This is a genomic window from Aliiglaciecola sp. (genome assembly GCF_039982535.1).
GTDB lineage: Bacteria > Pseudomonadota > Gammaproteobacteria > Enterobacterales > Alteromonadaceae > Aliiglaciecola.
In genome coordinates this window covers 1-54,839 of sequence record NZ_JBDWYG010000068.1, presented here as the reverse complement: position 1 = coordinate 54,839, position 54,839 = coordinate 1, and the positions used below count along the sequence as shown (strand labels likewise).

Genomic DNA, 54,839 nt, shown 5'->3' with positions numbered 1-54,839 from the left:
TCCGATACCCCTTATTATCATTGTGTATCTCGCTGTGTTCGGCGCGCTTATTTGTGTGGAGAAGATAAACTAACAGGGAAAAGCTATGAGCATCGTCGTCAGTGGGTAGAGGACAGGTTGCTATTTTTAACCACCGTATTTTCCATTGAAGTCTGTGCCTATGCGGTGATGAGTAATCACACCCATGTGGTGTTACATGTGAATTCAGACAAAGCTAAACACTGGACAGATAAAGATATTGCGCAGCGGTGGCATAAGCTTCACAAGGGCACCTTGCTCTTGCAAAGGTTCGCCTCAAAAGAAGCTCCAGAGTTCACCGACACTGAACAAATCACGTTATATTCAACCTTGTCAGTCTATCGAAGCCGATTAACCGATATTAGCTGGTTTATGCGAGAATTGAATGAGCCGATTGCTCGACAAGCGAACCAGGAAGACGACTGTACCGGTCACTTTTGGGAAGGACGATTCAAATCACAAGCACTGTTAGATGAACATGCCTTAGCAGCCTGTATGGTGTATGTGGATTTAAACCCTATACGAGCAAAAATGGCAACAACCCCAGAGTCTTCTAATCACACCAGTATTAAACGCCGTATTCATGATTTCAAAAAAGGGTTTCAACCATCTACATTGATGCCCTTTGTTGGCAACCCAAAAGAGCCACAACCGCAGGGGTTAACGTTGGATTTAATCGAATATATGAAATTGGTTGACCTATCTGGTCGCAGCCTTAATCCTGATAAACGAGGGGCGATTAATATAGGGGAATCACCCATTTTGCAGCGTTTAGGATTAGATGAACACACCTGGCAAGATATGTTTTTAACGTTTGAAACTAATTTTAGTGTGGCTGCTGGACAAACAGACACTCTAAAACGCTACAAGCGAAAACGGCGGCAAAAGAGTTCATTGGGCTAACCTCGTCCCTTTATTCACTTTTACATTTCAATTGTTTCTTTGCACAAGAGATATGCCTCCCCCTGCACTAAATTCACCTCTATGATGGTAATTCGAAACAAATAGATGATTACCAGATGTATTTAATAATAATAGAAGAGCACTAAAATCATTCATCAACCTCCGATTCAAATTATAGGCCCCAATGTCCACTAATTAAAAGATGCCTGTCTATGACTTCAAAAGGTGCCTGTCCACGATTTAAGATTCCGAAAATCTATGGGGTCAGAGCCGTTGATTTATCGCCCCCCGCAAAATCAGTGGGATCTGACCCCGCAGGTTTTCCGGGGGGTGATTCCAAGAATTCCTAGTATCTTATAAAATTACTATCCACATTTTAGTTCCCAAATATACGTTGGGCATGGGTAATTAGGCCTGATGTAACGCTACCAAAATGGTTACCAATGACAATCTCAGTATCGGGGAACATAGAACTTATCCATTGTTTAATGACGGGGGAAATTGCAGTACCGCCGGTTACAAAAATGGTGTCGGGTTTAGCGCCTGACTGCAGTAAAGACTCATTCACGATAGACTCAATTTGCTTTAATTCACCACTGATAGCGTCACCTAGTTGATCCCTACTAACTGAGATTTGTAAATTTGATTCAATATAATCGAGGTTAACCTCGGTCAAATTTTTGGTTGAAAGTGCTATTTTGGTTAATTCAGAACTCTTATTTAATTTGAGTCCTAGTTTGTCGTCACGCAACTTTTTTAATCGCTCGATTCTATTATCCAAAGACATATAACAATATCGTTGCAATTCCACACCGGTTCTATTTGAATTAAACTCACGCTGCGCAGCAACATCATTTACGCACACTGCCTGTCTGAATAATGTTGGAGGAATTGGCAGGTCATTAGTTAATATAATATCTTTACCAAAGTGCGGCATGATCCCCATTAGCGCTAGTTTGTTGTCAATATCAATGCCCCCTATCCGTTTTCCTGAGCAACCAAGAATATTGCTCTCTCGAATATCGCTGTTGATATAACTAGGCCCTAGTTTAACCACCGAACAGTCTGTTGTACCGCCACCTAAATCAATAATAAGCACCACCTTATCTTGACTTAACTGTCTTTCATAATCATAGGCTGCGGCAAGTGGCTCCATTAAAAATTCAATATCTTTAAAACCTACTTTTTTTGCCGCTGAGGTAAGAATGCTTAGGGCTTGACTATTTCCATCTTTTTCTTGTAAACCATGAAAATTAACGGGCCTGCCAATAACAACACTCTCCAGCTCAATACCCTTTATGTATTCAGATTCTTCTTTGATAAACGCCAGCATTTTCTCAATAACTGATGCAAATATGCCTTGCTGAGCTTTGGTGATTTTTGCACCTAAAAAAGATTTAGGAGACTTAATGTAAAAGCCATTTTCAGGATTAATAATGTGCGCTAATTCCGCTTCTCGACCAATAATAATATCGTCGCTCAACGCCAGCGCTTCCATTACGGTTTGCATACGTTGATTAGTTTTAGCATCTTCGCGATTTTCAGCTCTGATTACTTTGCGAAAAATATTGATAAGCTCTGCATCGGTGAAAACCCGCGCGTCTGTTTCACTTTTAGCTCTTTGAGTTTGTGCCGCTTTTTCTGCTTTCACACGAGCTAATAAATCTGTCTCTGAAACTTTTTCTGGCTTAATCACCCCATGCTCTAAAAATACACAAGAAGGTATTGTGGTTTCGCCATCTTCAAGGGGAATAAGAACAGGTTCATTTTGTTCTATTATACCAATGGAACAATTAGAGGTACCAAAATCTAACCCTGCGAACATTTTATTCTCTCTATCTTTACTGTTTAATTTCACTCGATACTCATTAAATTCAACCCCAAAATTAGCCAACTAATCACACTGAAGTAAAAAGCATTATTTTTGCTAATCGGGTCATTATTTGTTGCTGAAAAGTTGGATTTTATAAAAACGTAGGTTTGAGTATTGGCATAATCCCCCAGCGCCGATAGTGAGAAACGACCAAATGAATACGAAATCAGCGGAGTCTGACCCCGCAGGTTATGTGCCTGTCCAAAACTTTGATAACTTCGATCATCACTTCCCAGACTTTCCATCTTTACTAAACACCCAATAAACAAAAAAGGCCCCAGCGTAATTCGCTAGGGCCTTTCTTTTTATTTGGCGGAGAGAGAGGGATTCGAACCCTCGTTAGGTTTAACCCTAAACACACTTTCCAGGCGTGCGCCTTCAGCCACTCAGCCACCTCTCCAAATTCTTCACCGTTTTCGATATAAAATGTAAACATTAACATCGGCGTGCGCGTTATCCAAGTATTTTACTTGCCGTCACTTTCAGACGGGTGCGTATGTTAGGGAAATACGCGCCTGTAAGCAAGCAGAAAAAGCAATAAAATGCTGTTTGTCCCCTTATTTATCGCACTTCATAGGTTGAATATCTGTTTGTTGGTGAATACTTGTTCAACCTGCGGGGAGCTGAATTTTTCCATTGATCACCATGATGCAATCCATACCAGCATTATCTGCCGCTTGTTTGCCTATTTTAGTGTCTTCAAAAACCACACATTCTTGTGCACTGAGCCCCATATTCTTAGCCGCTGTCAGAAAAGTCTCGCCATGGGGTTTACCGTGGGTAACATCAGTTGAGGTAACCACGGTTTCTAATCTCTCTAACAATCCGGTTTCCGTTAACATGCGAATAGCATTGGTACGTTCAGAACCTGTACCTACCGCCATTTTTAGCTTGCCTTGATATTTTTTCATAACATCAAAGGTGTCGGTAATTAAGGTTAAGTTGTCATCTAAAGCAAGCCATGCATCACGTTTTTTCTTAGCGACACTATCTAGATCACAATTAAGGCCGTACTTTTCATTCAGTAATTTGGCAATTTCTCTTGTCGGTACACCACCAAGAGAATGTATATATTCTTTGTCGTATGGAATGCCAAAGCTTTCACAAGTTTGCTGCCAGGCTTTGGCGTGAGATCCCATGGAGTCGATGATGGTGCCATCCATATCAAAAACGATTCCTTTGTACTGACTTAAATCAAGCATGGCGTAATCCTATTTGGGTGAATGTAAATTGGTGATAGTAAATATTGAAAATGAAATTTAAATGAAAATACCAGCATGGCTGGCATTTAATATTGATATGCGGGGCTAAAGCACCCGACTACAGATCAAGTTTACCCGTAAAACAAACTCAACCTAGATTCTTGTTGCATGGCCTTTAGGCCATGAATACCGGGCATTAACTTCTAACGCCTCGGGGCTAAAGCCCCGACTACAGGTCAAGCTTACCTGCCAATCGAACTCAACTTAGATTCTTGTAGCATGGTCTTTAGGCCATGAATACCGGGCATTAACTTCTAATGCCTCGGGGCTAAAGCCCCGACTACAGGTCAAGCTTACTTATCAAACGAACCCAACCTAGATTCTTGTAGCATGGCCTTTAGGCCATGAATATCGGGCATTAACACCTAATGCTTCGGGGCTAAAGCACCCGACTACAGGTCAAGCTTACCCGTCAAACGAACTCAACCTAGATTCTTGTAGCATGGCCTTTAGGCCATGAATACCTGGCATTAACATCTAATGCTTCGGGGCTAAAGCACCCGACTACAGGTCAAACTTACTTGTCAAACGAACCCAACCTAGATTCTTGTAGCATGGCCTTTAGGCCATGAAAACTCGGGTAAACAACCCATTCGGGGCTAAAGCCCCGACTACAGTTTAGGCGTTGCCGGCAACTTTCATTTTTAATTCTGCGGCAAAATCGAGCATACGATTTAACGGTACTAGCGCTTTTTGTCGAAGATCTTCATCAACGAAGATTTCATGTCCGTTGTTGTCCATCAATGAATCGTAAACAGCTTTTAAACCATTCATAGCCATCCAAGGACAGTGGGCGCAGCTTTTACAGGTTGCGCCATTGCCAGCGGTTGGTGCCTCATAAAAAGTTTTGTTAGGTGCCAATTGCTGCATTTTATAGAAAATGCCTCTATCAGTAGCGACAATAAACTTTTCGTTATCTAATTTTTGCGAAGCATTGATCAATTGCGTGGTAGAACCCACGGCATCGGCCATATCCACCACACTTGCCGGAGACTCAGGGTGTACCAATATTGCAGCATCAGGGTGTAAATGCTTCATATCATTAAGGGCTTTGGCGGAAAACTCGTCATGGACGATGCACTCCCCTTGCCACATCAACATATCTGCGCCTGTTTGTTTGGCAATATAAGCACCTAAGTGACGATCCGGTCCCCACAGAATTTTTTCACCCATGGCATCCAAGTGTTCGACAATTTCCAATGCAATACTGGACGTCACTACCCAGTCAGCCCTTGCTTTTACCGCTGCAGAGGTATTTGCATAGACCACAACTGTGTGATCTGGGTGGGCGTCACAAAACGCACTAAATTCGTCAATTGGGCAACCTAGGTCCAACGAACACGTTGCGTCTAGTGTGGGCATTAACACGGTTTTTTGTGGGCTGAGAATTTTCGAGGTTTCCCCCATAAACTTCACACCCGCAACAATTAAGGTTTGCGCATCACTATCACGGCCATAGCGGGCCATTTCTAATGAATCTGAAATAAAGCCACCGGTCTCTTCTGCCAGAGCTTGGATCTCAGGATCGGTATAATAATGGGCAACAAGAACGGCGTTTCTTTCAACCAATAAACGTTTAATTTCGTTAGTGTAAAAAGCATTCTGTGTTGCATTTAATACTTCTGGTTTTGCCGGAAATGGGTAATCAATAGAATCTATGCGATTCACCTGCGTCATCATGGTCTCTTATAAACAGGGTTAAGATGTCCGCGTATTATACAATTATTACAAACGAATGAAAAACCCCGTATTTTTTATTCGCGGTATTTTTCTGTTTTATTTTGTTTTAGGCCAAATAACCATCTGGTGATCACTGTCCGTTTTACCAACTCATATCCAATTACGCACCCAAGTGTTGTGCCCAATAAGATAATAAGAAAATCGAAAAGCGTTGGCAGCATATAAGGTTTAATATACCAAGCGATAACCACAATAAGCGTCTGATGGAACATGTACCAAGGCAGCACTGCCCCGTTGGCATAGGTGATCACGTTGGCCGGACGATTTAAGTATTGGCCTGCATATCCCACTAAACTAAAAATCCAAGCCCAAAGATTAACAATAAAAATGGTGCCATAAATGCCACGAACTAAAAGGGAACTCTGATACTGCTCAGCCAACCAGGTAAAAGCACCATTTCTGTCTGCAACAATAAACCCATAACCCAAAATGGCTAAACATAGGAACCCACGGCGCTTGCTAACCACCTTATTCCACCAACCTATTTGTTGGGCGAAGATATAGCCAAATACAAAAATGAAGAAAGACTTAGCATGATTATACCAATCGTTGGTTAGATCATGGGTAGTTGGATAATCGAGGCGCAAGGTTAAATATATCAATAATAGCCCTGCCACTATGCTTATAAAGGCTACAGGGAATGGGATATTTTGAAAAAATCTGGCGCTGATAATTTTTGCTAACAAGGGTCGAAAAGCCAACACAATCAAACTGTAAATCCATAGATAAGGTAAAAACCAAAGATGATTCCAAGTAAGCAAACCAATAATTGACTGATGCTCTTTTAGTAATTCCGTATTAGGGTTGATGTAGGCTAACCAAAACGCTCCGAAACCTTCTTCTATGAGATTTTGCGAACGCGCTTCTACATACACTTGTGGCGCGACAATCACGAACATGCCAAATATTAACGGCACAAATAATCGATTCGTTCTAAGAGCCATTAGACGTTTAATGGAATAGCGTTTTTCGATCAATGACAATGCCATGGCGCTGATAAAAAATAACAACGACATCCGCCACGTGTTGGTTAAAATCATGACTTCTTGTAACCAACGAAAAGTATGTTCGCTTTTAATATGCCAGCCCCAATCCAAAACATAGTACATACCAATGTGGTAAAAAATCAGGATGAAAAAGGCTAAATTTCTGAGCCAATCAATGTCATATCGACGGCTGGCATAGGAATGTGTCATGCTTAAATCTCAAGGTTACCAAATAAATGAGTTGATTTAGCATCAGCCTCAAAACACAATAAAAACAGGGCGCAATGACCAACATAAAGGTGAAAGGGATAAGCGGTGGATATCAGGGATAAACAAAAAACAACGTGGTTTGAAAAATTCGATCAGCATAAGTACCTGTATAGCTATTTACTTATTTCAACCTACTTGTTGCTCAACAATAGTATTAATGCTTCCAGTGTTTGGATGGAACATACTCGCTCTAACGATGTGCAAATTCAAATGTGGGAACCTTATGTTTGGGAGTATTCTAGCGCCCTAAGTACGCTTATTTTATTGCCACTGATTTTCGCGTTGTTTCGCCGTATGCCATTGCGTTTCGCCAATCTAGGACGCCAGTTTTTAATCCACTTTGTAGTCACCATTATTTATTCAGCCGCCCATGTTGGGCTAATGGTGATGTTTCGCGAGTGGGTGTATATGTTGCAAGGGGGAAATTATAATTTCGCGCCTTGGTTAAGGGAGTTTTGGTATGAGTATCGCAAAGATGCCTGGGGATATGCATTTTGGTTCGTTTTATATCAGATAATCCAGTCCCTTTATGCACGACTTAAAGGTGAGGCAAGTTTAGTAAATAATGATAGCCAATCCGAGCCCAACGACAACGATCTGGCTTCTGATGCTTCGGCCTCGCCTACTGCGCCAGATTTCTTATTAGTTAAAAAATTAGATAAAGAATTTTTAGTCAAAGTGGATGAAATTGAATGGCTCGAATCGGCAGGAAACTATGTGAATTTGCACAAACAAGGACGAATTTACCCACTCCGAGGCACCTTAAATGACACTGTATCGCGAATTGCAGACAAAGGCTTTAGCCGCATTCATCGTAGTTTTGCTGTCAATTTAGCGGCCATTGACAACATCCGGTATCAACCCAGCGGTGACGGAAAAATAACCTTAAAAAATGGCAACACATTGAATTTTTCTAGACGATACAAAGATGCCCTAAAAGAAAAGCTAAGTTAAACCTGTAACCTTGATGAGTTTTACCAGTCAATAAGATAACTTAGCTGCAGCTTCGGCTGTTGTGTTTCGCGACCTAATGATTAACGGTATGTTTTTGACTAACACTAATATAAATTTGAAGATTAGCTAACTTAGCAACAGTTTAGTTGATGCTAATCAATGCCTTAAATTTTAAATTCGGAAGATGAGCCTATGCGTATTGTATTCTTAGTTACCATTTTACTTAGCCAAACGGTATTAGCGAACAGTATTAAAGATGATGAATATGCTGGGGTACACCTAGGCTCAACAGGTGATAGCGCCCTTGGGGTTTTAAAAAACTATCAATCAGGTGAAGACTTATACGAAGAACCCGAGTCTTGCTTTTATTTATCACCAAACGCCAATTTAGATGGCCCTCATATCATGGTAATGGATGGTGTGGTTGTGCGATTTGAGGTTGATGAGCAAGACTCAAAGATAAAAACTGAAAAAGGCATTGGCATAGATTCAACTAGAGCCGAGGTATTGGCAGCCTATGACAATGTAAAAGCCTCGGTGCACCCTTACCTTGGCGAAGAAGCAGAATATTTAGAAGTTAAACTAGCCAATGGCTATGGTCTTATTTTTGAAACCTACCAAGATAAGGTTACCAGCTTCAGACTAGGTAGTTATCCAGCCGTTTTATATATCGAGGGCTGTGCATAGTAACCTATGCATAAAAGTTCCCATTTATTGTTTTTTTTCGAAAGACATCAGCCTCAGCCCTTAATGGACCTAAACAGAGATCTGAGAGCCTTTCCTTGTTTATTGTAATGCTAGGCGATTTCGCAGTTAAGTCGCCAACAAAGCTCGTACAAGCGCACTCAACCCAATAATATTGCACCAATCACCCATCGCGGGGCTAAAGCACCCGCCTAAAGAGCCTGGGGAATCAAAATCAAACGAAAGCTTGTAGCATGGCCTTTAGGCCATGGAATTCAAATCTTCCACCAATCACCCATCGCGGGGCTAAAGCACCCGCCTACAGAATCTGGGGAATCAAAATCAAACGAAAGGTTGTAGCATGGCCTTTAGGCCGTGGAATTCAATCTTCCACCAATCACCCATCGCAGGGCTAAAGCACCCGCCTACAGAACGTGCGGAATCAAAATCAAACGAAAGGTTGTAGTATGGCCTTTAGGCCATGGAATTAAAACCTAACACCAATCACCCATCGCGGGGCTAAAGCACCCGCCTACAGAGCCTGGGGAGTCCAAATCAAATGAAAGGTTGTAGCATGGCCTTTTGGCCGTGGAATTCAAATCTTCCACCAATCCCCCATCGGGGGCTAAAGCCCACGCCTACAGAGCCAGGGCTCAAATCAAATGAAAAGTTGTAGCATGGCCTTCAGGCCATGGAATTCAAATCTAACACCAATCACCCATCCCGGGGCTAAAGCACCCGCCTACAAAACAATAAAAATTGTTCCCGACAATTTGTCGAACGGGCTGGTTCTCATCCTGCACGATTTGCATGATGTTTGGAATTTTGGTTTTAGGAATTTGTATTACTAGATTTGAATAAGATGGTGGGTCGTGCTGGATTCGAACCAGCGACCAATTGATTAAAAGTCAACTGCTCTACCAACTGAGCTAACGACCCATCTATTGAAGCTTCTTACTAATTCAGTAAATGTTGTACCGAATTATTTTTGACATCCTGTCCTCCCCGAGGGGATAGTTTAATCTAAACTGAAATTGGTGGGTCGTGCTGGATTCGAACCAGCGACCAATTGATTAAAAGTCAACTGCTCTACCAGCTGAGCTAACGACCCTCTTTCAGTCTTGTTGCTTACCTCCTGCAACGGCGGCATATAATACTCAAATATCTGGTGGGTGCAACCTAAATATGAAGTTATTTTTAAACTATTTATCTTTTCGATGAAAAACTAAGCAAGGTAGGCAAAAACGGTATAAATTATGTGCAGCCATTACTGATTTATACCGATTTTGCCGCTAAAATTATTTCGAAATATTTTTCAAATTAGGCTCTAAATTTTATTTTAGAGAATTAATTCATCGCACTTAAACGAGAATTTGCCAGACGACTAGATGCAGAATCTGGATATTCAGACAAAACTTGTTCGAACAATTGTTTTGCTCTAGCCAAATTATCTCTGCGCTGTTCAACCACTCCTAACTTAAATAATGCATCAGCACGTTTCGATGAATCAGGATAGCCGCTCACCAAAATTTGAAATTGTTCTGCTGCACTTTCCCATTGCTGTTTGTTAAACAGTAATTGTCCCAACCAATAATGGGCATTTGCTGAATAGCTGGAATTTGGGTAAGTTTTTATAAATGACTGAAACTCAGGAATCGCTAAGTCATATTGCTTATCACGCAATATTAAGTTAACTGCACGGTCATAGGCATCACTTTCACTCACATTCGTAGTGACTGGCATGTCTACTTGAGGTTGTTGTACAGAACTATTGATATTTGAGTTTGAATTCGACTGCGTTTGTTGCTGAGAAGTTTGAGAACTGACAGCGGCAATGCGCTTATCAATTTCTAAATACAGCTCACGTTGTCTTTCTAAAATCTTTTCAAGCTGATGATTATGCAATTCCAAAGTGCCACGCATTTCGCTTACTTCGTTTTGCATTTCATCTAGTTGTTGCTGTATTCGATGCTGCATCTCTGTGCGTGAATCTAAAATACGTTCTAACACTTCGACACGTTTAGCTAGGGATCCATCGTTTAAGTCTGTTACAGGCGCAGGAGCCGCATTAACTGCGGCTCCATATACAAGTAAAAGACTAATCGCTTTCATGCGTTTAATCATAATGACTCTATTCTATTGATATACCAAAACACCACGACGATTTTGTGCAAAAGCAGATTGAGAAGTGCCATTTGCTACAGGTTTTTCTTCGCCGTATGAAACCACAGACATCTGTGATGAACTAACGTTAGCATTTAACAGGTAGGTTTGTATTGACTTAGCACGTCTTTCACCAAGAGCGATATTATACTCTGGTGTACCGCGACGGTCACAGTGACCTTCAATGACAATTGATTGGTCTGGGTTTAATGCCAAAAACTCAGCATGCTTAGACAAAATAGCCCGTGCAGATGAGGTCAAGTTTGACGTGTCAAAATCGAAGTAAACAACTTGATCTTGCTCAAGTGTAGCGATGTCTTTAGCGCGCTGTTCAGCGGCCATTTTATCGCGTTGTTGCATAGCCATGATTTCGGCTTTTTCAGCTTCGGCTTCTCTTGCTGCTTGGTCAGCTGCTGCTTGCGCTGCCGCTGCTTCTTTAGCTGCTGCTTCATCTACACCATTATCTGTTGTAGTACACGCCATAACGGTCACCAATGGCAGTGCAATCACAAAACCTTTAAATACTTTCTTAAGTTGCATTTCGTTATTCCTTCTCGTTTTCGAAATTTCTAACAGTTTTTAGTTTATGTTACAAAAATGGTGACCAGCTAGGTGACTTAACCTGCCCTTCTGACACCGGCAGCCTTGCCTTAAATCGTCCATCAAGTGACACTAATGATAATACTTGTCTTCCTTCGTGCAAAGTACTGTAGATTATCATACTGCCATTCGGTGCAAGACTTGGTGATTCATCTAAAAATGTCTTAGTTAACACCAACATATCGCCTGAGTCTACGCCTTGCTTAGCTATATGGTAGTTTCCGCGGGTACGATTCACCATGACCATTTGTGTGCCATCTGGTGTGTAGGTTCCCCCAAGGTTCATATCTCCCTCAAAAGTCACCCTTCGCGTCTTACCTGTAGCTAAATTTACTCGATAAATCTGAGGTTTACCACCCCGTTCTGAACTAAAAATCAAATGTTTACCATCTGGAGACCAACTTGGCTCAGTATCAATTGCACGATTACGGGTAATCTGACGTAGTCGCTTAGAGGCAAGATTCATCACGTAAATTTCTGGATTGCCATCTTTAGACAATACCATCGCCAACTGATTTCCATCTGGTGAAAATGTCGGTGCACCATTTATGCCAGGAAAGTCAGTAATCATTGTTCGACTGCCCGTGTAGATATCTTGAATGAAGATTTGCGGCTTCTTGTTCTCAAAAGAAACATAGGCTAGTTTTCTGCCGTCTGGAGACCAAGAGGGTGACATTAGCGGCTCATTGGAGCGCAACAAAATATTTTCATTTTTGCCGTCATAATCGGCCACGATTAACTGAAAGGGTTTAGCTTCTGTTTCTGAATCTCTGACAATTATGTATGCAATTTGCGTCAGAAATGCACCCTTTTCGCCGGTGAGCTTCTCATACACGATGTCACTAATACGATGAGCATACTGACGAAACTCGTCACCACTGATCACCCAACTCCATTCATCCAATACATGATCACGGTTAGTAACCATTTGACCATTGCTCATCATTTGCGTTTGGCCACCGGTTATTTGCCCGCGTATCACGTCTAATAATTGCAAACTCACTTTAAATTCATCAGCCGCTTGTTGTTGAACGTGGCCGATAAGTACCGCTTCCGCGCCAGCTGCAGCCCATTCACTGTAATCCACTTCGCTATCGGATTTGGGCAACTGTGGCATTTGCTGACGACTTAACGCTAAAAATTTACCACTACGAGTTAAATCTGCGGCAACCACTTCATCAATGCTACTAGGTAGCACAGTTCCAGGGGAAACATGAAAGGGCACAATTCCAACCGGACGGGCATTATTAACCCCTTCGGTGATGTATATTTCTAAAGTTGCATGTGACTCCAATGAGAAACAGATAAAAAAGAGCGATAGTAAAATAGTGTTTATTTTATTCATTCATTAAAAACCAAAGTTAATAGTTATATCTTTTAGATTATTGTAAACCTGTGGATCTGAAGACATTGGTAGCTCTCCAGCCCTTCGAATTGCTTGTTCACCTGCCACACAGACAACTTTGTCGCCACCTAAGGTACGGATCTGAATCACAAATCCAGATGAAGACAAGCGAATATTAATTCTGCATGACTTACCTTTCATCGAATCATCTTTGTAGGTGTTTTGATCAATTTTGGCATTAATCAAGGCAGTATATTTCTCAGTCTCTGATAACACCTGACGTTGTCTCTGCTGATTTCGCGAAGCTTGTTCCAATTCTAGCTGCTCTTGCATTAATCGTTCCTGTTCACGCAATTCAGCTTGTTCACGTTTTTTCCGCTCGGCCTCTTGTTTCGCACGCTCTTCTTTTTCGCGTTTTTCTCTGGCCTTTCGCTCTCTTTCTTCTGCGGCTTTACGTTCCAACTCCCGTTGTTTTTTCTGCTCGGCATCTTTACGGGCTTTTTCTTCGGCTAAGCGTTTCTTTTCTTTGGCTTCTGCCGCAGCTTGTTTTTGACGCTTCGCATCTTCCTTACGTTTTTTCTCTTTTGCAGCAAGTTCTCGCTTGCGTTGTTCAGCTTCCGCTTTGCGTCTTTGCGCATCGCGTATTTTTTGCAATTCTTTTTGTTTTTCAGCTTCTTTTTTCTGCTCAATTCGTTTGAGCTGGTCATTCACCGCTTTTTGATCAATCACAGTGGCTTCAATTGGGGTGAAGTTAGCTGTACTTAAATCAATTTGTTTAGGCGGCGAATGGAAGTCGACACTTATGGCCAGCAATCCGCCTAACAGAATATGTAAAACAATAGAGGTAGCAATAGGACTTAACTTAAACATGCAAAGCCTATGGTTCTGGAGACTCGGTCATTAAACCTACAGATGGCACACCTGCACGCTGCAACAGCACCATTAGCTGTACAACATTGGCATAAGGCACGGCACCGTCACCTTTAACTACAACAGGGGTGGTCGGTTCTTTTTTAATTTGCTGGGCAACAATCACCGCCAAATCTGTGGCAGACATAGGGTCTTCTTGATTATCTCCAACATTTATGAAGTATTCACCGTCGGCATTTACCGATGCAATAATCGGCGGTTTAGAGTCATCTTGTAACGACTCAGCCTCAGCTTTTGGTAAATCAACTTTTACCCCTTGTGTCACCAGCGGTGCGGTCACCATAAAGATTATCAACAGTACCAACATAACGTCGATGTAAGGAACAACGTTTATTTCGGAGACTGGACGTCGTCGTTTACGTTCGTACACAACCATGGTTAAACACTCTCAACGCGTTGCGACAATGTCTGGCGATGGAGAATACTGGAAAACTCTTCCATAAAATTACCATAACTGTTTTCTAATTTTTCTACTTGGTTACTAAAGCGGTTATACGCAATAACCGAAGGTATCGCGGCAAATAAGCCCATTGCCGTTGCAATTAGTGCTTCTGCAATTCCCGGTGCAACCATCGCTAAAGTAGCTTGTTGAACTTCACCTAGTGCAATAAACGAGTTCATAATGCCCCATACAGTACCGAACAAGCCAATGTAAGGACTGATAGAGCCTGCGGTTGCAAGAAATGATAGGTTAGCTTCTAGATGATCAACCTCACGAGATAACGAAACACGCATGGCGCGATAAGTTCCTTCCATGGTTGCTTCGGTGGAGCTTCCGCTGGCTTTACGTAAACGCACAAACTCTTTGAAACCGGCACAAAACAAGCTCCCCATACCTTGCACTGATTGGCGAGCAGAAAGCTCTTGGTAAAGTTTATTTAAATCCACACCAGACCAAAACTTATCTTCAAACTTTTTGGTTTCTGTTTTCGCCTGTTTAAGCACTTTAATCCGTTGGAAAATGAATGCCCAGGACACAACAGATGTTGCCAATAATAATAACATGACCAGTTGAACTAAAAGACTTGCCTGTAAAAACAGGTCAAAGAATGACAAATTAGATGACACTTGAGATTTCCCCTACAATGAACGCAGGTATTGCTATGGGCTTCATCTTCTGAAGATCCACACAGGCAACCCTAATTTTCGCACTAACCAAACTTAAGTTGTTTGAATTTGTTATTTGTTGTTGGAACAACATGCTAGCACGTTTCAATTCAATTATTTGTGTATTAACTTGTAATAAATCATCGAATCTTGCAGCTGCAATATTGTCCATTTCCACCCGTTTGACGACAAAACCCACGGATTGTTCCAAAAGACTATGTTGTTCTATACCAAAACTTCTTAACCACTCCGTTCTGGCACGCTCTAAAAACTTTAAATAATTAGCATAATATACGATACCACCTGCGTCTGTATCTTCGTAGTAGACGCGAACGTTAAATTTATGAACGGGAAATGGCATCGAATTGTCTACCTCTCTAAATAGCGCTTATGCTTAGTCCAATAGTCTTCGAAATAATTCAATTTAAACACAATAAATCGCATAATTATGTACTAGTTAAAATCATTTTTATAATGATAAATAGCGAATTTAAGGCTTTAGCCCATTAAAACCAGGTTTGAATTTTTAATAAGCATGCATAAGTTCGGCATAAAACTCAACTTTTACACTAGTTTTGTTAATCCAATTTATTATAATTTATTCAGTTCTAGATTTAGAAAACTCCACTTCCCCACTTAAATAAAGGGCTTAAAAGCTTAGCGTGAAATTAACATAAATTTTACTCATTAGTTTAACTAATCTGAAACTGCAATTTTTTTCAATTGTGGATTATTTTTCGATGTATAGAATACGCGTCGTTCTCTTGACTAACGCAACGGACTTTCGAAGCGGTAGTCAGAAAATGTATCAATTGCTTATTGATAGATGTGTTCCCTGGAATTTTCCTTTCCAAATACTTGTTGCTTTGCCCGCGAATTTCGCGGGCTTTTTTTTGCCTGTTGTTTAGTTTTGAGGCTGGTAGTCTTTACCAAAATGCAAGAACGCCCGTTGCGACACAATTCTGCCTCTTGGAGTTCTCTGTAAAAAGCCTTGTTGAATTAGAAAAGGTTCAATCACATCTTCAATGGTTTCTTTTTCTTCACCAATTGCAGCGGCTAAATTGTCTAAGCCCACTGGCCCACCCATAAATTTATCAATAATGGTCATCAGCAACTTGCGATCCATGTAATCAAAACCTTCTTTATCCACATCAAGCATGTCTAACGCTTCTGCAGCAACAGTTTCAGATATATCACCGTCGGCTTTAACTTCGGCAAAATCTCGTACTCTGCGCAGTAAACGGTTGGAGATACGCGGCGTGCCTCTTGAACGTCTGGCAATTTCTACTGCCCCTTGTTCATTGATGTTCAGGTTTAAATATTTTGCTGAACGGGTAACAATTTGGGTGAGATCTTTTAGGCTATAAAACTCCAGACGTTGGACGATGCCAAATCGGTCACGTAAGGGCGACGTTAACGAACCCGCTCGGGTAGTCGCACCAACTAAAGTAAAGGGCGGAAGATCTAACTTAATTGAGCGAGCAGCTGGACCCTCGCCAATCATAATATCTAACTGATAATCTTCCATGGCGGGATACAAAACCTCTTCCACCACTGGACTTAAACGATGAATTTCATCGATAAACAGCACATCATTTTCTTCTAAGTTGGTTAGCAAAGCGGCTAGATCACCTGCCTTTTCCAATACCGGCCCTGACGTGGTTTTTATATTAACGCCCATTTCGTTGGCAACAATATTAGCCAGCGTGGTTTTACCTAAACCAGGAGGGCCAAAAATAAGTAAGTGATCTAAAGCATCACTACGATTTCTGGCCGCTTGAATAAAAATATCCATTTGTTTACAGACATGATCTTGGCCGGTGTAGTCAGCCAGTAATTTGGGGCGTATTGCACGGTCCACGGCTTCATCTTCAATATCTGCCGTGGGGTGAATGAGTCGATCAGCTTCAATCATGAATGTGTCTTCTGGTTAATGTCTAACATAGAATAAAAAGAGTAATGAGCGCGCAAATCAAACATTTTTTGCAAGCATCTAAACCTCACTAACGAACAGTGTTTTTTTATACAGTAAAAGCGTATATCTGTACAGTCTAGTTTGTGTCGCTTAGGTTAAACCATTGAACGCAATGCTTCACGGATAAGCTCTTCACTGCTGATATCCTGGTGATAGACTGAATTGATGGTTTTTGCCGCTTGTGCCGGTTTATACCCTAAAGCCACCATTGCACTTAACGCATCTTCTTTTACATCAGTGGGTTTAACTAATGTGTCCTGCAGGGTTTCTACTTGCATGGGCGGTAAATGATGTTTCCCATCGCCCTGCTCTTCGAGCTTTTTAAGTCGGTCACGCATTTCAACCACAAGCCTTTCCGCAGTCTTTTTACCCACACCTGGTAATTTCACCAAGCCGGAATAATCATCATGACTAACACATTGAATAAACTGTGAAGCCGACATTCCAGACAGAATAGTCAGGGCTAATTTAGGACCAACGCCATTAACTTTTATTAACTCTCGAAATAAAGCGCGTTCCGATTTATCCGCGAAACCAAACAGCAATTGGGCATCTTCGCGCACCACAAAATGAATATACACTGTTGCTTCATGACCAATTTCTGGCAACTGATAAAAGCTAGTCATGGGCAATTGCACCTCATAACCGATGCCACCCGCTTCAATAAGAATCTCAGGGGGTTGCTTTTCTAATAGCTGGCCTCGAATTAAGCCGATCATAAATACATCCTATAATGCTGGAGGTTAAAATTGGGTATACCGGAAAGCTTATTTCCGCAATCTACCACGCACGGTTTTACTCGCCTTACCTGCAAGTTTAATTAACGTTTGGTAACTATGTCCATGACACAATGCCACGGCTAGGGCATCAGCGGCATCAGCCTGCGGAGTTTTACTTAGTTTAAGTAAATAAGTGACCATATGCTGAACTTGTGTTTTTTCAGCGCTGCCCTTGCCCACCACACTTTGCTTGATTTGTCTTGCTGAATACTCAGACACAGGTAACTCCGCGTTGGTCGCTGCCACTATGGCTGCACCACGAGCCTGTCCAAGTTTTAAGGCTGAATCGGGGTTTTTCGCCATGAAAACTTGCTCGATAGCAAAAAACTGCGGTTGAAACTGACAAATAATTTCAGTAACACCTTTGTATATTTGATTCAATCTTGGGGCGAGTTCGTCACCTTGGACTCGGATACAACCGCTGCCAAGGTAACTAAAGGTATTGCCGGTTTGTTTAATTACCCCATAACCTGTTATCCGCGAACCGGGATCGATTCCAAGGATTATGGACATCTTTGTTTCTCATCGTCAGATAACAGAGAATTAGGTACGAATTTTTCTATGGCAACTCTATTCGTTGGTGACCAGACTTTTTCCATTGCCAACTTTTTCGGCAGCCATTGATATGCAAGATGTTCGGTAAGAGTAATGGTTTCATTACCTTGTACTTTCAAGGCAAACACATGTTCCGTATTGAAGGGACAATCAGGTGGATAGCGGTGCTGCCAAATATCGCGAATAGGATATTGATTGACACTTCGACAATCCACCAGCTCTAGCTTGTTCAAAGCGATGTTAATGCCGGTTTCTTCTTCCACTTCTCGAATAGCGGTTTGTAACGGCAATTCACTGGGTTCAAGAGTACCTGTCACGCTTTGCCAGAAGTTAGGGTCATCTTGACGCTGCATCACAAGTACATTTGCGGCCCCGTCAAAGATGACAACTAACGCTGATTCTGGACGTTTAAACGCCATATTAATCGGCTTTTTTGTCGATAACCGTTGCGATAGACAATTCTTTCAATTGCACAGGGTTAGCTTCAGATGGTGCATCCGTCAGTGGACAAGCGGCTGTGGTTGTTTTCGGGAACGCCATCACGTCTCGAATTGACGTAGCACCAGTCATTAGCATCACTAAGCGGTCTAAACCAAAAGCAAGGCCAGCGTGAGGTGGCGCACCAAATTTAAGGGCTTCCAACAAGAAACCGAATTTCAACTCTGCTTCTTCTGCTGTGATCCCTAACAAACGGAAAACTTCAGACTGCATTGCTTGGTCATGAATACGTACCGAACCACCACCTAGCTCAACACCATTTAGAACCATATCGTAGGCATTTGAAATGGCATTTGCAGGGTTAGCTGCTAGTTCATCAGGCGTCATGTCACGAGGCGCGGTGAATGGGTGATGTAACGCATGGAAATTACCATCAACCTCTTCAAACATGGGGAAGTCAACAACCCACAATGGTTTCCATTCACCTTCTAGAAGGTCAAGGTCTTCACCCAACTTCAAACGCAACGCGCCTAGGGCTTCGGTCACAACGTTAGCGCTGTCTGCACCAAACAAAATAATATCGCCATCAACAGCACCGCAACGTTTTACAATACCCATAGCTACGTCTTCGCTTAAGAATTTTAAGATAGGTGACTGCAAACCTTCCATACCTGCCGACAGATCATTGACCTTCATCCAGGCTAAACCTTTAGCACCGTAAATACCGACAAAACTACCGTAGTTATCGATATTTTTACGAGATAGCGCAGCGCCACCTGGTACACGAATCACCGCAACTCTGCCTTTGGGATCATTGGCAGGTCCAGCGAAAACTTTAAACTCAACGTCTTTGACTAGATCAGCAACGTCAACCAACTCAAGGGGGTTACGTAAGTCTGGCTTATCGCTACCAAAACGACGCATTGCATCTGCAAAGGTCAAATGTGGAAACTCACCCAGATCAACATTTAGCATTTTTTGGAACAAATCTTTGATCAAGCCTTCAGTAATCGACATTACCCCTGAGGCATCTAGGAAAGTGGTTTCGATATCGATTTGGGTAAATTCAGGCTGACGATCCGCGCGTAAGTCTTCATCTCGGAAACACTTAACGATTTGATAATAACGGTCCATACCGGACATCATTAACAATTGTTTGAATAATTGTGGAGATTGCGGCAACGCGAAAAACTCACCTTTGTGAGTCCGACTTGGCACTAGGTAATCTCGTGCCCCTTCCGGTGTTGCTTTGGTAAGAATTGGTGTTTCGATATCCAGGAAACCATCGTTTTCTAAGTAGCTTCTTACTGCGCTTGTGACTTTAGCTCGAAACTTCAGACGGTCGCTCATAACCGGACGACGCAAATCTAAGTAACGGTATTTTAAACGTTGCTCTTCAGAGTTTTCTTGATTCCAGTCCAATGGCAAAGCAGCAGATTTATTAAGTATGGTGAGTCCCTTACCTAATATTTCAATCTCACCAGTAGACATATCTTTATTGATCTGACCTTCTGGACGACTGCGAACCAAACCTTTAATTTGGACACAAAATTCATTACGCAGACTATTTGCAGTAGCAAACACATCTTCCAAATCAGGATCATATACGACTTGTACTATGCCTTCGCGATCTCGTAAATCGAGGAAGATAACACCGCCCAAATCACGACGTTTATTTACCCAGCCACATAAAGTAACTTCTTGACCTATAAAACTTGCGTTGATGTTTCCGCAATAATCTGTGCGCATGTAAAGCCTCTGTTGCCAGTACATGACTTATTATCAAATTAAGCCATGTCACTAAAAAATTATCGATAAAATCCGAAAGGATTGAAAAGCCGCATAGTATAAACAAATCCGCGCCAAAGCACAGTGCTCAGAACAAGATTTATGAGGGATTTTAAACGAATGGGTGAAAAATACGTGGCAGTAACCACTATTTTCAGCAATTTGTACTTTTGAGGGGGAAAAGGACTAGATTAATAAATGGATTCGCTCCCCCAAACTCAAGGTTGAGGAAGCAAGCCCTTTGCTAAATCATTAGGCAACTTCTGGTTTGAAATCACTTGAATGTAAATCGTGTTTTTTCATTAATTTATGCATATCGGTTCGATTACGACCGGCCAATTCTGCTGCCCGAGTGACATTTCCATCGGTCATTTTTAACAATTTTAGCAAGTAGTTTTGCTCAAAGGCATCCCTTGCTTCGGTTAAGGTTGGCCACTTTTGTTCAGAGGCTGAAAGGGCTTGTTCCACTAAATGGGAAGCAATAACCGAGGTTTGCGTTAAGGCAACACATTGTTCTACCACGTTGACAAGTTGTCTGACATTACCCGGCCAAGGTGCCGTTGCTAATAACTGCATGGCGTCATCTGAAAAACGACTAACATTCACACCGTGACGTTCCGCACTTTTAGCTAATAAGTAGCGTGCCAGTAATGGAATATCTTCCGAACGCTCACGTAATGATGGCAAGGTTAAATTCACCACGTTAAGACGGTAGTACAAATCTTCACGGAAGTTTTGCTCTTGCATCTCTTTGGCGAGATTTTTATGAGTGGCTGATATTACTCTAACGTTGATAGGAATTTGTTTACTGCTGCCCACTGGACGAATTTGCTGTTCTTGCAACGCCCTTAACAACTTTACCTGTAATGGTACTGGCATGTCCCCTATTTCATCTAAGAAAAGTGTTCCGCCGTCCGCTTCACGGAAAAGACCTTGGTGTTCATTTACGGCTCCCGTAAAGGCACCTTTTGCATGACCAAATAATTCTGACTCAAGTAAGTTTTCTGGTAACGCGCCGCAGTTGATGGCCACAAAGGGTTTGTTTCCTCGGGTACTGGCTTTGTGCAGTGCATTGGCAAGCAATTCTTTACCTGTACCGCTGGCACCACTGATCAAAACACTCACGTCACGCTTCGCAACTCTGAAAGCTTGGTCTAGCAATTGCTCCATTTGCATGGAACGGGTAATAATTTCCTCACTCCAAGTGCCATTTTGCGCACTTTGGCTTTGACTCACGGCTTTGACTAACAAGTCTCGCAAGGCTTCATGATCAATTGGCTTAGTTAGAAAGCCAAATACGCCGCGCTGGGTGGCTTCAACAGCATCTTGAATAGTACCGTGAGCAGTCATTAAAATAACCGGAATATCACGGCGAAGGGATACAATTTCTTCAAATAAGCTAAGGCCATCTAAGCCAGGCATACGTAAGTCGCTGAGCACCACATCAAAACTTTGAGTATTGAGAAGTTTTAGCGCTTCTTTGCCACCTTCAGCGGTTGCAACTTGGTAACCTTCTCCTTGCAATCTGATCGTCATCAAACGCAACAAATTTTCATCGTCATCCACTAACAAAATACGTGGTAGTGCGTTTGTTTCAGATTTGCTCATTGGTTTATCCCCTCTTTTTTCTCCATCATAGATGCCTCAATTTTCAGTAACTGATCGATTTGTTGTTGTTGCTCAGATAATCTTTGTTGTTGTACATCAAGCTCTTTGGACTGATTGGTATTCATTCGGGTTAAAATAGTTAACGCGGATTCGAATTCCAATAATTCCTGACTAGGTCGATATACCAACACAAACAACAATTGCTTCATTTGTTCTGTTAGGTTGGGAATTAGCTCGTCAGCCCAGCCTTGTGCTCTTAGTCTATTTTGATAAGGCGTGCCCTTACCTTGACTCAATAGCACTTTTTTCATTAATTCCGCCTGTGTCTCGCCAAGCTCGTTTATCCTCTCTTTTCGTTCTGTCCAAGACAGCCCGTCATGCTTAACCCAAAAATCCAACCAATAGGTCAAATCACAATTGTGCTCAACGGCTGTATCCGTTTTGAATAGGCAAAATTCATTTTCCACGGGAACAAAAACAGGTTCTACCGGTGCCACTTTCTCAGGAATAACCTCACATCCGGTTAAGCCCACTAAACAGCCTAAAATAACCAGCGTTAATTTATTCATGCCGCTACCTCGTTTTGCGGCAGACTCACGCGCATACAGACATCAGCATAATCAACATCGACTATTTCAACAGTGCCATGCATCATTCGTGCACAATCTGCAACAATGGACAAACCTAAACCCGAACCAACAACTCGATCATTACGTCTATGTTCTCCGCGCTTGAAAGGTTCAAACAAAGATTTACGTTGTTCCAGAGGGATTTTTCGACCTCGATTAGCTACATCTAAAACCACTGCATCTTGTTGTTTATAAAGCTTAATATCTATAGGTCGACCTGCCGTGCCATGGGCTAAAGCGTTTGATAATAGGTTATCAATAATCCGTCGATACAAGTTGGGATCTACATTTATATTTATCATTTTATTTTCAACATTCACTTCATTTTTATGTTGTTGTATTGCCAAAGCGTTATCAATTAATGCTGCTTCTAGCAAACTTTCAGTGTCTGTTTTTTCATACACAGGCTTAGCCTGTTGTAATAATAAGTTGTAGTCAAGTAATTGTTCAATAAGCAAATTCAAACGTTCCGTACTACTGGTTAATAAACTAACCACTTCTTTTTGCTGTTCGTTTAATGGCCCAACCACACTTTCCGAGAGCAAGGAACAGCCTTCTTTGATACTGGCTAACGGGGTTTTTAGTTCATGTGAGGCATGACGCAACAGAGCATGGCGTAAATGCTCTAGTTGATTTAGTCTTTCCGCCAACCAATGCAACTTATGCTCTACCTCAATCAACTCTTTAGGACCAGAAGTTGACACCTTAGGTAAGGATTCTGATTGTTTGGCAATTTCTCCAATAATTCGTTCAATTTTAGTAACCGGAGAGAGTATTAGCTGACTGGCAAAAATGATGAGTAATAGTGAAACTGTCACTAAAACAGCAGTTGACCATGCTTGAGTCTGTTGTACCGAATCGACGTAGTCTTGTTGTTGCTTTATTCTTTCATCAAGTAATGAGTCGACTTGCTCATGGAGCTCTTCTAAAGAGCGGCGGAATTCGGCTAGCTGCGCATCCAATAAAAGCTTGTCTTCAATCTCTACATTATTTTCAAACCAGGCAATGCGTTTTTGTAAAGCTGCACAAACATATTCACTGGGCAGTTCAGCACAGACGTTAACTAGTTTGCTTTCAAGTCGATTAATGGAGTTGTCGGTGAGGTGTTTTAGTTCAGGCTTTTTTAACACATGGTATTGTCGAATTAACCGTTCAACATCTATGGCGATATTTTCCATATCACCAATTTGTCGTGCCATGGTAACTGAAAATTGCGCTTCGCTGGCTGCTATCTGAGCCATTTTGGTAAGGGTACTTTGGCTGTGCCAAAGCAGCACAGCAAGGGGGATCAGCGCAATTAAAAAGCTGATTAATGTGAGTTGTCGCAATGAACCAATTTGCATTTTCATACCTCAGACTACTTCGTACAAATTGGTGTATCCTATCTCAATAGCGTGTATGAAACCAAAGAAATAATGGTTTATTAAAAGAACCTCAACATAAGATTCCGTTGGGGAGTAATAACGTTTCAGAGCCGCAGAAATCAAATGTTGAGGTCATAACTTGAAACCTAATTGTCGTTATACAGACTCTTAATCAGGCTTTTTTATTAATTTGTTTAATCAGACTTGATTCACTTAATTCTTCAGCACTGATTTTACCGTCACCATTACTGTCGATTTTGCCGAAAGCGGCCAATAAATTAGGATCAGCTACTGCTTCTCGAATACTAATCATGCCATCATCATCTAAGTCCATCTCGGCGATGAGATCGGATTGCGCATAGGCTTCACTGCTTACTATGGATTGCAACAATAAGATACCTGCAAACATTAGACCCATGAAAACGAATTTTTTCATACTACAATCTCCATTTGAACTGTTTAGCGAAAAGGAAGTGGCGTCCATGCCATGCAATGCGTTAAACGCATTCAGAATGACTTAAATTAAGTTGCAAACGCCATCGCAGCCAATAACAAAACCGTTATTTATAAGTCACCTTCGCTGTGTTCTTCCATGAAATAGTCGTAGGAACCAGTACGACTAACACAGTTACACCCAAGTGCTATAACATGTTTTGTGCCACTCTTTATTTTATTAACAAATTCAATCAGTTAGAGTTTTTGATGGGCATTTAAATGAAGACACAAAGAGCTTATAGTTACCTTTTTGCAACACCAACCATCAAAGTTTAAAAATAACCTTAATATTCAGTCATTTAGCATGTATTCAATTAATGACATTGACGATTTTTAGGGGGCTAATCGGCATTATCAGTGACTTTGAGCTTACTTTGAATGAACTCACTATGAGGTATATGCAATAGATCTGATATTCGTCGGATTAAGTTTATTTCATGTACATCGAGGTGTCTATCCGCGTAAGCAACACGCCACAATGACTCTAAAATTTGACGTTTTTCTTGCATATCACAGTGTTGATTGATGGTACGAGTGAATTGGTGGTAATCGACGGCTTGTTTAGCGTGATCTGACGACAACTTCATCAAGCTTTCTAGCTCTGAATCGCTCAGGTTAAAATGGGTACGTAAAATTTGCTGGTATGTATGCTGCTCCGACTCAGCAAACTCGCCATCTGCCCGCATAATTTCAAACAACAAAACAGCTGTGGCAAGCTCAATGGTTTGCTGTTCTGATACCTGATCAGATTGTTGTAAGTTTTGCTGAAACCAATCACTTAATGCTTTAAACATAAATACTCCTAATTTTTAAAGCCTACGATCAAAAAGTAATACTTTCTGCCAATTCAAAACAAGTTTATTGGGCTGAATGAACTTAGATTTAAGCCTGCTGACTCGAGGTAAAACCACTGACTCAGTTAGACGCAGCATTTTTATTTGATTTTAATTATCAGTTTCGTACATGTAATAGTGACTAGGCTGCATACCGAGCTTTTTGTATGTTTGCTGTGCAATCACATTATCGTGTTCAACATATAGTCTAAACCCGCAGACACCTTGAGTTTGCTCGGCTAATTCTTTTACTTTTTCGTATAACATTGAGTAGATCCCTGTGCGTCTGCTCTCTGGACGTACATACACACTTTGAATCCACCAAAATTGACTATTGCGCCAATCACTCCACTCAAAGGTCACCATTAAACTGCCAGCAATGGCGCCATCGGCCTGTTCAGCGACTAAATAAAAGCCTTTTGAGTTATCTTCAACAAGTGCCCTCACCCCTGCGCCTATAACCGCATCTTCCAGCTTCTTTTGCTCGGTCTCCCAAGCCATTGCTTGATTAAAGTCCACAATAGCTTGGATATCTGTTTCTACAGCTTGTCTAATTTTTATCACTCTTTATACCTTAATTTTTGCTAAGACCGAACGTCCATGATTAAAATACTGAACGCTCTGGCACAATGTTTTAATTAGGGAGATCCCTCTGCCATACGTATCCGATTCTTGTTGTGACTGAAGACTTTGATAATCAAATCCATCTCCAGAGTCAGTCAGTGTTATCGATAGTAAACTGTCTTTAGGTTGGTAATTTATGGAGATTTTAATCTCCCCTTGTTTTAATTCTTTCAATCTTTGATTACGAATTTTAAAATATTCAAAGAAGCCTTCGGTAGATTTTTTTATATCTGAGTTTAATTTTAAAATACCGTGATCTAAGGAATTCATAAACAACTCACTTATTACCGTTGACAGATCAGAACGCACTCGTTGCATCCCTAACTGGCTACAGACCATAACAACAATGTCGTAAATTGGCGTAAATTTCACGAGTTGCTCGACTTGCATTTCAACACTAATCTGAAAAGGCAATTGACTGATTTCTATTTTCGAGGTGAGACCCGTTAAATTTTGGCAGGTATAACTGATGAGGGTAATATCATCTAACTGTTCTGCGTCGCCTCTAAATTTTTCAGTACGTTGACTAATCTCTGCAATGGTCATAGCTGGGTTAAGTGCTAACCAACTAAGTATCGCCTCATCGCCTAACATGTGTTCTTCAGCATTAGTTAGTTCAATTACCCCATCTGAGTAGCCTATCAATCGGTCTCCAATTTGTGCATTGAAGTATTCAATATTGTCTTCAAAATCAGCCACCTCCAGTATACCTAAGGCCATATGCAGGGAAATAAAGCGTTTAGAGATTTGTCCTTCGGGAGTAATAATCGTTAAATCAGGCATTCCGCCATTCCAAACACTGAACTGTTCACCTGAAGCGGATATTTCTACGACAACTGCCGCAAAAAACATATCTTCTGGCAATAAGGACAGAAGGATTTCATTTAGGGTTTGTGATATTTCACATACTGACAATCCTTTTCTGGACATGGCTTGAAACGCCCTTGCAATTGGTAGCGCCCCAACTGCCGAGGCCAATCCGTGCCCGGTAAAATCTCCCATTAAAAAGTACATACCGCCAGAGGGACTTGGTTCACTTAAAAATACATCACCATTAAAAGTACTAGCAGGTGCTAATCGATACTCAAAAAACTTTTTAGTGGCAGGATTAATAGTCAGAGCGTTGGCAAAAATATGTTCGACAATGGCATGTTCACGCTCAACCCCTCGTCGAAAATAGTTCAACTCCATGTTTTGCTTGTTGGTGCGAATACTGAGTAAACGCGTACGTGCGTGAGCTCTTATTTTCGCCGTTAAAATATTTCTGTCGAATGGTTTGGTAGCAAAATCATCACCGCCGACTTCAAGACATCGCGTTAGGGCTGCCTGATCATCCATTGCCGTGATAAAAATAACCGGTAAATATATGTCGCCAGCCATTTTCTTTAATAGTGGCGCGACTTCATAACCGTCCATGTCTGGCATAACCACATCTAGAAGCACAATGTCGGGACGAATCCGCTGTGCTAATTGTAGGGCTTCTCTGCCGTTTTCTGCTTCAAAGCAATCTGCATATCCTGCTTCCTCAAGCATATGCAGAAGCATAAATCGATTCAGAGACTCATCATCAACGATTAATATTCGCAAAGTCGTATCTCACTTAGCTCATTTCAAATTTTTTATCAAAACGAGAAATTTTTAGAATTTTGGCGACTTGGGGACGACAGTTAGTGATCTTAAAAGTACTGACTTTATCGACCATGGTCTTTTGCATATTCAGCAACATACCCAGTGCAGAACTATCCATATATTCTGTACTTGAGAGGTCTACGACTATTGTTTTAACGTCGTCAGAAGCAGATAAGTAGGCGTCTCGAAATTCTTGAACTTTGTCAAAATCGAATCGTTCTGCCATGTATATTATCAGTTCTTTATTACCATTGACCAAACTGGTATCCAAGCTCATAGTCACTCCATAATCTTTCTAGCGTTGAATTAATTACACTTTCGCACACGCATTATATTTGGCAACTGTTTTTAGTAAAGCCAACAAAAATCCCTACGCGAATCACTTTTTCCTTTATTAATACGAAGAACTTTCAGATTTGGTTTTAATGGCCTCATTTTTTGTCTAAACTGACGATATCTTTAGATTAAAGCAACGTAAATATGTCACAAAATAACCTGGTATATAGCACGGGCATCGGCAAATTGAAGCCGCAAGCAGAAAAACCACAGAAACCGAAAAATTCCGATGGAATAGTCAGAATACGTCGAGAGACCAAAGGTCGAAAAGGCAAAGGTATGACAACCATTGATGGAGTAGATCTTCCCGCAGAAGAATTAAAAACCTTATGTTCTGAACTAAAAAAAACCTGTGGAACAGGTGGTGCGGTTAAAAATGGCGTGATAGAAATTCAAGGCGATAACCGTGATAAAATTAAATTGTTACTTGAGAAAAAAGGATTAACTGTCAAGCTTGCCGGCGGTTAACGTTACAACACCACTTCAGGAATTTTATGGACCATCTATCGTTGAGCGATGTCAATATTCTTTTAATAGAGCCCTCAGATACCCAAAGAAAAATTATTTCGTCTTTGCTGATTAAAGAGAATGTAGGCTCTATTGATTCAGTTTCTACCCTAGCAGAGGCGAAAAGTGCCCTGCGCTCGCATTGTAGTGATGTTGTTGTAAGTACAATGTATTTTGAGGATGGTACTGGTCTGGACTTGATTAAGTATATTAAAAGCAACACAGAAACAGCGTCAATTCCATTCATGTTAGTAAGCAGCGAAAACCATGTCGCTAAGTTAGAAGAGTTTAAGCAAGCTGGCGTGGCCGCTATTTTACCTAAACCCTTTAAACCAATACATTTGACCAGGGCTTTAAACGCAACCTTAGACTTAATTAACACCGAAGAGCTTGAGTTAGATTTTTACGATATTAACGATGTGAGAGTACTACTAGTTGATGATAGTCGATTGGCAAGAAACCATATTCGCAGAGTATTGGAAGGATCTGGCTTAGCAAATATTAAAGAAGCGGAAAACGGTGCTTCAGCCCTAACCCTTTTAAAAGACAATGTTTTTGACTTGGTTGTGACCGATTATAATATGCCCGAAATGGACGGCCGAGAATTGTCAGAATACATTCGTTTTAATCCTGAAACCTCGCACATACCTATTATTATGGTGACATCAGAAGCTACTAATAGTGCTCACATGGCAAACATTCAGCAAACAGGTGTGAATGCACTTTGTGACAAGCCTTTTGAAGCCCAAGAAGTGCGCAAAATATTGGCGACCTTATTAGGCAGCTAATAAGGTATCTCAGCAACCTAACATCGCAATTGGCAATAACTAATATCAACTTGCGATTGACAATATTACGGTGAATTAATAGATTCATATGATCATTATCAAATCCGCTGTATTCGCTCAATTTGATAATGATTTTCTTACCCATTTGAGTAGCGCACAATTAAGTTCTGCATTTAAAAACAAAGCACTCAAAACATGGCTACATTACGTGTGCTCAATTAAGATTGAGTGATTATGGTAGTCCAGTAGTCTTCGACAAAGCCTCCTTAGTTGGAGGTTTTGTATTTATAGTTAAAACTAAGTGAATTATATGTCGACCTCAGAGCTAGTAAAATTACGAGAACAAATTACCGCCCTTGACTCCGAGCTATTGGAAATGCTGGCGAAACGCCAACAGTATACAAATAGTGTTGCGGAAACAAAAATTCGCAATCAAATTCCCGTTCGAGATCATGTCAGAGAAGAAGAACTGTTAATTCGCTTGATTAAAAAAGGCCAAGAGTATGGTCTTGATCCTCACTACGTCACGCAAATATTTCATGTAGTAATTGAAGACTCGGTGCTTAACCAACAAGCCCTGCTCGCTGAGCGCGCCAACCCAGGTAGTCGTTTACCCCTAAGCCGTGTGGCATTTTTAGGTGACAAGGGCTCTTATAGCTATTTAGCGACCCAAAAGTACTTTTCCAGAAGAGCCGGCGAGTTATTAGAGATTGGTTGTTCTAGTTTTGCTGAAATTATTGAAAAAGTGGAGTCTAACCAAGCAGACTATGCTGTTTTACCCATTGAAAATACCACTTCAGGCAGTATCAACGAAGTATACGACTTGCTACAACACACTAGTTTATCCATTATTGGAGAGCTAACGCATCCTATTAATCACGCTATGTTGGCAGCTAAAGACACCGACGTTAGTAAAATAAAAACGCTGTATGCGCACCCTCAAGTGTTTGCACAATGTAGTTATTTCCTTGCAGATTTAGGCAATATCGAAGTAAAACCCTGTGAAAGTACGTCTGCGGCCATGTTGATGGTAAATCAAATTAACAGTGAATCTGTGGCTGCCATTGGCAGTGAAACAGGCGGCAATCTATACGGCTTGACGGCAATCAAATCAAACCTTGCTAATCAACAAGAAAACCATAGCCGGTTTATAGTGGTAGCCAGAAATGCAGCAAAAGTTCCCTTACAAGTACCTGCTAAAACAACCTTAGTCATGTCTACAGTGCAAAAACCAGGCGCGTTGGTAGATGCACTGCTGATTATTAAAAATAACCAAATTAATATGACCAAACTAGAGTCTCGCCCGATTAATGGCAATCCATGGGAAGAGATGTTTTATATCGATGTAGAAGGAAACGTACAAGACGGTCCTATGCAAAAAGCCTTAGAAGAATTGGCGGCGACTACTCGATACTTTAAAGTACTTGGTTGTTACCCCAACGAAGAAATCAATGCCACTAAGGTGGCAGCAGTAAATGCTTTAACAGCTTAAAACCTCTACTGCCTTTTAAAATACAAAAAGTCCCTTCTTAGGGACTTTTTAATATGTTCGTTGTTGCGATAACTCAAAAGTGTTTAAGAATTTACATCCATAACCCTGTCATCGTCAGCTTTTAACAATAACTTTTTACTGCTAACTAAACACTGTTTAGCATAGGGACCAAACCAATGTCCGATAGTGAAAAACTGTTTTACAAACTCACCTTTATCGCCTTTTTCCAAAAGCGCGAGTGCATCATCAAACCGGTCTCGAAAGCGTTTGAGTAATCCGATACTTTCAGCATTAGTAAAAATTATGTCAGCATATAACTCTGGGTCTTGTGCAAACAATCGACCCACCATACCTAGCTCAAGTCGATAAATTGGCGAACTAAATGCGACTAACTGATTAAGATCGGGATCTTCACCCGCCAAGTGCGCACCATACACAAAGCTACTAAAGTGGCGCATTACCTGAATAAATGCCATTGCATCATCATGCTCTTTAGCGGTGCTCTCATGAACGATAGCTCCCCAGGTTTTGATTTGTTCAACCAGCCATTGATAAGTTTCAGGCTGTCTACCGTCACAAACCACCACTACCTGTTTAACTAAACTTTGTACGTCTGGACCAAACATAGGGTGCAAGCCAACCACTGGCCCTTGATGACACGCCAGCATGGTTTTTAAAGGATTGAGCTTAGTACTTGTCACATCTGCCAAAATTGCATTTTGCGGCAACAATGGACCCAGCTTAGTTATGATGGACTCAGTTAACTTAATCGGTACGGCCACTAAGACCAAATCACTGTTAGCTAAAATAGTCGCAGCATTTGGCCAATCATTTTGTTCTAAAACAGTGACTTCGTATCCACTGCGTGTAAACATATCAACAAAAATTCTGCCTAATGCCCCTGCACCACCAACAACCACAATCTTTTTAATATCAGGGCCTTTGCACAAATATTGATTATTCTGGGTCTGGTATGACTCACGCATAATCCGGCGCAGCAAATCTTCAATTAAATTGGGAGGCACCCCTTTTTCCTGTGCTTCATCTCTACGTTTAGCAATGAGCTCAGCTTCTCGGCTAGGAACATAAATAGGCATACCAGTACGACTCTTAAATTCGCCAACTTGAGTTGTTAACTTGGCTCTTTGAGCCAAAATATCGACTAATTGGCTATCCAACTTATCAATTTTTTCGCGTAATTCATCAAGGGAAATCGGGGTATCTGGCATGCTAGTTTTACCTTAAGCAGAATCTTTAAATTTATTTAATCTCATTGGCAATACCGTAATGAGCTTTTCTCTAGATTGGTTTATCAAATTTTCGGTATCTTCCCAACCAATACAACCATCGGTAATGGAGATGCCATAGTCTAGCTCACTCGGTAGCTTGCCGTCACTTTTTTGATTACCTGCATTTAAATGACTCTCTAGCATAATACCGATAATTGACTGATTACCCTCTAAAATCTGATTCACCACATTTTTTGCAACAAGTGGCTGACGGCGATAATCTTTGCTTGAATTGGCATGACTACAATCCACCACTAAACCTGCATGCAAATTTGATTTCTGGAGCTCAAGTTCACACTCAGATACACACACTGAATCGTAATTAGGTTGTTTACCACCACGCAAGATAATGTGACCGTCGGGATTACCTTGGGTTTTAATTACACTCACTTGGCCTTGCTTGTTTATTCCCATAAAGCTATGGCCAGAGGCAGCTGATTGCAGAGCGTTAATAGCGATATCTAAACTGCCGTCAGTACCATTTTTGAAACCAACAGGCATTGATAAGCCACTTGCCATTTCTCTGTGTGTTTGTGATTCAGATGTTCTGGCTCCAATTGCTGACCAGCTAAAGAGTTCAGCTAAATACTGAGGGCTAATAGGATCTAGAGCTTCTGTAGCAAGTGGGATCTCAAGTTCAGCCAACCAAATTAACAGTTCTCGAGCTTTACGCAGTCCTGCTTCTATATTAAAGGTGCCATCTAATGCAGGGTCATTGATCATGCCTTTCCAACCTACCGTGGTTCTAGGCTTTTCGAAATAAACACGCATAACAATAAATAAGGTGTCTTTGCACGACTCATGCAACTCTTTAAGCTTAAGAGCATATTCTTTAGCTGATTCTATGTCATGAATTGAACACGGGCCTGAAATCACTAAAAGGCGGTGATCTTTACGATGAATAATATCACTTATAATTCCACGTGAATCTTCAATTGCTTTGAGGGCTTTTTCGCTAACGGGTAGCTGTTTAGCCAATTGCTCTGGTGTAACTAATACGTCTTCAGCACTGACGTGTACGTTATTTACTAAATCTTTATGCATAACTATCTTTGTTTACCTACATCTAAAAACGCTAAAATTAAACCCTAAAACCAATGTAAACATTTAAATACACTTCCAAATACATCAATTTTCGAAACAGGCTTGACTTTTTACCAGCGTTTAATTGCGAGTGCAACCTGATTTTACTAAAACCAGCAATTTCGGTCGTTTGCTGTACGAAAAGCCTGAAATCATCCGTAAATAATACATTATGGGATAGTGCGACCAAACTAAAGTTCAACGTCCACTGTTTTTCAGTCATCCTTTAAGCCATTACAAAATGTGTGTTTAGGGTTAGTATTTTTCCTATTCTGGCAGTCTAAATCTGCTATAAACCTCGATCTTTGCTGGTCGATAGTTTACCTTTAATAATGAATGGTAAAATTTGCCAAGGGAGAGCATGAGTTTCTACCCGAATTAAAAGGACTTTTAAATGGCTGTTTCACTTTTGTTTGGTAATAAACTACCTTCGACTCGTCACCAAGGAAGGAAAACGTGGTAATTCATTTGCTTTTATATGGTTGTTTAAGCATTTTAATAATTGTTGCTATAACTGCGTTGGTTTCTCCTTGGTTTCGCAATTTAAAGTTAGCTAAGAGCCTCGCATTATATCCGTTACATTCTGCAAATTTAATCATCATTCTGGACAAACATAATCAGATTAATTTTATCAACTCATCTGCCATTACTTTCCTGCAAAAACATGGGTTTTCAAGTGATGATGGCAAAGTTTTATTGCCTGAAAACTTAGAGTTTCACCAGCACAATGCCCTTACAGATAAACAATATCATCAATACTTTGAAGTAAATATTCAGCAACACAGTTTTGACTGTGAATTATTGTGGCATCCTAAAACCAAACAATGGACGATTAGTTTAGTCGCCATCTCTGACTACACATTTAATCGACAAAAAAGTCAGCCACAAATTCGCGTCAATCCAGATACCGGTTTAGATAACCATTTCGTTTTCAAGGAAACCATTGAGCAAATGGTAGATGAAAGGCAAAGCTTCATCGCTGGCCAATTGGAAATTCGCTCCTATTCAAAATTATTAGCCGATGATGATATTGAAACTAGCCGTCGTGTATTAAAGGAACTTTCAAATTTATTAAAAGAAATTTGTGCAAACATTGATTTAAATATACGGATATTTCAATTAAGCGAAAAAAGATTTGGCCTAGTTTTACCGAATAATAACAGTCACCAGACAGTTAAAAGACTGGTGGCAACAATTAATAACAAAGTGAAAAAAACGCAATTTTCAGGTCAGCATTCTTTGCAACTTGATTATGGTTTTACTAACTTCCCTACGGATGGAAACAGTACTGAAGAGATTATCCGTAATACACGCATCGCTTTAGAAAACTCTGCAAGTCAGGAGTTTACTGATTATATGATGTTTAGTAACGAACTTGGCCAATCTGTAAGTCGTCAGAATACACTTCAAGATGCTATGCGTTCAGCCCTACTAGACAATCACTTTCAATTGTTTTTTCAGCCTCAATACTCTCTAAAAGAAAAGAAAGTCATTGGCGCTGAAGTTCTAATTAGGTGGCAATTCGAAGAACAATGGATTTCTCCATCGGAATTCATTCCTCTAGCAGAACATTCAGGGTTAATTTTACCTTTAGGTAATTGGATCCTTACCAGCGTGTGCCATAAAGCCAAACACTTAGTAGCAAAGGGTTATGAGGATATAATTATCGCGGTGAATATTTCACCGAAACAATTTTCAGCGCCTAATTTCGTTGAAATGGTAAAACGCGCTTTATTAACCAGTGGTTTAGATGCCAAGAACCTTGAATTAGAAATAACGGAAGGTGTTCTGTTTAATAAGGATGCAGATACCATTAATACATTAAACTTACTAAATGAAATGGGTATTAATTTAGCCATCGATGATTTTGGAACTGGATATTCAAGTTTGAGTTATCTTCAAACATTTCCTGTAAACAAGCTAAAAATAGATCAATCTTTCGTTCGCAACATGCACCTTAATAAAGCGGATAAATCCATTGTAAAAAGCGTTATTGAATTAGGAAGTGAATTAGGTGTAACTCTAATTGCTGAGGGTGTAGAGCAAAGCGAGCAAGTTGAATTGCTAACGCAAATGGGTTGTGACGAAATACAGGGCTTTTGGTTGAGCAAACCATTAGATGAAAGTTATTTCAGTCATTTTTTACATTCGAATAAGTCACTGTCCTGACCGCTAAATCTGCGCTAATTCAGTTAAACAATTGTTAACCGTAGGTGATTTATAATTAAAAAAACGAATTTATCGTCTTTATAACTGATTTAGCTCAACCATTTGTTGACTCTTGCTATTTGCGTAGTATTTTAAAAGCTAATAAATACCCTGAATAGAAAATCTCCACATTGAAAGTATCTAGCTTACACACGACATTGCTTTTCGCCCTTTTTTTACTTAGCGTTAGTCCTCCAGCCATTTCAAAAAATAATGAAAAACTACAATTCTCAGGTTTCGCTCGAGTAATGTTAGGTTACTTTGATGACGAAAATGCTGAATACGTGGGTTACGACAATAGTGTGAGCATAGATAAACAGTCCTTAATCGGTCTTCAAGGGGATTATTTATTTAATGATAGCCTCTCCTTTACTGCTCAGGTGGTTGGCCATACTGACGAACAGCGTAATTCTGGTTTAGAATGGCTTTATCTAACCTACGCACCAAGCAATGCTTGGCAAGTTAAACTGGGTAGGCAGCGAATTCCATTTTTTAATTATAGTGACAGCCTCGATGTTGGTTTCGCTTATCCCTGGTTGACTCTACCACAGCAATTTTACGATACAGCTTTCTTTTCGACTTTTGATGGTGTGTTAGCCAACTATGAATTTAGTTATGGCGATTGGCTGTTAAGTTATGAAGGCTATTGGGGGCGATTCGATGACAAGATTTATTTGAACAGCCAAGAAATAAACACCAAAGTGATTGGTCTTTTTGGGGTCAATGCAAGTATCTACTATGACAACTTAACTTTACGCGCCTCATTTAACCAAGGCGACGTGGATATTGAGCAAACACAAGCAGCTGAATTTAGCCAACTATTACGTCAATTAGGCTTCACTAACAGTGCCGATTGGTTGAATGCCAGTGGGGTTATTCAGCTTTATCATTTTAGTGCTAGTTATGAGAACGTGGATTATTTCGTGCGTAGTGAGTTTTCTAGATTCGACGGTAAAAGTGGATTAGTAGCGGATATTGATAGTTTTTATATCTCTGTTGGCTACAACTTTTATCCGTATACGGTGTACCTGTCTTACAGTAAAAAGAACCTCCATTTTGATCATCCCGATAACGAAATTCCGTTTGGCATATCCACCGAACTAGATACGTTGGCAGCCACCTACCTAGGTGTTTTAGCCGCCTTTCCTGATGACAAAGCAGCAGGCACGAAAATAGGCATGCGCTGGGACTACTTAGCGAACCTAGCTTTCAAAGCTGAAATGACCTTTGTTGAAGCCAAAGACGAAATTAGCAATGATTATGCGGTTAAAGATCTTGGCGGATTCGATGGTCATGGGGTCTTATATCAGTTGGGGGTAGAGTGGGTATTTTAATTAAATTTTGCTTTATAATCATGCTGATGTTTTTGCTAAATTGTATGCAAAAAGCTGCCGCTGATCATATTGTTATCGTTGCTAATGTCGATGACAAATCGATTAAGCTTAATCGTCAACAAATTAGAAATTTATTCATGGGGGGTGCCATTCCCCATAAGTTGCAGGCTATCGCTTTGTCACCTGATAATGAAAGCAGGCTATTATTTAATACTAAAGTGATTGGTCTCACAGAATCAAGAATTCAGTCTTTTTGGGCGCAGATGCGTTTTACTGGGCGTAAAAAAGAGCCCAAAGAGATTGATTCGGAAAGCGAACTTTTAGAGTACCTAAAAAATCACCAAGGAGCGCTGGGATATTGTCGTTCTGGTATCGAAATACCCAGTGAGTTAACGGTATTGTTGACCATTAATTAGCCTAGCAAGTGAATAAAATAGAAAAGTCTGTTTTCCATCATCCCCTACCCTAACTTTGTATGATTCGTATTCCTACCGAAACATGTTACTAAGATTATAGTGACACTTACTGATTAGATACTGGTTTAAGAGGCTCTGTAAGAGCCTCTTAACGGATAATTATGGACAGTTGACATCAATTATTACTTTGAAGCGGTAATAACGTCTCATCTCATACAGTCACAGTAACCCCACAATTACTTGTTAAAATAGGGAGCAACGGCCTGCTTAAATTCATCGGATGCCAGTTGGTTAGAGAATTCGATATTTTCTTTTGCCATTTGGGCTGTGATCATTTCACGATCTGAGTCACGAATAAGAGCTTTACTCTTCATCATAGAATCAACCGGCAAGCTTGCAATGTGTTGACTTACTTCTGCTGATAAAGACGCTAGCTGGTCGTCGGCAGTGACTCTGGATACTAAACCAAAACTCAAGCCTTCTGCACTGCTTAGGGTTCTGCCTGCCAGCAGAACATCGTTAGCTACGGCATGACCAACAACCCTTGGCAGTAATATGGAGGACGCGGCTTCGGGAACCAAGCCCAACTTAGTAAATGGTGCAGTAAATGACGCTGACTCACCGGCTAAGACAATATCACAGTGCAACAACATGGTTAAACCAATACCAATTGCTTTACCATTTACGGCAGCAATCAAAGGTTTATTCATTTTTGCCAGTCCTTGCAAAAATAGTTGTACTGGAGAGACATCCGTCATTTCCATCTCTAAAAAGTCTTTTAGATCATTCCCTGCAGTGAATATATCTCCGTTAGCGTTGATCAAAACACAATGTACTTCGTCATCAGTCAGACTGCGCTCCAGTCCTTTGGCTAATTCAGCATACATTTGCTGGTTTATTGCATTTTTCTGAGCTGGACGATTAAAGGTTAACGTTAATACATTATTTTCTAGTGTGGTGATGATTTCTTGCATTTAGACCTCGCTCGTTATTTTGTAACGAATTTTTAGTTAGTAGGGTTATTGTTATTATTGTCAATCACTACAGCTGGCACCCCAGCCACAGTGGTATTTTCTGTTACATCTTTGGTGACAACGGCTCCGGCACCAATAATGGCGTTATTACCGATGTTTACCCCAGGTAAAATTTTAGCGCCCATGCCGATCCATACGCCATCACCTATGGTAATCGGGCTAGCCGTTTCTAATCCTTTTTTGCGTTTTTGCGGATCTTTAGGATGGCTGGCAGTTGAAATTAACACTCCTGGTGCGAATAACACATCATCGCCAATGGTAACTGCTGCCGCATCTAAAATGACAACGCCGTGATTGGCATAGAAGTTTTTACCAATATGAATGTTATAGCCGTAGTCACAATAAAAATGGGGTTCTATCCAGAAGTTGTGACAGCGCCCAAATAGCCCTTTGAGTAATTTCATTCCTTGCTTAAAGTCATTAGGTGCTAACTGGTTAAACAGGTGACATTGGGTCTTAGCATGCATGCGTTCAGCATGCATTTGTTTGTTGCTGGGAAAGTATTCCAAACCAGCAGACCGCTTTTGTTGTTCGCTTAAATCGTTCATTACAGGCGACTTCCTTTATACTGACGAGCACTCTATATGATGACACCAAATTTTTCGAATCATTGGCAATGATAACTAAACATAAATAACCAGCCCAATCCTCTTAGTGGCTGTGGGAGGGTTCAAGGTTAATTTGCTCATTTTGCGTAAGATAGGTTTGCCAGAGTTGTTCATATCCGGCTAAGCGAAGATGAAACGCTGAATGAGTATGGGCTTGCCGATCATCTTCAGTGAAAAATGGCCCTTTGCCACACAGATTGCAGTAATTAGCTTGGTGTTTGCTGCTGGGGGTTAAATTAAGCTCGGCATAATCACAGTGGTTATTTCCCCATACATAGGTTTTGCTCGCGGTGGACTTAAGTACTTTATCCCGATCCACGTTACGTAGTTGATAACTTGGGAAGTCGGATTGCTGAAATTCCATCCAGCCTTTAAACCCCATTTGTTGTGGATTGGGAGTTAAATTTTCAATATTCCAATGAGAATAAGGTTTCACATCTTTAGAGGTTACATAAGCCAATTGCTTTCCCTTTGGATCGAGAAAGTAATCAAAGCTATGTTGTAAAAAACGCCAGATAAGTAATCGATTTAAGGTATTTTTATGTAACTTTCCCTTAGATTCAAACTCAGCTTTACTGCTAAAAGCGGGAATTAAAGGAAATTGAAAGATTACCAAATCAAAAGCATTGGATAGACTTGCGGGAAAACAGTCTTTATCGCAAATATCCAATCCATGAAAAACCTTCACACCATTGGCATTTAAGCTGGCCATTTGATTTTGATTATATTTAGCGGCTAAAGTGTCTCTGTCGTCTAACACAGACGCAGTCAACTGTGTCACCGCTAAATCCTTAAAAATAGACCAGGAAAACGATAAATCCCCATCGCCAACGGTCAGTACTCGCCAATCTTTGTGTAAATACATTATTTAGTGTTAAAGGTTCCAGTGATATAAAGTCTACTTACGTTTGCTCCAGATACAAAAACGGTTTCAAAAGAAACCGTTTTTGTATCTGGAGCAGTGTAAACAAGCAAATAAAAGCTTAAATTGCCATGACTATGGAGATCCGCTTATTATTGCACAGGTATAATCCGTAATTCCACTCGGCGATTTTGTTGACGACCACTAGCCGTGTCGTTAGTAGCAATGGGTTGAGACTCACCAAAACCTAATGTCTGTAAACGACTGGTAGCCACACCATTTGATTCTAAGTAAGCGGCAACGCTATTAGCTCGTTGTATCGATAATTGTTGATTGTAGGCGGCATCGCCCACTGAGTCAGTGTGACCTTCAACACTCAAACGGGTTTTTTCGTAACGGTTGATGACTTTAGCAACGTCATTCAATACCGGGTAAAAATCAGTCACTATAGAGGCCTTGCCAGTTTGAAAGGTTATATTCCCTGGGATCGCTAAACGGATACTGTCACCTTCTCGATACACTTCAACTCCGCTTTGTGCCAACTCATCACGGAACTCTTCTTCCTGATTATCCATGTAATTACCAATTGCACCACCAGCCAATGCGCCAAGGGCAGCTCCCCATACGTAACGACTTTTGTCATTATCGCCAGTGCCTTTCCCGGCTAGCGCGCCTAACACAGCACCTATTCCTGCGCCCTTCTGAGCATTATTTGCGTTGGACGCACACCCAGTGATAATCAAACTTGAAAAGGTTATTGCTAAAAGTGTCTTTTTCATTCTTTTCTCCAGTGGTGAAAATACTAAATAATTTTTCAACTTAAATGCCAATTTTTTACATTGAGATTGTCGAGATTAATGTTCTGTTTAAATAGGGTTCTTTAAGTAAAGTGAATAAGCAGAATCTATACCAAGGTCATTATAAATTGATTTATTTTATAAATATTGATGTATATCAGATAATTAAAATTTTAACCGGAAAAAGCTGAAGCTTGCCTGAACAGATTTGAAATTATGACTGAGTACTTGTTACAGTTTGATTTGAAATTATAGGAGAAGCGTTATAATGAAAAAGCCCAATAAATAGTTTTATCGGGCTTGAGTTATTTGACTTAGGTTATTAGTAGATAACTACTTACGATTACGACGCAATAATCCTAAACTCAATAGACCTGTACCAAATAAAAATAAAGTAGCAGGAGCTGGGACTGCAGTTGGATCTCCAGGGTTAGTGGCTGAACGGCCAAAATACAGATCATCAAACCCTAAAATATCATTGGTTGCATTAAAGGTAACACTTGAAATTAGTTGACCAAAATCTACAAAGCCCAGAAACGCACCACCACCTTCAATTGCTGAAGGCATATCAATAATTTGTTGGACTAAAGAGCCATCAACATATTCTATTGTCTGTTGAGGTACTAAGTCGGTTTGTAGACCATTTACATAAAATCCAAATGCATCTACCGGATCGGTAAAAGTGAAGGATACTGAGCCAGCGTTAACATTGCGCCAGAACGAACCACCAACTGTGGTATTAAAACCGCATACAGCACCACAACTAGAGCTCACTGTTGAACCGCCGGTTATGGTTAAATTTGCAGGAATAGCAGATTCAAAGTCAAAGACATCTATAGCGCCGGTAACATCAAAAAAATCAGACGCCGCCGCTTGTGCATTAATCATTTCTCCAAAAGAAGAAACCGCATCATCTGCACCTATATATGTTATAGGAGCAGAAAAAGCCCCAAAACTCGTAGTTAAAGCACCAACTAGTGCTAAACTTCTTATCTTTTTCAACATGGAATGTTCCTTAAAAAGCATATTTTAAAAAGTAGCACTAGATACTTCACAGCTACGCCAGAAAATTTAAAGCATTTAACAAGCCAAATTTAAAACATTTATTTTACAATAGGTTACATCACGAGTTGTATAAAAAACATACTAACTGTTAAGTATTCTGACACCTGGCGAGTGAATTTTTTCCCTGCGCACAACTTTATTACTGCCATAAAAAAACCCGCTTTCGCGGGTTTTCACAAGTTAACAATAACGCATTAATTAAAATCTTAGTTAAGCTTTTCTCTGATACGTGCAGATTTACCTGAACGCTCACGAAGATAATAAAGCTTAGCTCGACGTACCGCACCACGACGTTTAACTTCAATAGAAGAAACTGCAGGGCTGTGTGTTTGAAAAACACGTTCAACGCCTTCGCCGTTAGAGATCTTACGTACAGTGAATGCAGAGTGTAGGCCACGGTTACGCTTAGCGATTACAACGCCTTCGTAAGCCTGAAGACGCTCTTTGTCGCCTTCTTTAACTCGTACTTTAACAACAACTGTGTCACCCGGCCCGAAGGACGGAAGATCAGTTTTTAACTGTTCTTGTTCAATTTTCTTGATGATATCTTGATTGATTTTGCTCATCATATCCTCTCATCCTAGATTAACTGTCATCTTGCTGCGAAAACGATTTTTGGAATGCTTCCAATAAACGTTTTTGCTCCTCAGTCAGAGCTAGGTCATTTAACAATTCAGGGCGTCGTAGCCAGGTTCTACCTAGCGACTGTTGTAACCGCCACTGCCTGATTTTTTGGTGATTTCCACTTAACAACACTTCAGGAACGTTACGACCATCTAAACTCTCTGGTCGAGTGTAATGAGGACAATCTAATAAACCATCAGTGAACGAATCTTGTTCTGCTGATTGTTCATGCCCTAACACACCCGGCACAAAGCGCGAAATCGCGTCCATTAGCACCATCGCAGGAAGCTCTCCACCGCTTAACACATAATCACCAATCGACCATTCTTCGTCGACTTGTGACTGTATGACTCGCTCGTCGATACCTTCATAACGACCGGCGACAAATATCAGGCTGTCATTTTCAGACAATGCCTTCACACCGGCTTGGTCTAACTTCTTTCCCTGAGGTGAAAGGTAAATCACCTTAGTTGGTTTACCCGCTGCTTTCTTGGCAGCGTGTATTGCGTCTGTTAATGGCTGAACCATCATCAGCATTCCTGGGCCACCACCATAAGGGCGGTCATCAACAGTACGATGCTTGTCTTGAGTAAAATCCCTTGGATTAAAAAAATCTACTCGCAACAATCGGTTTTTCACCGCTCGTCCTGTTACTCCTTGCTGTGTAAAGCTGTTAAACATTTCTGGAAACAGACTCACCACACCAAACCAACGAAGTTCGCAAGAGTTATCCCCTTGCTCTGTCATTAGTGGGTTCATTTAAAACCCGGGATCCCAATCAACCTTGATTGTTTTCGCCTGCATATCAACCACTTTAATAACCTGCTCCCGCAGGAATGGCAACATGCGTTCTTTTTGACCAAAAGCATCATTCGAATTGGCTTTTACTAACATGACATCGTTAGCACCGGTTTCGAACAGTTCTTTCACTACACCCAAATCATAACCATTTTCGGTTATCACTTGCATGCCGACTAGGTCCCGCCAGTAATAGTCATCATCGGCCAGTTCAGGTAGCTGTTCAGCTTTAATGAAAATCTCTAGGTTTTTGATACTTTCAGCATCATCCCGAGATTCCACCCCAACCAGTTTCGCGACAACGCCTTTATTGTGCGTTCGCCAGAGGTCAACGATATATTCTTTTTTACCATCGCCCAAAAGCCATGGTGAATACTCAAATACACCTTGTGTTTCATCAGTATAGGTAGTGATTTTAACCCAACCTTTCACACCATAAGGTGCCCCGATTTTGCCAATCACTATTGTGTCAGACGCTAGACTCATCTATACCTCAATTTTTGTAGTACTTAAGCAGCTACGACTTTTGCATCTTTAACTAAGCGTGCAACACGCTCAGATAAAGTTGCGCCGTGTCCTACCCAGTGCTCAACACGCTCAAGATCTAAACGCAAACGTTCTGCTCGACCTTGTGCAGTTGGGTTGAAAAAGCCAATGTTCTCAATGAACTTGCCGTTACGTGCACGACGACTGTCTGCAACCACTACTTGATAAAATGGACGCTTTTTAGCGCCACCACGCTGTAAACGAATAGTAACCATATAAATGCCTCAAACTCGTAATAGCGTTACTGTTAACTTGTTTGCCCTGCTATTCAATATCATAGACACCGAAAAACAAGGCCGCCGAATTATACTGATATAGCTTAGGAATGCAACATGGAAAGGAATGAAAATGCTATTTATTAAGCAATTAGTTGAGAGGTTGGGGTAAAACAGCTGAAAAACACGAAATAACCCTAATAAACACTACCTATTCCGAGTTTAACTTAATTAACTTCGGGCAGTTCATCCAACCCTAGTTCTTGCCAACGCTGTTTAAATTCTGCCCTTTCTACATCAAGTAAATCATTATAATTATCAATTATTACTTTATAGGCTGGTGTTTCGGTAATAGCGTAACGAGAAGGTAATAATTTTAACTCTTTCAACATAACATAATCTTTAATTTTTAGTGATTTCAATAAAGTATTCGCTTCAGTCGATTTGCCCTGCTCTGCTAACCAAATTGATTTGAAGGTATCTCTGGTAGTGGGATAAAAATTTAGTTCATCCCAGACGTCGAATATCTGTTCAAGCTGAAGGTCAATTTTCGTAACTTCATCAGCTAATCCGCTGATACGAAAGCTATTTAAAATTCCAATCAAATTCAGCGATAAAGAATACGAACCGCTTTTAAAATAGACGTCGGCCGCATTTTGCAAATGCAGTTTATTTTTTCGAATAAATTCAACATCTAGTTGAGGCGCTAAAAATATGTAATAGTCGCGAGCAACAGACGTGCCCTGTAAATCGACTTCCCAACGACTTTGCTCATAATATTGCTGCATGTCAAAAGTCGCATTTTGACTAAGTTGTTGCTTAAAATTAATATAAGTTAGGTAAACATCAGGAATTCCTGTTTTAGGAATTTTTTCACTGTACTCCCAGAGCTGCATAGCCTCTAGCCTATCAAGCACTGACAAGCGATTACGCATATTGGTGGAGTTGGTTTTCAAATCAATAGCGAGTTGCTCACTTATTCGCCCTAACAAATCTGCATTCACTAGAAAGAACTCGTTAATATCCAAATAATTATTGCCGTTTAGCAACAATTGTTCTGCTTCTTCAAGCTTTTCCTGAGCCATCAGTGAGGTAACAAGATTAGCAACCACCACCCAAGAGAGCGGATCTAACCGGTAAGCTTTTTGCGCGCGCGCATAGGAAGTGTCAATAATTTCGGACGTAAGTTCGGTTAGCGGCATTACTTCAACTGAGTTATACAATCTTGCTAACACTAAGGATGAATTAGGATTTAATGCTAGTGCTTGTTCCAACGAATGCAAGTAGCTTTCATTTTCAGAATATTCCGTAAACGTTGAATAATAAACGCCAATGGCGGAGTGCACATGCCAAGTGGTTTTACCTATTTGCAGGATCTTAACAAAACAGCGTCCCATTTCCTCGGCAACTTGTTGTTTGGTAATTTCTTGCTCCCCATAGATATATAGCATTGCATAAGAATCCGCTAACATTGCCCAGGCTTCCACAAACTGAGGATCGAGTTTTGTGGCTTTTTCAAATAAGGAGATAGCCGTTAATAACCCCTTGCTACCCCTTTCATGATAAAGCGGCCAAGCACGCAAATAGGCATCATGGGCGTCAAGGTTTGTAGTGGGTTGATTATTAAGTACTTTAATATCGTCAGCGCCTAATTTTACTTTCAGTGCTTCGACTATATTGCGGGCTATTTCGTCTTGAATTTTAAATACATCAGATAACTCTCTGTCATACGTTTCAGACCACAAATGGTAGCCATTATCTGCTTGTATTAACTGGGCGGTAATACGCAATTTTGTCCCAGATTTACGCACACTGCCTTCGAGAATGTGCTTCACATTTAGCGCTTCACCAATTTCCCTTAAGTCTTCATTCTTGTCTTTGAAAGCAAAAGAAGACGTTCGTCCAGCCACCTGCAATTTCGGAATTTGTGCGAGTAAATTAAGTAGTTCTTCGGAAATACCATCTGAAAAGTATTCTTGCTCTGTGTCAGAAGACATATTCACAAAAGGTAAAACGGCGATGGATTGTGTTGATTGTTCTTGGTCATCCTCACCATTAAAAATATAGTTGGCTGCAATCAAATAGATAATGATGATGGACAACAAGCCAATAATTAAAAAATCGAGTTTTCGGCCAGTGCTTTTAGCAATAGATTCGTCTTGTTCCACATTAGTCGTGGATTTAACTCCTTCTGGGGTTAATTCAAATGCCCAAGCCAAAAATAACGCAATTGGAAAGCCAATGCTAATTAAGAAAAATACAATACCATTGAGGCTCATCGGAAGGTTTAATGCGGGTACCGCTATGGCCGTAAATTGCACGATCAACCACCCCAAAGTGAGGTATGCAATTGCAACTTTAACAACGTTCCTTCTTTTAAGTTCCTGCCAAAAATCCATCTTAGTTGCTCAAAAAACGTACTCTAAGTAAAGACGCTACCTTGAAACGCTTTTCAGTGCAAACTTTTTACAGGAAACACAACAGTAAGTGGTTAGTTGTTATAGATAAATGGGGAAACAGATGGCTGGAGGCGACTCCTCCAGCCGAGTAGAAATAAGAATTAACGCTTAGGTGGGAACATGCCTCCCATACCACCTGGACCTGGGCCCCCCATTCCGCCACCTGGAGGCATCATACCTTTCATGCTGCGCATCATTTTCTTCATGCCACCACCGGACATCTTTTTCATCATTTTTTGCATTTGGGTAAACTGTTTTAATAAACGATTCACGTCTTGGATCTGTGTACCTGAACCCTGTGCAATGCGGCGTTTGCGCGAACCTTTAATGATGTCTGGACGTTGTCGTTCACCTGGAGTCATGGAATTGATGATCGCTTCCATTTGGGTAAACTGTTTATCATTGGCTTTTTCTTTCATTTGCGCTGTCATATTGCCCATTCCAGGCAATTTATCCATCATGCCCATCATGCCGCCCATGTTGCGCATTTGTTCTAACTGCTCTTTAAAGTCTTGCAGATCGAAGCCTTTTCCTTTTTGAACCTTCTTCGCTAGCTTTTGCGCTTTGTCTTTATCAACCTTACGCTCAACTTCTTCGATAAGACTAAGAACATCGCCCATTCCTAATATGCGAGAAGCAATTCGTTCTGGATGGAAAGGTTCTAAAGCGTCTAGCTTTTCACCCATACCAATAAACTTGATAGGTTTACCAGTAATATGACGAACTGATAACGCCGCACCGCCTCGCGCATCACCATCGGCTTTGGTCAGTATCACACCAGTTAGTGGAAGTGCTTCATTAAAAGCTTTAGCCGTGTTGGCAGCATCTTGCCCCGTCATGGCATCTACCACAAACAAGGTTTCAATTGGCTTCACCGCTTCATGGAGATCTTTAATTTCTCCCATCATTTCGTTATCAACGTGCAAACGACCTGCAGTATCGACAATTAGTACATCAAAAAATTGCTTTTTAGCGTGGTCTATTGCGCCGTTGGCAATATCAATGGGACGTTGTAGGGAACTGGATGGGAAAAAACCCACATCTAAATCTTCAGCAAGTGTTTGCAGTTGCTTAATTGCCGCAGGACGGTATACGTCGGCACTGACCACTAACACTTTTTTCTTTTCACGTTCTTTTAAATATTTTGCAAGCTTACCGACACTGGTGGTTTTACCCGCACCTTGTAAGCCCGCCATTAAAATAACCGCTGGAGGCTGCGCCGCTAAATTTAACTTTTCATTAGCCGCGCCCATAACAGATTCAAGTTCAGATTGGACAATTTTGATGAAAACCTGGCCGGGTTTAAGGCTTTTAGTGACCTCAGTGCCCACAGCTCGCTCTTTAACCTGTGCAACAAAATCACGTACCACTGGCAAAGCAACATCGGCTTCCAGCAATGCCATTCTGACTTCACGTAAAGTCTCTTTGATATTATCTTCGGTTAATCGTCCTTTACCGCTAATGTCTTTAAGCGTTTTACCTAAACGTTCTGTGAGGTTCTCAAACATAATTCTTTGGTTTCCTATTTCTGATAATTAGGATTATACCTAATGTATTTGAAGATAAGAACCTTACTATTAAGAAGATTTATTTGGGCTGATTTGATATATACGGTAAACTTAATCAGTTTTCTCACTCTAACTGTTTGAATTACTACTACTTACCATAGGGCTTTTAAAAGTGTTAATAGAAATTGTCTGCATCGTTTTTTATCTGTTTGCCGCAGGCTGGGTAACCTCTCGTTTATTTCACCACCAAGGCCCTAATCCTAAGCTGATGTTAATTCCAGCGTTTTTAGCCTTAACAACCCACCTGTATTTATTGGTTGAAGGACTCAATCAAGCTCCTGGGGCAAATATGAGCATGCTCAATGTGGCCTCATTGATTGCTTGGCTGGTCACGGTAACCATGACAATTGCATCCTTTGCCTTAGCAACCGCCATATTAATGCCCGTTGTATTTGGATTTTCCGCCCTTATCGTGCTGCTGAGCGCATTGATCCCTGAAGTACATATCATGCAAATTCAACTGCAACCAGATTTGGTGATCCATATCACTTTAGCCCTGCTTGCCTATGGCTGTTTGATTATAGCGGTTTTATATGCGCTGCAATTAGCTTATATAAATGAACGATTGAAGCAGAAAAAAACATCGTTATTGCACTCATCTCTCCCCCCTTTGATGACAGTAGAAACCATATTTTTCAAACTGTTATTAGCTGGGACTATATTGCTAACTTTATCTTTAATCAGCGGCTTCCTGTTTTTAGATAATATGTGGGCAAGTGAACAAGCTCACAAAACCATATTGTCAGTTATCGCTTGGTTAATCTTTTCTGTCACTGCCATTGGCCATCATCAATGGGGCTGGCGAGGAAAGCCGGTTATATCTGCAACCTTAGTAGGTGCTTTTCTGTTAACACTGGCCTATTTTGGTAGTCGATTCGTCAAAGAAGTGATACTGAGCTCGTAAAGTAATTAAATATTCAGCTTGAATCCTGATGAAGATAAACATACATTCATACCTGACCCACAATATAGGAACTATCTAGTTGGACGACATCTCGACGAGTACGTTAATTACACTGCTCGGCATTCTGGTATTTCTTTCTGCGTATTTTTCTAGTTCTGAAACAGGAATGATGTCGATTAATCGATATCGTTTGAAGCACCTTGAAAATGAAAACCATAAAGGCGCGCTTCGTGTAACTAAATTACTCGCCCGTCCCGATAGGCTAATAGGCTTAATCCTAATAGGGAATAATCTAGTTAATATTGCTGCCGCCTCAGTTGCAACCATTTTATGCTTGCGATTATTTGGCGATGTGTGGGGTTTAGCTATTGCAAACTTCGGTCTAACTTTTGTGATCCTGATTTTTGCCGAAGTCACCCCAAAAACTGTTGCCGCGCTCTACCCTGAAAAAATCGCCTTTCCCAGTTCCATTATTCTGCTACCACTGATGTTCTTGTTATACCCCTTGGTATATCTTATTAATGGCATTTGTAATGGTTTGTTAATGTTATTACGAGTTAACCCCGTCAATAATGATGGTAAAAATTTAAGTCGTGAAGAATTACGCACTGTTGTCCATGAAGCTGGCGCTCTGATTCCACAAAAACACCAAGAAATGTTAGTTGGTATACTCGACTTAGAGAAAGTAACTGCAGAAGATATTATGATCCCTCGCAGTGAAATTGTCTCCATTGATATCAATGATGAATGGAAAGATATACAGCGACAACTAGTAAATGCACAACATACTCGAGTACTGTTATATAGAGACAGTATCGACGACGCTGTTGGTTTTGTTCACATGCGTGATGCTCTTCGACTCTTGTCTAAAGATCAGTTTACTAAAGCGAGTTTGTTACGGGCGGTTAGAGAAATTTATTTCACACCAGAATCAACTCCTCTACATACGTTAATGTACCAATTTCAAGCCGCCAAAGAGCGAATTGGTTTAGTCGTGGATGAATATGGTGACATTCAAGGTTTAGTGACTCTTGAGGATATCTTGGAAGAGATCATTGGCGATTTCACCACCAGTATTGTGCCCGACCATTCCAAAGAAGCCAATATTCAACAAGATGGAAGCGTATTAGTTGACGGCAGTGCTAACTTAAGAGAATTAAATAAAGAAATGGACTGGCACTTCCCTACGGAAGGTCCTAAAACCTTAAATGGGTTGATATTGGAACATTTAGAAGATATCCCAGATGCGAATATCAGTGTGCGAATTCATGGTTATCCTTTAGAAATCATCGAAATTAAAGATAACATGGTGAAAACCGTGAGAGTCTTGCCAGCTTATTACAGTATCCCGCCAGAAGACGAATCAAGCTAACGTGTCTTAGGGAAAATAAGCTTAAGTTTAATCATAGAGTGAATAATTTTGAAAAGCTGAAAGTAATGTGGGTGTTAAGATTGCTTTTGAGAACGTTTAAGTAAGATCGCTTGTTTGATTTTTTCTACATTTTCGTTGAGGTTTGCTAAGCGCACGTAAATATTTTCCAACTCATCATCATGAGTTAGTTGCGATTGTTCCACGTGCTGCTGTAAAGCCTGCTGTAAATAAGCAGGTAAACTTTTACTAGACATAGGCCTCCCCTCACATTTTTATCGGAATAGAACGTAAAAACTGTAGGAATTTGCAGCAGAAATTAGCAGAAAACTATTCAGGGGTAAATGTTTTTACAATGTGTCCTTTGGACTCTTCAACATTATAATCGATACACACAATTGTGCCGGTAGAAAACATTCTCATCTCTTCTATTTCACACATCTCATCGACTAGGTAACTCACAAAAGGCATATGACTCACCAATAATAGTCCAGTAACATTTTGATGTTCTTGGGCAAAATGGTCGATAGAATAGTGCAATGCTTGACAATTACCACTGGGCACTAAATCTGAGTTGGAGCGAATATCAGCAATTTTAGTCGCTAGATTCACTTGTTGAAATGTTTGCTGGGCTCTCAAAAATGGGCTCACCATAGCGTGGCTGAGTGATATTTTAGAGTCTTTAGCAAACAATGTTAGCCAGTCGCCACTTTTCTGAGCCTGAGAGATACCATAATCATTTAAAGGTCTTAATTGATCATTTTGTAAAGATGGTTCAGCTTCACCATGGCGCATCACAAAAATGTACATAATTGGTCCATATAACGAAATCTATCCACACTACTTTTTGTGCGGATTATTACTAATATTAATATTGCCTGAATTCAATTTTATATAGTAGAGCCGAAAGGCAATAAAAACGACCTGTTTTAGAGGATTATTTTGTAAATTAGCGAAAATGAGTTTTAATGGTAAGTTAACTTCGCAAATATGAAGGTTTTAATTCAGGTTTAATCTTGAAGCAGTGCCACTAAATAAGTTCTATTTGTTTGTAGTGTGGATTTTTACTATTTAATATTTTTTTAATAAACAAATTTCCCCTGTTTATTTAAAAATTTTTTTAATCAGTTATGCTTGTATCAAATTCCAAAAAAGGTGATTTAGTTGCAGCTAAGTACAAACGACAAAAGGACTTATTTACATATTACCCTTGCCAATGGTTTGCGGGTATTGTTAGTAAATGATATTGAATGTCGAAAATCCGCGGCAGCTGCCTGTATTCAAGCAGGACACTTTGATGATCCTAGCCATATTCCTGGATTAGCCCATTTACTTGAACATATGCTCTTTAATGGCAGTGAAACGTATCCAGATGCAGATAACTTAGATAAGTACCTTTCACCACACAGTGGCAGTGCAAATGCCTGGACCGGTACAGAGTTTTCCAACTATCATTTTGACGTAACACACTCTCACTTTGTCGAAGGCCTGCAGCGTTTTGCTGATATGCTGTTTAAACCTTTGTTTACTCAAGCTGCAATTGAAAAAGAAATAAACGCCATTGATGCTGAGTTTAAACTTAAGATACATGACGATCTTCGACGTCTCTATCAAGTGCATAAAGAGACCTGTAATCCAGCTCACCCTTTTAGCAAGTTTTCTGTTGGTAACCAACAGACATTTTCAGCACACTCGTTACAAACAATCCAAGATGCATTGATTGATTTGCATAACAGGCACTATATTGCCAATAATATGACCCTGTGTATCGTCAGCAATATGACACTTGATGAACAAAAACGCTGTATTGAAGAGACATTTTCTACTTTTCATTCTGGTGACGATTTTAAACGCCCTACTCCCCCCCCTTTGTACTTACCTGAACAACTGGGCGTAAAAATAAATATTAAGCCAATTAAGGATGCTCGCCGTTTAATCGTGAGTTTCGCCTTACCAGATATGCAACTTTACAATGCATCGAAGCCATTGGAATTTATTAGTCATTTATTAGGTGATGAAGGAAACGGCAGCCTACTGAATCATTATAAACGATTGAATTGGGCAACTAACTTAAGTGCCGGTGGCGGGATTAATGGTAATGGTTTCAAAGACTTTAATGTTAATTTGCAGTTGACTAAATTTGGTGAAGATAATATTTCGGGAATACTGAATAGTTTATTTTACTATATAAAACTAATTGCAGAACAAGGACTAGAAAAGTGGCGTGTTAAAGAAAAGGCTATTTTAGGGAAATTAGCCTTTGAACATATAGAAAATGCAAAACCGTTAGATGACGCAATGCAATTTTCCAATTTAATGTTCCATTATCAAGAAACGGAAATTTTATCAGGAGATTATTTGATTACAGATTACTCTTTTCATCCCATAAAGACTTGTTTATCCCTTATGAGTCCAGAAAATATGCGTTTGAAGTTAATCAGTAAGGATCTACAAACAGATAAAATTGCTCGTTGGTACGAAACCCCTTATGCAATTGAACCCATTGACCAACACTTATTAACTGCGCTGGCATCCCCTACCATTGTAGATGATCTTCATTTGCCCCTGCCAAACCCTTATATTACCGAGTCCTGTACATTAGAAAGTATTAATCAAGAATACCTATTACCTAGCAAAATTTTGCATGAACAAAACTTACAGGTTTGGTTTGCTCAAGATTCGCAGTTTAACCAACCAAAAGGTGATTGCTTTATTTCCTTCGATTGTGAAGCAGTCACTCAGGGTATAAAAGTATCGGCTTATAAACGGCTTTGGGTTGCGCTTATGGTTGAGCATTTAAATGACCAATTCTATCATGCAGGCGTTGCCGGATTGCATTACCACCTGTATGCACATCAAGGTGGATTTTCTATCCACACCAATGGCTTTTCACATAACCAACTCGAACTAAGTTTAAATATTTTAAAGCAAGTCATGGCGGATGTTGATCTCCAACCTTTGTTCGAGCAGGTTAAACAGAAACAATTAAAAAATCTGCAAAATTCACTATTAAACAAACCTATTAACCGGCTATTTGCAAGGCTGTCCGGTTTAATTCAACGCTTTACTTATGCACCGTTGGAGTTGTTGCCAATTGTTGAAAATGCGACTTTAGAGGATATTTATTGGTTAAAAGCGGAGTTATTTAAAAACTATTCCGTGGAAGCCTTTGTTTTTGGTAACTGGACAGCAGAACAGTCGATTCAATTTGCTAAAAGACTAAATGAAATGCCTAAACCCCCACTCTCTATGCCTCAAATAAAGAGAGAAGTGGTGGATTTGAAAAATGCTATCCATTATGAAAATCAAGTATCAAGTCAACATCCAGATTCAGCAGTGGTACTGTATCTTCAAACTCCTTCAGCCCAAACAAAAGATGTAGCTTTAACCATCCTAGTGGAACAATTACTGGCTTCACCGTTCTTTCATGAAATACGCAACGAAAAACAAATAGGTTATTTAGTGGGAAGCGGTTATTTACCTCTCAATCAACATCCGGGAATGGTATTTTATGCTCAATCCCCAAACTATAGTGCGAAACAAATATTACTTGAGATCAAGAATTTCCTGTTTGAGATAACCTCAAGTATTGATGATTATCAAGAAGTTTGGTCCCACGTTAGAACGAGCGTTTCTAAACAACTAGAAGGCAGCGACACCAACCTGACAGCCAAAGCCCAAAGGTTCTGGCTTGCCATTGGCAACCAAGATCTCGAATTTAATTTACAAAAAGCCATTGCAGATGCACTGTTTGCATTAACTTTCGATGATATTAAAAACTTCTGTCAAAAACTTATAGCCCCTACTGATGTAGGTACACTGGTTCTTTATTGCTATGGAGATAAAAATGAAGTCGATGATATTCCTGCACAAGGCACAGCGATAAATGATTTAACCGCATTCAAACAACAAGCCACCTATGTCATCTAAATACGCTTATCCAAAGTCAGGTCGTTGATTAAATTAGTTATTCAGAATTTAGGCTTTAAATGTTTGTTATATAGCTGGTGAAATTCGTATTTTTAGAACGGTTTTTGAACGAAAGTGTAAATATTTGTTATTTATACGGTAAAGAAGTCACTCAGAACTTGTACAGTGCCCTTAATTTGGGCATATTACATCTTTAGATTCGTCAAATTGTTACTGCTTTGTATGAAAAAAATAATAATAATAATAAAACAAAATGCATTTGCGATAAGTGAACCTTCGATTTGAATCGATTATTTCAATCAGCTTGGCTAATTGCATTTACCCTGCTTTTATCTTTCAGCCACTCTACTTCCTATGCCAATGTAGCTGACATTCAGCTTCGTAACTTCTCGGTGCAACAAGGCCTGTCACAAAGTACAGTACTTGATATTATTGAAGACCAAGAAGGCTATATTTGGGTTGCCACGGTTAACGGCCTAAACCGTTTCAATGGTGTCGACTTCAAACAATACACGGTTAAATTACCTGACGGAAAACAATTTCCCATCGAAATGATCCGTAAATTGTTTATTGATTCAGATAACAATCTTTGGTTTTCGAGTATTGGCGCAATTGCTAAATACTTACCAGAGAAAGACAGCTTTCAAGTTTATACTCAAAGTAACTCCAACTTAAAATCTCATAATTTTTGGGCGATAGGTGAAACCACTGACGGTAGACTGCTTTTTTCTGGTGAAAAACAGCTGTATGAATATAATCAAGAATTAGATGATTTCACTGCTATATCTTTTAGTAATGGTGAGCAACTAAATGACTCTGTTAGAACAATTTATACGCAAGACGATATTATTTGGTTGGGAACAGAAAGAAATGGCATATATGCAGTCGATCCCAAAACCAACAAGCTCTACAACTTGGAACAAGACAACCCTTGGAATATTCACCTAGAAGCTAAAAACCTTTACGACATCGTCAAAATTGATGATCAATATTGGTTAGGCACGTCTATAGGCGCAATCGTTTTATCAGAAGATTATCAAGTTATCATGCAATTA

52 protein-coding genes and 3 tRNA genes are annotated in these 54,839 nt (G+C 40.3%); 13 read left to right on the top strand and 42 right to left on the bottom strand.

From position 1 onward, the window contains the following. A partial coding sequence (locus ABJV04_RS18610) for a transposase (RefSeq protein WP_348493104.1) occupies window positions 1-921 on the top strand: 921 nt, incomplete at its 5' end. A 376-nt stretch (window positions 922-1,297) separates the two neighbouring features. Here ABJV04_RS18610 and yegD read toward each other — a convergent pair. The 5 genes from yegD to ABJV04_RS18585 all read right to left on the bottom strand — a co-directional run bounded on the left by yegD (window position 1,298) and on the right by ABJV04_RS18585 (window position 6,992). Continuing rightward, window positions 1,298-2,779: a molecular chaperone gene (yegD, locus tag ABJV04_RS18605; RefSeq protein WP_348493103.1), complete on the bottom strand. Its 1,482-nt coding sequence runs from the start codon at window positions 2,777-2,779 to the stop codon at window positions 1,298-1,300. 325 nt (window positions 2,780-3,104) lie between these two features. Beyond that, a tRNA-Ser gene (locus ABJV04_RS18600) sits at window positions 3,105-3,194 on the bottom strand. A gap of 208 nt (window positions 3,195-3,402) precedes the next feature. Continuing rightward, a complete protein-coding gene (locus ABJV04_RS18595) occupies window positions 3,403-3,996 on the bottom strand; it encodes a beta-phosphoglucomutase family hydrolase (protein WP_348493102.1) in 594 nt (197 codons plus the stop codon). Window positions 3,997-4,674: 678 nt separating this feature from the next. Further along, window positions 4,675-5,733 carry a quinolinate synthase NadA gene (gene nadA / locus ABJV04_RS18590; RefSeq protein ID WP_348493101.1) on the bottom strand — a complete coding sequence of 353 codons (1,059 nt, stop codon included), beginning with the start codon at window positions 5,731-5,733 and terminating at the stop codon, window positions 4,675-4,677. A gap of 77 nt (window positions 5,734-5,810) precedes the next feature. Then, window positions 5,811-6,992, bottom strand: coding sequence for an acyltransferase family protein (locus ABJV04_RS18585; protein WP_348493100.1), 1,182 nt, complete (start codon window positions 6,990-6,992; stop codon window positions 5,811-5,813). Window positions 6,993-7,097: 105 nt separating this feature from the next. On the opposite strand from ABJV04_RS18585, the gene ABJV04_RS18580 reads away from it, so the two are divergent. Together ABJV04_RS18580 and ABJV04_RS18575 are read left to right on the top strand one after the other, a co-directional pair. Then, a complete protein-coding gene (locus tag ABJV04_RS18580) occupies window positions 7,098-8,006 on the top strand; it encodes a LytTR family DNA-binding domain-containing protein (RefSeq protein WP_348493099.1) in 909 nt (302 codons plus the stop codon). Window positions 8,007-8,198: 192 nt separating this feature from the next. Next, window positions 8,199-8,693, top strand: a complete 495-nt coding sequence (locus ABJV04_RS18575) for a hypothetical protein (RefSeq protein ID WP_348493098.1) — start codon at window positions 8,199-8,201, stop codon at window positions 8,691-8,693. An 860-nt stretch (window positions 8,694-9,553) separates the two neighbouring features. Here ABJV04_RS18575 and ABJV04_RS18570 read toward each other — a convergent pair. From ABJV04_RS18570 to ABJV04_RS18465, 22 genes are all read right to left on the bottom strand, one after another. Continuing rightward, window positions 9,554-9,629, bottom strand: a tRNA-Lys gene (locus tag ABJV04_RS18570). A gap of 96 nt (window positions 9,630-9,725) precedes the next feature. Then, window positions 9,726-9,801: transfer RNA gene (locus ABJV04_RS18565), tRNA-Lys, on the bottom strand. 236 nt (window positions 9,802-10,037) lie between these two features. Continuing rightward, window positions 10,038-10,814 (bottom strand): tol-pal system protein YbgF, encoded by a 777-nt coding sequence (ybgF, locus tag ABJV04_RS18560; protein WP_348493097.1) that lies wholly within the window; start codon window positions 10,812-10,814, stop codon window positions 10,038-10,040. Between the two features lie 12 nt (window positions 10,815-10,826). Next, window positions 10,827-11,393, bottom strand: coding sequence for a peptidoglycan-associated lipoprotein Pal (gene pal / locus ABJV04_RS18555; RefSeq protein WP_348493096.1), 567 nt, complete (start codon window positions 11,391-11,393; stop codon window positions 10,827-10,829). Between the two features lie 49 nt (window positions 11,394-11,442). After that, a complete protein-coding gene (gene tolB / locus ABJV04_RS18550; protein WP_348493095.1) occupies window positions 11,443-12,798 on the bottom strand; it encodes a Tol-Pal system beta propeller repeat protein TolB in 1,356 nt (451 codons plus the stop codon). A gap of 3 nt (window positions 12,799-12,801) precedes the next feature. Then, window positions 12,802-13,668, bottom strand: a complete 867-nt coding sequence (gene tolA / locus ABJV04_RS18545; RefSeq protein WP_348493094.1) for a cell envelope integrity protein TolA — start codon at window positions 13,666-13,668, stop codon at window positions 12,802-12,804. Between the two features lie 7 nt (window positions 13,669-13,675). Next, window positions 13,676-14,098 (bottom strand): protein TolR, encoded by a 423-nt coding sequence (gene tolR, locus ABJV04_RS18540; protein WP_348493107.1) that lies wholly within the window; start codon window positions 14,096-14,098, stop codon window positions 13,676-13,678. An 8-nt stretch (window positions 14,099-14,106) separates the two neighbouring features. Continuing rightward, window positions 14,107-14,796, bottom strand: coding sequence for a protein TolQ (gene tolQ, locus ABJV04_RS18535; protein ID WP_348493093.1), 690 nt, complete (start codon window positions 14,794-14,796; stop codon window positions 14,107-14,109). Further along, window positions 14,786-15,196 carry a tol-pal system-associated acyl-CoA thioesterase gene (gene ybgC, locus ABJV04_RS18530; protein ID WP_348493092.1) on the bottom strand — a complete coding sequence of 137 codons (411 nt, stop codon included), beginning with the start codon at window positions 15,194-15,196 and terminating at the stop codon, window positions 14,786-14,788. The genes tolQ and ybgC overlap by 11 nt, the downstream gene beginning before the upstream one ends. Window positions 15,197-15,739: 543 nt before the next feature. Beyond that, window positions 15,740-16,750 carry a Holliday junction branch migration DNA helicase RuvB gene (gene ruvB / locus ABJV04_RS18525; protein WP_348493091.1) on the bottom strand — a complete coding sequence of 337 codons (1,011 nt, stop codon included), beginning with the start codon at window positions 16,748-16,750 and terminating at the stop codon, window positions 15,740-15,742. A 155-nt stretch (window positions 16,751-16,905) separates the two neighbouring features. After that, window positions 16,906-17,529, bottom strand: coding sequence for a Holliday junction branch migration protein RuvA (ruvA, locus tag ABJV04_RS18520; RefSeq protein WP_348493090.1), 624 nt, complete (start codon window positions 17,527-17,529; stop codon window positions 16,906-16,908). Window positions 17,530-17,577: 48 nt separating this feature from the next. After that, window positions 17,578-18,102 (bottom strand): crossover junction endodeoxyribonuclease RuvC, encoded by a 525-nt coding sequence (gene ruvC / locus ABJV04_RS18515; RefSeq protein ID WP_348493089.1) that lies wholly within the window; start codon window positions 18,100-18,102, stop codon window positions 17,578-17,580. After that, window positions 18,093-18,563: a dihydroneopterin triphosphate diphosphatase gene (nudB, locus tag ABJV04_RS18510; RefSeq protein ID WP_348493088.1), complete on the bottom strand. Its 471-nt coding sequence runs from the start codon at window positions 18,561-18,563 to the stop codon at window positions 18,093-18,095. The genes ruvC and nudB overlap by 10 nt, the downstream gene beginning before the upstream one ends. Before the next feature lies 1 nt (window position 18,564). Then, entirely contained in the window at window positions 18,565-20,331 is a 1,767-nt protein-coding gene (gene aspS, locus ABJV04_RS18505; RefSeq protein WP_348493087.1) for an aspartate--tRNA ligase, read from the bottom strand. 291 nt (window positions 20,332-20,622) lie between these two features. Further along, a complete protein-coding gene (locus tag ABJV04_RS18500; protein WP_348493086.1) occupies window positions 20,623-21,978 on the bottom strand; it encodes a sigma 54-interacting transcriptional regulator in 1,356 nt (451 codons plus the stop codon). Further along, window positions 21,975-22,547 (bottom strand): hypothetical protein, encoded by a 573-nt coding sequence (locus ABJV04_RS18495; protein WP_348493085.1) that lies wholly within the window; start codon window positions 22,545-22,547, stop codon window positions 21,975-21,977. The genes ABJV04_RS18500 and ABJV04_RS18495 overlap by 4 nt, the downstream gene beginning before the upstream one ends. Continuing rightward, window positions 22,544-23,950 carry a HAMP domain-containing sensor histidine kinase gene (locus ABJV04_RS18490; protein WP_348493106.1) on the bottom strand — a complete coding sequence of 469 codons (1,407 nt, stop codon included), beginning with the start codon at window positions 23,948-23,950 and terminating at the stop codon, window positions 22,544-22,546. The genes ABJV04_RS18495 and ABJV04_RS18490 overlap by 4 nt, the downstream gene beginning before the upstream one ends. Window positions 23,951-24,143: 193 nt before the next feature. Beyond that, complete coding sequence (locus ABJV04_RS18485; protein WP_348493084.1) at window positions 24,144-24,407, bottom strand: hypothetical protein; 264 nt, start codon at window positions 24,405-24,407, stop codon at window positions 24,144-24,146. 400 nt (window positions 24,408-24,807) lie between these two features. After that, window positions 24,808-25,260 (bottom strand): TerB family tellurite resistance protein, encoded by a 453-nt coding sequence (locus tag ABJV04_RS18480; RefSeq protein WP_348493083.1) that lies wholly within the window; start codon window positions 25,258-25,260, stop codon window positions 24,808-24,810. A 150-nt stretch (window positions 25,261-25,410) separates the two neighbouring features. Further along, a complete protein-coding gene (locus tag ABJV04_RS18475) occupies window positions 25,411-25,863 on the bottom strand; it encodes a GNAT family N-acetyltransferase (RefSeq protein ID WP_348493082.1) in 453 nt (150 codons plus the stop codon). Between the two features lie 3 nt (window positions 25,864-25,866). Continuing rightward, entirely contained in the window at window positions 25,867-27,510 is a 1,644-nt protein-coding gene (locus ABJV04_RS18470) for a SpoIIE family protein phosphatase (protein ID WP_348493081.1), read from the bottom strand. A gap of 13 nt (window positions 27,511-27,523) precedes the next feature. Next, entirely contained in the window at window positions 27,524-27,829 is a 306-nt protein-coding gene (locus tag ABJV04_RS18465; RefSeq protein ID WP_348493080.1) for an STAS domain-containing protein, read from the bottom strand. Between the two features lie 203 nt (window positions 27,830-28,032). On the opposite strand from ABJV04_RS18465, the gene yciH reads away from it, so the two are divergent. The 3 genes from yciH (at window position 28,033) to pheA (ending at window position 30,675) form a co-directional block, all read left to right on the top strand. Beyond that, window positions 28,033-28,356, top strand: a complete 324-nt coding sequence (gene yciH / locus ABJV04_RS18460; protein WP_348493079.1) for a stress response translation initiation inhibitor YciH — start codon at window positions 28,033-28,035, stop codon at window positions 28,354-28,356. A gap of 26 nt (window positions 28,357-28,382) precedes the next feature. After that, complete coding sequence (locus tag ABJV04_RS18455; RefSeq protein WP_348493078.1) at window positions 28,383-29,183, top strand: response regulator; 801 nt, start codon at window positions 28,383-28,385, stop codon at window positions 29,181-29,183. A 310-nt stretch (window positions 29,184-29,493) separates the two neighbouring features. Then, a complete protein-coding gene (gene pheA / locus ABJV04_RS18450; RefSeq protein WP_348493077.1) occupies window positions 29,494-30,675 on the top strand; it encodes a prephenate dehydratase in 1,182 nt (393 codons plus the stop codon). Between the two features lie 83 nt (window positions 30,676-30,758). Here the strand turns inward: pheA and tyrA are convergent, their stop codons facing one another. Then, a complete protein-coding gene (tyrA, locus tag ABJV04_RS18445) occupies window positions 30,759-31,904 on the bottom strand; it encodes a bifunctional chorismate mutase/prephenate dehydrogenase (protein ID WP_348493076.1) in 1,146 nt (381 codons plus the stop codon). A gap of 12 nt (window positions 31,905-31,916) precedes the next feature. Further along, window positions 31,917-33,008, bottom strand: coding sequence for a 3-deoxy-7-phosphoheptulonate synthase (locus ABJV04_RS18440; RefSeq protein ID WP_348493075.1), 1,092 nt, complete (start codon window positions 33,006-33,008; stop codon window positions 31,917-31,919). A 495-nt stretch (window positions 33,009-33,503) separates the two neighbouring features. Between ABJV04_RS18440 and ABJV04_RS18435 the strand changes: the two genes are divergently transcribed. The 3 genes from ABJV04_RS18435 to ABJV04_RS18425 all read left to right on the top strand — a co-directional run bounded on the left by ABJV04_RS18435 (window position 33,504) and on the right by ABJV04_RS18425 (window position 37,005). Next, window positions 33,504-35,216 carry a GGDEF domain-containing phosphodiesterase gene (locus ABJV04_RS18435; protein WP_348493074.1) on the top strand — a complete coding sequence of 571 codons (1,713 nt, stop codon included), beginning with the start codon at window positions 33,504-33,506 and terminating at the stop codon, window positions 35,214-35,216. A 197-nt stretch (window positions 35,217-35,413) separates the two neighbouring features. Beyond that, on the top strand, window positions 35,414-36,589 hold the full coding sequence (locus ABJV04_RS18430) for a hypothetical protein (protein WP_348493105.1): 1,176 nt from the start codon (window positions 35,414-35,416) through the stop codon (window positions 36,587-36,589). A 44-nt stretch (window positions 36,590-36,633) separates the two neighbouring features. Continuing rightward, a complete protein-coding gene (locus ABJV04_RS18425) occupies window positions 36,634-37,005 on the top strand; it encodes a hypothetical protein (RefSeq protein WP_348493073.1) in 372 nt (123 codons plus the stop codon). Between the two features lie 236 nt (window positions 37,006-37,241). Here ABJV04_RS18425 and ABJV04_RS18420 read toward each other — a convergent pair whose 3' ends face one another. From ABJV04_RS18420 to ffh, 11 genes are all read right to left on the bottom strand, one after another. Next, window positions 37,242-37,979, bottom strand: a complete 738-nt coding sequence (locus ABJV04_RS18420) for an enoyl-CoA hydratase-related protein (protein WP_348493072.1) — start codon at window positions 37,977-37,979, stop codon at window positions 37,242-37,244. Between the two features lie 32 nt (window positions 37,980-38,011). Further along, a complete protein-coding gene (locus tag ABJV04_RS18415) occupies window positions 38,012-38,587 on the bottom strand; it encodes a sugar O-acetyltransferase (RefSeq protein ID WP_348493071.1) in 576 nt (191 codons plus the stop codon). A gap of 103 nt (window positions 38,588-38,690) precedes the next feature. Then, complete coding sequence (locus ABJV04_RS18410; RefSeq protein ID WP_348493070.1) at window positions 38,691-39,512, bottom strand: class I SAM-dependent methyltransferase; 822 nt, start codon at window positions 39,510-39,512, stop codon at window positions 38,691-38,693. Between the two features lie 149 nt (window positions 39,513-39,661). Continuing rightward, entirely contained in the window at window positions 39,662-40,288 is a 627-nt protein-coding gene (locus ABJV04_RS18405) for an OmpA family protein (RefSeq protein ID WP_348493069.1), read from the bottom strand. 351 nt (window positions 40,289-40,639) lie between these two features. Then, entirely contained in the window at window positions 40,640-41,311 is a 672-nt protein-coding gene (locus ABJV04_RS18400) for a PEP-CTERM sorting domain-containing protein (protein WP_348493068.1), read from the bottom strand. A 266-nt stretch (window positions 41,312-41,577) separates the two neighbouring features. Then, a complete protein-coding gene (gene rplS, locus ABJV04_RS18395; protein WP_303470829.1) occupies window positions 41,578-41,937 on the bottom strand; it encodes a 50S ribosomal protein L19 in 360 nt (119 codons plus the stop codon). 19 nt (window positions 41,938-41,956) lie between these two features. Further along, window positions 41,957-42,754, bottom strand: a complete 798-nt coding sequence (gene trmD / locus ABJV04_RS18390) for a tRNA (guanosine(37)-N1)-methyltransferase TrmD (protein WP_348493067.1) — start codon at window positions 42,752-42,754, stop codon at window positions 41,957-41,959. After that, entirely contained in the window at window positions 42,755-43,279 is a 525-nt protein-coding gene (gene rimM / locus ABJV04_RS18385) for a ribosome maturation factor RimM (RefSeq protein WP_348493066.1), read from the bottom strand. It abuts the gene before it with no gap. 23 nt (window positions 43,280-43,302) lie between these two features. Continuing rightward, window positions 43,303-43,554 (bottom strand): 30S ribosomal protein S16, encoded by a 252-nt coding sequence (rpsP, locus tag ABJV04_RS18380; protein ID WP_303470109.1) that lies wholly within the window; start codon window positions 43,552-43,554, stop codon window positions 43,303-43,305. Between the two features lie 227 nt (window positions 43,555-43,781). Continuing rightward, entirely contained in the window at window positions 43,782-45,875 is a 2,094-nt protein-coding gene (locus ABJV04_RS18375) for a hypothetical protein (protein ID WP_348493065.1), read from the bottom strand. Between the two features lie 239 nt (window positions 45,876-46,114). Further along, the gene (gene ffh / locus ABJV04_RS18370) at window positions 46,115-47,521 is read right to left on the bottom strand and encodes a signal recognition particle protein (protein WP_348493064.1); all 1,407 of its coding nucleotides are present in this window, start codon (window positions 47,519-47,521) and stop codon (window positions 46,115-46,117) included. A gap of 172 nt (window positions 47,522-47,693) precedes the next feature. Between ffh and ccsA the strand changes: the two genes are divergently transcribed. Both ccsA and ABJV04_RS18360 read left to right on the top strand, forming a co-directional pair. Next, complete coding sequence (ccsA, locus tag ABJV04_RS18365; protein ID WP_348493063.1) at window positions 47,694-48,485, top strand: cytochrome c biogenesis protein CcsA; 792 nt, start codon at window positions 47,694-47,696, stop codon at window positions 48,483-48,485. Between the two features lie 79 nt (window positions 48,486-48,564). Continuing rightward, window positions 48,565-49,857 carry an HlyC/CorC family transporter gene (locus ABJV04_RS18360; protein WP_348493062.1) on the top strand — a complete coding sequence of 431 codons (1,293 nt, stop codon included), beginning with the start codon at window positions 48,565-48,567 and terminating at the stop codon, window positions 49,855-49,857. 74 nt (window positions 49,858-49,931) lie between these two features. Here ABJV04_RS18360 and ABJV04_RS18355 read toward each other — a convergent pair whose 3' ends face one another. Beyond that, on the bottom strand, window positions 49,932-50,111 hold the full coding sequence (locus tag ABJV04_RS18355; RefSeq protein ID WP_348493061.1) for a hypothetical protein: 180 nt from the start codon (window positions 50,109-50,111) through the stop codon (window positions 49,932-49,934). Window positions 50,112-50,184: 73 nt separating this feature from the next. Continuing rightward, complete coding sequence (gene sixA / locus ABJV04_RS18350; RefSeq protein WP_348493060.1) at window positions 50,185-50,664, bottom strand: phosphohistidine phosphatase SixA; 480 nt, start codon at window positions 50,662-50,664, stop codon at window positions 50,185-50,187. Window positions 50,665-51,018: 354 nt separating this feature from the next. On the opposite strand from sixA, the gene ABJV04_RS18345 reads away from it, so the two are divergent. Beyond that, entirely contained in the window at window positions 51,019-53,784 is a 2,766-nt protein-coding gene (locus tag ABJV04_RS18345; protein WP_348493059.1) for an insulinase family protein, read from the top strand. Window positions 53,785-54,065: 281 nt separating this feature from the next. Next, window positions 54,066-54,839, top strand: a 774-nt coding sequence (locus ABJV04_RS18340; RefSeq protein WP_348493058.1) for a two-component regulator propeller domain-containing protein, incomplete at its 3' end; no start/stop codon positions are given.

What these genes read in the sequence shown, in the direction of transcription:
- ABJV04_RS18400 (WP_348493068.1), bottom strand. Translation starts at nt 41,311, where the DNA reads ATGTTGAAAAAGATAAGAAGTTTAGCACTAGTTGGTGCTTTAACTACG.
- ffh (WP_348493064.1), bottom strand. Translation starts at nt 47,521, where the DNA reads ATGTTTGAGAACCTCACAGAACGTTTAGGTAAAACGCTTAAAGACATT.
- tyrA (WP_348493076.1), bottom strand. Translation starts at nt 31,904, where the DNA reads ATGCCAGATACCCCGATTTCCCTTGATGAATTACGCGAAAAAATTGAT.
- ybgC (WP_348493092.1), bottom strand. Translation starts at nt 15,196, where the DNA reads ATGCCATTTCCCGTTCATAAATTTAACGTTCGCGTCTACTACGAAGAT.
- nudB (WP_348493088.1), bottom strand. Translation starts at nt 18,563, where the DNA reads ATGGCGTTTAAACGTCCAGAATCAGCGTTAGTTGTCATCTTTGACGGG.
- ABJV04_RS18425 (WP_348493073.1), top strand. Translation starts at nt 36,634, where the DNA reads ATGCAAAAAGCTGCCGCTGATCATATTGTTATCGTTGCTAATGTCGAT.
- ABJV04_RS18405 (WP_348493069.1), bottom strand. Translation starts at nt 40,288, where the DNA reads ATGAAAAAGACACTTTTAGCAATAACCTTTTCAAGTTTGATTATCACT.
- ABJV04_RS18595 (WP_348493102.1), bottom strand. Translation starts at nt 3,996, where the DNA reads ATGCTTGATTTAAGTCAGTACAAAGGAATCGTTTTTGATATGGATGGC.
- ybgF (WP_348493097.1), bottom strand. Translation starts at nt 10,814, where the DNA reads ATGATTAAACGCATGAAAGCGATTAGTCTTTTACTTGTATATGGAGCC.
- rimM (WP_348493066.1), bottom strand. Translation starts at nt 43,279, where the DNA reads ATGAGTCTAGCGTCTGACACAATAGTGATTGGCAAAATCGGGGCACCT.
- ABJV04_RS18500 (WP_348493086.1), bottom strand. Translation starts at nt 21,978, where the DNA reads ATGAGCAAATCTGAAACAAACGCACTACCACGTATTTTGTTAGTGGAT.
- ABJV04_RS18585 (WP_348493100.1), bottom strand. Translation starts at nt 6,992, where the DNA reads ATGACACATTCCTATGCCAGCCGTCGATATGACATTGATTGGCTCAGA.
- ABJV04_RS18485 (WP_348493084.1), bottom strand. Translation starts at nt 24,407, where the DNA reads ATGAAAAAATTCGTTTTCATGGGTCTAATGTTTGCAGGTATCTTATTG.
- sixA (WP_348493060.1), bottom strand. Translation starts at nt 50,664, where the DNA reads ATGTACATTTTTGTGATGCGCCATGGTGAAGCTGAACCATCTTTACAA.
- ABJV04_RS18495 (WP_348493085.1), bottom strand. Translation starts at nt 22,547, where the DNA reads ATGAATAAATTAACGCTGGTTATTTTAGGCTGTTTAGTGGGCTTAACC.
- trmD (WP_348493067.1), bottom strand. Translation starts at nt 42,754, where the DNA reads ATGAACCCACTAATGACAGAGCAAGGGGATAACTCTTGCGAACTTCGT.
- nadA (WP_348493101.1), bottom strand. Translation starts at nt 5,733, where the DNA reads ATGACGCAGGTGAATCGCATAGATTCTATTGATTACCCATTTCCGGCA.
- ABJV04_RS18455 (WP_348493078.1), top strand. Translation starts at nt 28,383, where the DNA reads ATGGACCATCTATCGTTGAGCGATGTCAATATTCTTTTAATAGAGCCC.
- ABJV04_RS18355 (WP_348493061.1), bottom strand. Translation starts at nt 50,111, where the DNA reads ATGTCTAGTAAAAGTTTACCTGCTTATTTACAGCAGGCTTTACAGCAG.
- pal (WP_348493096.1), bottom strand. Translation starts at nt 11,393, where the DNA reads ATGCAACTTAAGAAAGTATTTAAAGGTTTTGTGATTGCACTGCCATTG.
- tolB (WP_348493095.1), bottom strand. Translation starts at nt 12,798, where the DNA reads ATGAATAAAATAAACACTATTTTACTATCGCTCTTTTTTATCTGTTTC.
- ABJV04_RS18575 (WP_348493098.1), top strand. Translation starts at nt 8,199, where the DNA reads ATGCGTATTGTATTCTTAGTTACCATTTTACTTAGCCAAACGGTATTA.
- ABJV04_RS18415 (WP_348493071.1), bottom strand. Translation starts at nt 38,587, where the DNA reads ATGAACGATTTAAGCGAACAACAAAAGCGGTCTGCTGGTTTGGAATAC.
- ABJV04_RS18490 (WP_348493106.1), bottom strand. Translation starts at nt 23,950, where the DNA reads ATGCAAATTGGTTCATTGCGACAACTCACATTAATCAGCTTTTTAATT.
- ruvA (WP_348493090.1), bottom strand. Translation starts at nt 17,529, where the DNA reads ATGATCGGCTTAATTCGAGGCCAGCTATTAGAAAAGCAACCCCCTGAG.
- aspS (WP_348493087.1), bottom strand. Translation starts at nt 20,331, where the DNA reads ATGCGCACAGATTATTGCGGAAACATCAACGCAAGTTTTATAGGTCAA.
- ruvC (WP_348493089.1), bottom strand. Translation starts at nt 18,102, where the DNA reads ATGTCCATAATCCTTGGAATCGATCCCGGTTCGCGGATAACAGGTTAT.
- ABJV04_RS18440 (WP_348493075.1), bottom strand. Translation starts at nt 33,008, where the DNA reads ATGCATAAAGATTTAGTAAATAACGTACACGTCAGTGCTGAAGACGTA.
- tolA (WP_348493094.1), bottom strand. Translation starts at nt 13,668, where the DNA reads ATGTTTAAGTTAAGTCCTATTGCTACCTCTATTGTTTTACATATTCTG.
- rplS (WP_303470829.1), bottom strand. Translation starts at nt 41,937, where the DNA reads ATGAGCAAAATCAATCAAGATATCATCAAGAAAATTGAACAAGAACAG.
- ABJV04_RS18420 (WP_348493072.1), bottom strand. Translation starts at nt 37,979, where the DNA reads ATGCAAGAAATCATCACCACACTAGAAAATAATGTATTAACGTTAACC.
- rpsP (WP_303470109.1), bottom strand. Translation starts at nt 43,554, where the DNA reads ATGGTTACTATTCGTTTACAGCGTGGTGGCGCTAAAAAGCGTCCATTT.
- ABJV04_RS18480 (WP_348493083.1), bottom strand. Translation starts at nt 25,260, where the DNA reads ATGTTTAAAGCATTAAGTGATTGGTTTCAGCAAAACTTACAACAATCT.
- ABJV04_RS18465 (WP_348493080.1), bottom strand. Translation starts at nt 27,829, where the DNA reads ATGAGCTTGGATACCAGTTTGGTCAATGGTAATAAAGAACTGATAATA.
- yciH (WP_348493079.1), top strand. Translation starts at nt 28,033, where the DNA reads ATGTCACAAAATAACCTGGTATATAGCACGGGCATCGGCAAATTGAAG.
- ruvB (WP_348493091.1), bottom strand. Translation starts at nt 16,750, where the DNA reads ATGATTGAAGCTGATCGACTCATTCACCCCACGGCAGATATTGAAGAT.
- pheA (WP_348493077.1), top strand. Translation starts at nt 29,494, where the DNA reads ATGTCGACCTCAGAGCTAGTAAAATTACGAGAACAAATTACCGCCCTT.
- ABJV04_RS18410 (WP_348493070.1), bottom strand. Translation starts at nt 39,512, where the DNA reads ATGTATTTACACAAAGATTGGCGAGTACTGACCGTTGGCGATGGGGAT.